57 protein-coding genes and 3 pseudogenes (2 of these 60 running past the window's edge) are annotated in these 55,543 nt (G+C 60.3%); 29 read left to right on the top strand and 31 right to left on the bottom strand.

What is annotated here, in order from left to right; translation table 11 throughout:
• Positions 1-179, top strand: the 3' end of a protein-coding gene (locus tag EV281_RS12620) for a group II truncated hemoglobin (RefSeq protein ID WP_132653445.1). 211 nt of this gene lie to the left of the window's left edge; only the last 179 of its 390 coding nucleotides appear in the window; the start codon falls outside the window, past its left edge; it ends in the stop codon at positions 177-179.
• Positions 180-181: 2 nt separating this feature from the next.
• Complete coding sequence (locus tag EV281_RS12615) at positions 182-553, top strand: DUF423 domain-containing protein (RefSeq protein WP_132653444.1); 372 nt, start codon at positions 182-184, stop codon at positions 551-553.
• Positions 554-558: 5 nt separating this feature from the next.
• Here EV281_RS12615 and EV281_RS12610 read toward each other — a convergent pair whose 3' ends face one another.
• From EV281_RS12610 to EV281_RS12590, 5 genes are all read right to left on the bottom strand, one after another.
• A complete protein-coding gene (locus tag EV281_RS12610) occupies positions 559-873 on the bottom strand; it encodes an antibiotic biosynthesis monooxygenase (protein WP_132653443.1) in 315 nt (104 codons plus the stop codon).
• 10 nt (positions 874-883) lie between these two features.
• Positions 884-1,156, bottom strand: a complete 273-nt coding sequence (locus EV281_RS12605; RefSeq protein ID WP_132653442.1) for a hypothetical protein — start codon at positions 1,154-1,156, stop codon at positions 884-886.
• The gene (locus EV281_RS12600) at positions 1,153-1,560 is read right to left on the bottom strand and encodes a DUF2325 domain-containing protein (RefSeq protein ID WP_132653441.1); all 408 of its coding nucleotides are present in this window, start codon (positions 1,558-1,560) and stop codon (positions 1,153-1,155) included. The genes EV281_RS12605 and EV281_RS12600 overlap by 4 nt, the downstream gene beginning before the upstream one ends.
• A 107-nt stretch (positions 1,561-1,667) precedes the next feature.
• Positions 1,668-3,047, bottom strand: coding sequence for an energy transducer TonB (locus EV281_RS12595; protein WP_132653440.1), 1,380 nt, complete (start codon positions 3,045-3,047; stop codon positions 1,668-1,670).
• 55 nt (positions 3,048-3,102) lie between these two features.
• Positions 3,103-3,528 carry a hypothetical protein gene (locus tag EV281_RS12590; RefSeq protein ID WP_132653439.1) on the bottom strand — a complete coding sequence of 142 codons (426 nt, stop codon included), beginning with the start codon at positions 3,526-3,528 and terminating at the stop codon, positions 3,103-3,105.
• 178 nt (positions 3,529-3,706) lie between these two features.
• Between EV281_RS12590 and hemP the strand changes: the two genes are divergently transcribed.
• From hemP to EV281_RS12555, 7 genes are all read left to right on the top strand, one after another.
• Positions 3,707-3,892, top strand: coding sequence for a hemin uptake protein HemP (gene hemP, locus EV281_RS12585; RefSeq protein WP_132653438.1), 186 nt, complete (start codon positions 3,707-3,709; stop codon positions 3,890-3,892).
• Positions 3,893-3,912: 20 nt separating this feature from the next.
• Positions 3,913-4,962 (top strand): ChuX/HutX family heme-like substrate-binding protein, encoded by a 1,050-nt coding sequence (locus EV281_RS12580; RefSeq protein ID WP_132653437.1) that lies wholly within the window; start codon positions 3,913-3,915, stop codon positions 4,960-4,962.
• Between the two features lie 11 nt (positions 4,963-4,973).
• Positions 4,974-5,903 (top strand): hemin ABC transporter substrate-binding protein, encoded by a 930-nt coding sequence (locus EV281_RS12575; protein ID WP_132653436.1) that lies wholly within the window; start codon positions 4,974-4,976, stop codon positions 5,901-5,903.
• 1 nt (position 5,904) lies between these two features.
• Positions 5,905-7,014, top strand: a complete 1,110-nt coding sequence (locus tag EV281_RS12570) for an iron ABC transporter permease (RefSeq protein WP_132653435.1) — start codon at positions 5,905-5,907, stop codon at positions 7,012-7,014.
• Positions 7,015-7,024: 10 nt separating this feature from the next.
• Positions 7,025-7,819, top strand: a complete 795-nt coding sequence (locus tag EV281_RS12565; protein ID WP_132653434.1) for a heme ABC transporter ATP-binding protein — start codon at positions 7,025-7,027, stop codon at positions 7,817-7,819.
• A gap of 133 nt (positions 7,820-7,952) precedes the next feature.
• Positions 7,953-8,297: a DUF883 family protein gene (locus EV281_RS12560; protein WP_132653433.1), complete on the top strand. Its 345-nt coding sequence runs from the start codon at positions 7,953-7,955 to the stop codon at positions 8,295-8,297.
• An 8-nt stretch (positions 8,298-8,305) separates the two neighbouring features.
• The gene (locus EV281_RS12555; RefSeq protein WP_132653432.1) at positions 8,306-8,707 is read left to right on the top strand and encodes a hypothetical protein; all 402 of its coding nucleotides are present in this window, start codon (positions 8,306-8,308) and stop codon (positions 8,705-8,707) included.
• A gap of 136 nt (positions 8,708-8,843) precedes the next feature.
• Here EV281_RS12555 and EV281_RS12550 read toward each other — a convergent pair whose 3' ends face one another.
• The gene (locus tag EV281_RS12550; RefSeq protein ID WP_132653431.1) at positions 8,844-9,398 is read right to left on the bottom strand and encodes an RNA polymerase sigma factor; all 555 of its coding nucleotides are present in this window, start codon (positions 9,396-9,398) and stop codon (positions 8,844-8,846) included.
• 8 nt (positions 9,399-9,406) lie between these two features.
• Positions 9,407-9,613: a NepR family anti-sigma factor gene (locus EV281_RS12545; RefSeq protein ID WP_132653430.1), complete on the bottom strand. Its 207-nt coding sequence runs from the start codon at positions 9,611-9,613 to the stop codon at positions 9,407-9,409.
• 275 nt (positions 9,614-9,888) lie between these two features.
• Between EV281_RS12545 and EV281_RS12540 the strand changes: the two genes are divergently transcribed.
• From EV281_RS12540 to preA, 4 genes are all read left to right on the top strand, one after another.
• Positions 9,889-10,683: a response regulator gene (locus tag EV281_RS12540; protein WP_132653429.1), complete on the top strand. Its 795-nt coding sequence runs from the start codon at positions 9,889-9,891 to the stop codon at positions 10,681-10,683.
• Positions 10,684-10,874: 191 nt separating this feature from the next.
• Complete coding sequence (locus EV281_RS12535) at positions 10,875-11,870, top strand: HWE histidine kinase domain-containing protein (protein ID WP_207896875.1); 996 nt, start codon at positions 10,875-10,877, stop codon at positions 11,868-11,870.
• 466 nt (positions 11,871-12,336) lie between these two features.
• Positions 12,337-13,698, top strand: a complete 1,362-nt coding sequence (locus EV281_RS12530) for an NAD(P)-dependent oxidoreductase (RefSeq protein WP_132653428.1) — start codon at positions 12,337-12,339, stop codon at positions 13,696-13,698.
• Positions 13,699-13,713: 15 nt separating this feature from the next.
• Positions 13,714-15,027 (top strand): NAD-dependent dihydropyrimidine dehydrogenase subunit PreA, encoded by a 1,314-nt coding sequence (preA, locus tag EV281_RS12525; protein ID WP_132653427.1) that lies wholly within the window; start codon positions 13,714-13,716, stop codon positions 15,025-15,027.
• 65 nt (positions 15,028-15,092) lie between these two features.
• Here the strand turns inward: preA and ftrA are convergent, their stop codons facing one another.
• Complete coding sequence (gene ftrA, locus EV281_RS12520) at positions 15,093-16,073, bottom strand: transcriptional regulator FtrA (RefSeq protein WP_132653426.1); 981 nt, start codon at positions 16,071-16,073, stop codon at positions 15,093-15,095.
• A 92-nt stretch (positions 16,074-16,165) separates the two neighbouring features.
• On the opposite strand from ftrA, the gene EV281_RS12515 reads away from it, so the two are divergent.
• A complete protein-coding gene (locus EV281_RS12515) occupies positions 16,166-16,597 on the top strand; it encodes a rhodanese-like domain-containing protein (protein WP_132653425.1) in 432 nt (143 codons plus the stop codon).
• A gap of 19 nt (positions 16,598-16,616) precedes the next feature.
• Here EV281_RS12515 and EV281_RS12510 read toward each other — a convergent pair whose 3' ends face one another.
• Positions 16,617-17,639, bottom strand: a complete 1,023-nt coding sequence (locus EV281_RS12510) for an NAD(P)-dependent alcohol dehydrogenase (protein WP_132653424.1) — start codon at positions 17,637-17,639, stop codon at positions 16,617-16,619.
• Between the two features lie 102 nt (positions 17,640-17,741).
• Between EV281_RS12510 and EV281_RS12505 the strand changes: the two genes are divergently transcribed.
• Positions 17,742-18,641, top strand: a complete 900-nt coding sequence (locus EV281_RS12505; RefSeq protein WP_132653423.1) for a LysR family transcriptional regulator — start codon at positions 17,742-17,744, stop codon at positions 18,639-18,641.
• Between the two features lie 63 nt (positions 18,642-18,704).
• Here the strand turns inward: EV281_RS12505 and EV281_RS12500 are convergent, their stop codons facing one another.
• A complete protein-coding gene (locus EV281_RS12500) occupies positions 18,705-19,343 on the bottom strand; it encodes a TetR family transcriptional regulator C-terminal domain-containing protein (protein ID WP_132653422.1) in 639 nt (212 codons plus the stop codon).
• 300 nt (positions 19,344-19,643) lie between these two features.
• Here EV281_RS12500 and EV281_RS12495 point away from each other — a divergent pair, with 300 nt between their 5' ends.
• From EV281_RS12495 to EV281_RS12480, 4 genes and pseudogenes are all read left to right on the top strand, one after another.
• A complete protein-coding gene (locus EV281_RS12495; protein ID WP_132654272.1) occupies positions 19,644-20,897 on the top strand; it encodes a Zn-dependent hydrolase in 1,254 nt (417 codons plus the stop codon).
• 40 nt (positions 20,898-20,937) lie between these two features.
• Positions 20,938-21,096 (top strand): annotated as a pseudogene (locus tag EV281_RS31605) (DUF559 domain-containing protein); the annotation flags it as partial.
• Between the two features lie 16 nt (positions 21,097-21,112).
• Positions 21,113-22,567, top strand: coding sequence for a dihydropyrimidinase (gene hydA / locus EV281_RS12485; RefSeq protein WP_132653421.1), 1,455 nt, complete (start codon positions 21,113-21,115; stop codon positions 22,565-22,567).
• Positions 22,568-22,572: 5 nt separating this feature from the next.
• Positions 22,573-22,965 (top strand): hypothetical protein, encoded by a 393-nt coding sequence (locus tag EV281_RS12480; RefSeq protein ID WP_165911883.1) that lies wholly within the window; start codon positions 22,573-22,575, stop codon positions 22,963-22,965.
• A gap of 2 nt (positions 22,966-22,967) precedes the next feature.
• Here EV281_RS12480 and EV281_RS12475 read toward each other — a convergent pair whose 3' ends face one another.
• Positions 22,968-23,381: a cupin domain-containing protein gene (locus tag EV281_RS12475; protein ID WP_132653419.1), complete on the bottom strand. Its 414-nt coding sequence runs from the start codon at positions 23,379-23,381 to the stop codon at positions 22,968-22,970.
• Between the two features lie 94 nt (positions 23,382-23,475).
• Between EV281_RS12475 and EV281_RS12470 the strand changes: the two genes are divergently transcribed.
• The 6 genes from EV281_RS12470 (at position 23,476) to EV281_RS12445 (ending at position 32,484) form a co-directional block, all read left to right on the top strand.
• Positions 23,476-24,261, top strand: a complete 786-nt coding sequence (locus EV281_RS12470) for an ABC transporter ATP-binding protein (RefSeq protein WP_132653418.1) — start codon at positions 23,476-23,478, stop codon at positions 24,259-24,261.
• Between the two features lie 102 nt (positions 24,262-24,363).
• Positions 24,364-25,248, top strand: coding sequence for an ABC transporter permease (locus EV281_RS12465; protein WP_132653417.1), 885 nt, complete (start codon positions 24,364-24,366; stop codon positions 25,246-25,248).
• Positions 25,245-26,378 (top strand): ABC transporter permease, encoded by a 1,134-nt coding sequence (locus EV281_RS12460; protein ID WP_132653416.1) that lies wholly within the window; start codon positions 25,245-25,247, stop codon positions 26,376-26,378. The genes EV281_RS12465 and EV281_RS12460 overlap by 4 nt, the downstream gene beginning before the upstream one ends.
• Before the next feature lie 54 nt (positions 26,379-26,432).
• Positions 26,433-27,404, top strand: coding sequence for an ABC transporter substrate-binding protein (locus tag EV281_RS12455; RefSeq protein ID WP_132653415.1), 972 nt, complete (start codon positions 26,433-26,435; stop codon positions 27,402-27,404).
• A 512-nt stretch (positions 27,405-27,916) separates the two neighbouring features.
• On the top strand, positions 27,917-29,149 hold the full coding sequence (locus tag EV281_RS12450) for an efflux RND transporter periplasmic adaptor subunit (protein ID WP_132653414.1): 1,233 nt from the start codon (positions 27,917-27,919) through the stop codon (positions 29,147-29,149).
• 14 nt (positions 29,150-29,163) lie between these two features.
• Positions 29,164-32,484: an efflux RND transporter permease subunit gene (locus EV281_RS12445; protein ID WP_132653413.1), complete on the top strand. Its 3,321-nt coding sequence runs from the start codon at positions 29,164-29,166 to the stop codon at positions 32,482-32,484.
• A gap of 57 nt (positions 32,485-32,541) precedes the next feature.
• On the opposite strand, the gene EV281_RS12440 is transcribed toward EV281_RS12445, so the two are convergent.
• Positions 32,542-33,603, bottom strand: a complete 1,062-nt coding sequence (locus EV281_RS12440) for a LacI family DNA-binding transcriptional regulator (protein WP_132653412.1) — start codon at positions 33,601-33,603, stop codon at positions 32,542-32,544.
• A 153-nt stretch (positions 33,604-33,756) separates the two neighbouring features.
• Here EV281_RS12440 and EV281_RS12435 point away from each other — a divergent pair, with 153 nt between their 5' ends.
• Both EV281_RS12435 and EV281_RS12430 read left to right on the top strand, forming a co-directional pair.
• Positions 33,757-33,954 (top strand): hypothetical protein, encoded by a 198-nt coding sequence (locus EV281_RS12435; protein WP_132653411.1) that lies wholly within the window; start codon positions 33,757-33,759, stop codon positions 33,952-33,954.
• A gap of 111 nt (positions 33,955-34,065) precedes the next feature.
• Entirely contained in the window at positions 34,066-34,752 is a 687-nt protein-coding gene (locus EV281_RS12430) for a Crp/Fnr family transcriptional regulator (RefSeq protein WP_132653410.1), read from the top strand.
• Between the two features lie 4 nt (positions 34,753-34,756).
• On the opposite strand, the gene ureG is transcribed toward EV281_RS12430, so the two are convergent.
• The 17 genes and pseudogenes from ureG to urtA form a co-directional block, all read right to left on the bottom strand.
• On the bottom strand, positions 34,757-35,368 hold the full coding sequence (ureG, locus tag EV281_RS12425; protein WP_132653409.1) for an urease accessory protein UreG: 612 nt from the start codon (positions 35,366-35,368) through the stop codon (positions 34,757-34,759).
• Positions 35,369-35,455: 87 nt separating this feature from the next.
• Positions 35,456-36,127, bottom strand: a complete 672-nt coding sequence (locus EV281_RS12420) for an urease accessory protein UreF (protein WP_132653408.1) — start codon at positions 36,125-36,127, stop codon at positions 35,456-35,458.
• 6 nt (positions 36,128-36,133) lie between these two features.
• Positions 36,134-36,688 carry an urease accessory protein UreE gene (gene ureE / locus EV281_RS12415; protein WP_132653407.1) on the bottom strand — a complete coding sequence of 185 codons (555 nt, stop codon included), beginning with the start codon at positions 36,686-36,688 and terminating at the stop codon, positions 36,134-36,136.
• Between the two features lie 85 nt (positions 36,689-36,773).
• A complete protein-coding gene (locus EV281_RS12410; RefSeq protein WP_132653406.1) occupies positions 36,774-37,637 on the bottom strand; it encodes a GGDEF domain-containing protein in 864 nt (287 codons plus the stop codon).
• Positions 37,638-38,045: 408 nt separating this feature from the next.
• Positions 38,046-38,709: pseudogene (locus EV281_RS12405) on the bottom strand (TIGR02117 family protein).
• A gap of 24 nt (positions 38,710-38,733) precedes the next feature.
• Positions 38,734-40,446 carry an urease subunit alpha gene (ureC, locus tag EV281_RS12400; RefSeq protein ID WP_132653404.1) on the bottom strand — a complete coding sequence of 571 codons (1,713 nt, stop codon included), beginning with the start codon at positions 40,444-40,446 and terminating at the stop codon, positions 38,734-38,736.
• A gap of 3 nt (positions 40,447-40,449) precedes the next feature.
• The gene (locus tag EV281_RS12395; protein WP_132653403.1) at positions 40,450-41,073 is read right to left on the bottom strand and encodes a Urease operon accessory protein; all 624 of its coding nucleotides are present in this window, start codon (positions 41,071-41,073) and stop codon (positions 40,450-40,452) included.
• A 16-nt stretch (positions 41,074-41,089) separates the two neighbouring features.
• Positions 41,090-41,500 carry a lysozyme inhibitor LprI family protein gene (locus EV281_RS12390; RefSeq protein WP_132653402.1) on the bottom strand — a complete coding sequence of 137 codons (411 nt, stop codon included), beginning with the start codon at positions 41,498-41,500 and terminating at the stop codon, positions 41,090-41,092.
• Between the two features lie 28 nt (positions 41,501-41,528).
• On the bottom strand, positions 41,529-41,834 hold the full coding sequence (locus EV281_RS12385; RefSeq protein ID WP_132653401.1) for an urease subunit beta: 306 nt from the start codon (positions 41,832-41,834) through the stop codon (positions 41,529-41,531).
• Positions 41,835-41,844: 10 nt separating this feature from the next.
• Positions 41,845-42,096 carry a DUF1272 domain-containing protein gene (locus EV281_RS12380; RefSeq protein ID WP_132653400.1) on the bottom strand — a complete coding sequence of 84 codons (252 nt, stop codon included), beginning with the start codon at positions 42,094-42,096 and terminating at the stop codon, positions 41,845-41,847.
• 10 nt (positions 42,097-42,106) lie between these two features.
• Entirely contained in the window at positions 42,107-42,409 is a 303-nt protein-coding gene (locus EV281_RS12375; protein WP_028751899.1) for an urease subunit gamma, read from the bottom strand.
• A gap of 20 nt (positions 42,410-42,429) precedes the next feature.
• The gene (locus EV281_RS12370) at positions 42,430-43,254 is read right to left on the bottom strand and encodes an urease accessory protein UreD (protein WP_132653399.1); all 825 of its coding nucleotides are present in this window, start codon (positions 43,252-43,254) and stop codon (positions 42,430-42,432) included.
• A gap of 175 nt (positions 43,255-43,429) precedes the next feature.
• Complete coding sequence (gene urtE, locus EV281_RS12365) at positions 43,430-44,125, bottom strand: urea ABC transporter ATP-binding subunit UrtE (protein ID WP_132653398.1); 696 nt, start codon at positions 44,123-44,125, stop codon at positions 43,430-43,432.
• Position 44,126: 1 nt separating this feature from the next.
• Entirely contained in the window at positions 44,127-44,882 is a 756-nt protein-coding gene (urtD, locus tag EV281_RS12360; RefSeq protein ID WP_132653397.1) for an urea ABC transporter ATP-binding protein UrtD, read from the bottom strand.
• Positions 44,883-44,984: 102 nt separating this feature from the next.
• Positions 44,985-46,049, bottom strand: a pseudogene (urtC, locus tag EV281_RS12355) (urea ABC transporter permease subunit UrtC); the annotation flags it as partial.
• Complete coding sequence (gene urtB / locus EV281_RS12350) at positions 46,046-47,665, bottom strand: urea ABC transporter permease subunit UrtB (RefSeq protein ID WP_132653395.1); 1,620 nt, start codon at positions 47,663-47,665, stop codon at positions 46,046-46,048. The pseudogene urtC and the gene urtB, both read right to left, overlap by 4 nt.
• Positions 47,666-47,771: 106 nt before the next feature.
• Positions 47,772-49,064 carry an urea ABC transporter substrate-binding protein gene (gene urtA / locus EV281_RS12345; RefSeq protein WP_132653394.1) on the bottom strand — a complete coding sequence of 431 codons (1,293 nt, stop codon included), beginning with the start codon at positions 49,062-49,064 and terminating at the stop codon, positions 47,772-47,774.
• A 219-nt stretch (positions 49,065-49,283) separates the two neighbouring features.
• Here urtA and EV281_RS12340 point away from each other — a divergent pair, with 219 nt between their 5' ends.
• Together EV281_RS12340 and EV281_RS12335 are read left to right on the top strand one after the other, a co-directional pair.
• Positions 49,284-52,667 carry an ATP-binding protein gene (locus EV281_RS12340; protein WP_132653393.1) on the top strand — a complete coding sequence of 1,128 codons (3,384 nt, stop codon included), beginning with the start codon at positions 49,284-49,286 and terminating at the stop codon, positions 52,665-52,667.
• On the top strand, positions 52,660-53,571 hold the full coding sequence (locus tag EV281_RS12335; RefSeq protein ID WP_132653392.1) for a response regulator transcription factor: 912 nt from the start codon (positions 52,660-52,662) through the stop codon (positions 53,569-53,571). The genes EV281_RS12340 and EV281_RS12335 overlap by 8 nt, the downstream gene beginning before the upstream one ends.
• A 15-nt stretch (positions 53,572-53,586) precedes the next feature.
• On the opposite strand, the gene EV281_RS12330 is transcribed toward EV281_RS12335, so the two are convergent.
• Together EV281_RS12330 and EV281_RS12325 are read right to left on the bottom strand one after the other, a co-directional pair.
• Positions 53,587-54,555, bottom strand: coding sequence for a D-glycerate dehydrogenase (locus EV281_RS12330; RefSeq protein ID WP_132653391.1), 969 nt, complete (start codon positions 54,553-54,555; stop codon positions 53,587-53,589).
• A 143-nt stretch (positions 54,556-54,698) separates the two neighbouring features.
• On the bottom strand, positions 54,699-55,543 hold the 3' portion of the coding sequence (locus EV281_RS12325; protein WP_132653390.1) for a branched-chain amino acid ABC transporter substrate-binding protein. Its footprint extends 277 nt past the window's final position; only the last 845 of its 1,122 coding nucleotides appear in the window; the start codon falls outside the window, past its right edge — the gene reads right to left on this strand; its stop codon occupies positions 54,699-54,701.

Below are 55,543 nucleotides of genomic sequence, written 5' to 3'. Positions count from 1 at the left end.
GAGGCCATCCCCGCCTGCGCAGCCGTCATTTCGTTGCCGAGATCGGCCCCGTCGAGCGCGACGAATGGCTGCTCTGCTTCCGCCAGGCAATGGATGAGACCATCGCCAGCCAGGCGCTGCGTAATCTCATCTGGGTGCCGGTGGAACGGCTCGCCCATCACATGCAGAACAAGGAATAGTCATGAGCCTGAACGCGCGTCTCGAGCCCGTGCTCTTCCTTTTTGCCGGTCTTTTCGGTCTTGCGGGCGTTGCCCTCGCCGCGCTTGCCGCCCATGGCGGCGGCGACGCGCATCTCGCCGCCTCGGCATCCGCCATGTGCCTTGCCCACGCCCCTGCCCTTCTGGCATTGGCGTTGAGTTCCGGCAAAATCAAAACCGCCTGGCTGGCCGGTTTGCTGATGATCGTCGGCACTTTGCTCTTTGCGGGCGATCTCGTCACCCTGCGCTTCACCGGCTCCGGCCTCTTCCCGTACGCAGCGCCGACCGGCGGATGGGCGATGATGCTGGGCTGGCTGGTCGTCTCAGCAAGCGCGTTCTGGCGGGCGCGAGCTTAAATCTCTTACATACCGTCCACGACGTTGAAGCCTTCGAAGACCGGCGACCCCTTGTACATCTCCCTGCGCTCCCCCGCATTGCGATGTGCAGCGCGGAAATTCTCCGACTTCGTCCAGTTCAGAAAGTCCTCTTCGCTGGCCCAGAGCGTGTGCGAGGAATAAAGCGTATAGCCTTCCTCCGTATTAGCCTTGCCGCCCAGCAGGCGGAATTCGACGAAGCCCGGAACCTGCGAGAGGCTGGAATCGCGATTGCGCCAGACGGTCTCGAAATCGCCCTCGGCACCGGCGGCAACCTTGAAGCGGTTCATCGCGATATACATAGAAAGTTCCTCACGCCTTTTTCCTGTTCGTCCGTCCCGCATAAAGCGGAAAGTCGACGATATTATTGCCATCGGCAGCATCCTCGCCAATGGGTCTTGCAGCCGCTTCGCCGGGCATGCGCGCCTCCCAGGCTGGAAACAGCACCACATCGGGATAACTGCGCCGACGCGCCGCATTTTGCAGGAAAATTTCGTAAAGCTCCGGTACAAGGCCATCGCCACTGCGAGCGGCAAGCTTGTGCAGGCCGATCATCGTGAATCCATCTAGGCGCCCATCATTCATCGGGAATTGTCTCGTTCGTTCATCGTCTGCAGCGCACGTTCAAGACTGGACTTGCTGCCGTTGCGCAGCGGAATGAAAGCCTTGCCGAACTTCTTGCAGCCGGTCTTCACACGCAGGCAGGCATCGTGGCTGATACAGTCGATGGGGCAGAACACGCAGTCGACGGAGGGAAGCACCGTATCGATGCGGGAGACGGCTTCGCGAAGCCCGCCGTCGTGATGGATGAGTTCGGCGCCGAAGCTGCTGGCGATCTGGCGAAGATGCGCCACCTGGCAATCGCGGCCGCCAACATAGAGGAAACTGCGGCCATCCAGCTTGGAGTGCCCCGATACGGTCTCCTGCGCCCCCTGGTCGGCCTGAACGCGGATCTCCCGGTTCGCCCCCTTCTTCCCCTTGCGAGCCATTTACCACCCGTTCGCTCGTTGATCGTCACACGATTCCTGCGTGTGCGGATGGACCTTATTAAACTTGATTTTTAGAGTAAAGTATAAAGTTGATTGTTTTTATCATATTATTCAATCGTGATTGGCAATGCGGTAAAACTCCTTGCGCCTCCGCCGGGAGTAGGACCAAACGGTGCAGCGCGTCTGATGGCATCGACAGCAAGCTGATCGATTTCGGCAACGCCGGATCCGTTAACGACGCGAACAGAAGTCAGCCCGCCGGCGCCATTCACCGAAAAGGCAACAACAACGGTACCTTCGACACCACGGGGTTTTCTGATCGCGCGGCGGATGCGGCTACGGACCTTCCCGTCGTAGTTGGCGTAAGCTGCGGTGCCGACCCCATTATTGTTGCCGGCAGCTTGTGAATTGCGGTCCGATTGAGCTGAGCGATCACCCTCCGCGACACCCCGTTGGGATTCCTGTTGCCCCTCACCGTTCGCACCCGCGGTCTTCTTCGGCGGAACCTTCTTCTCAACCGGTTTCGGCTTTTCCTGCGTCCTCACCTTTGGCTTTGGCATCCGCGTTACCGCCTTCTGCGGCGGCTCCGGCTCAGGCTGGACTTCGGCCGTTTCGACAGGCTTCATCTCCTGTGGAGTCTCTGCGACCTCTGGCTGAGTCTCAGCAGGCCGCGCCTCGGCCGGCTGGACCGCAGCCGGCTGTACGTCGGTGGGCGGCACTTCGGAAGGCTGCAGCTCCGATATGACCGTATCGACAGGCGCCGTCTGCTCCGGCACGATCATCGACATCGGCTGCACGACGGATTGTTCGGCTGGCACCTCGGAAACCAGAATTTCAGGTTCGACAGCCGCAGAAGTCTCCGGCGAAACGCGTGTTATTTCCGCAGCCGGCGCCCGCTGGACGGGGTCCTGTGTCTCGACGGGCACAGCTTCGGTTGGCTGTACTGTTTCCGGCTGGACTTCCGCCGTCGCCGTTTCCGTCGGCCGGATCGTATCGGGCTCAACGGCCTCTGCTACGATCTCTTCCTGAACGGTCGTTTCCGTTTCGCCGACCGCCGTCTGATCGACATCGGAGTCGCCATACATCACGACATTGACGGCCTGTCCCGCCTCCTTAATCCCCTCCTCGGGCGCCTTCGGGAAAGCGACGATGAGCACAGTCGCCAATGCCGCATGGAAGATCAGCGAGCAAATGCAGATGACCGTCAGCCGGCGCCGCACCGGCGCCTTCTCGCCTTCCTGTTTCTCCGCCGCCGCATCCATCGGTGGCGGAGCGAGAGAAGATGCCGGCGCGGCCTCCGGATGATCAGGGAAGGAAGAGATCTGCGCGAAACGCGCATAATGAATAACCTGCTCGCCGGCTGGCTGCCGCTGCGCATTGCGCAGGTCGGACAGCTCGTGCCCGGGATTGTTGTCGTTCAGGCTATCGTCAGCACCCGCCTCCTCGATGAGCACGTGTCTCGATCTGGACTTCGCTGAAATCGCCATTTTGCGCCTCGGACAGCGTGAAACATGCGTGCCGGGTTTCATCCCGGCCTGGACCTTAGCCTTCGAAGGGAACTGTTGTCTGCGAACGGGTCACCAGACCCTTCATGCATTCACCGGCGGCCGGCCCGTCGCAGACCGGCGTGTCGTTGATCAGAACGCGCGTGACCGTCTCGCACTTGACACCAGGCATATCGAACTGGCGTACCCGCTTCTTGCCCTGCGGCAGATCGCGAAAATCGAGCACGGTGATGCGGTCGACGGCATTATTGTCATTGAAGAAGGCGAGCTCGAAGGAGACCTTGTTGATCGGCGTCGCCAGATTGTTCTCGGCAACAAAGGTCATCATGCAGCCCTTCTGCGAGGGCGCCAGCGCATTGAGCTCGACATCGAGCTTGGCCGCCGCATCCTGCGCATAAGCCTGTGCAACGCCCGGAATCGAAAACAGCACACCAACCGCAAACGCAGCAAACCGACCTGTCATTATCGCCTCTCCAAAAGCTAATCGACCACCGCCAAAGCGGCTTCAAAACAGCGCGGCCAAAAACTTGACTGTTTCTGTCTTCAATTATTGCGTCTTTAAAAAATTATGAGTATCAGAGTCAAGATAATTGTAGGCAGGCCGGGGCTCTTCCCCCGCATCACGGAATAAGCCAACAGAAATGATGGTTGAAAAGCCAGATACCTTTAAGCTCGCAACACTGCGGAACGAACCTGCGGTGGCCGAAATTCGCGTTCTCGAAAGCGGCGATCTTTTTGCCGGCACCAACGAGATCATGATCCGGCACGACGGCGTGATCTACCGCCTGAAGATCACCCGTCAGGGCAAACTCATTCTCAACAAGTAAGCTTCATAGCAGGGTAGAACATGACCGAGCAAACCAGACCGGCACCAGCAGAAATCCGCGCGTTCCGCGCTGAAAACCCGAAGATGCGGGAACGCGACGTTGCCGCGCAGCTGAAGATTTCCGAAGCCGCCCTCGTTGCGGCCGAAGTCGGTATCAGCGCTATCAGGATCGATGCTGGCGCCATCAAGCTTTTGGAGCGTGTGGCGGATCTCGGGGAAGTCATGGCTCTGTCGCGCAATGAAAACGCCGTGCACGAGAAGATCGGCGTTTACGAGAACATCTCGACCGGCATGCACAATGCGATCGTGCTCGGCGAAAACATCGATCTGCGCATCTTTCCGAGCCGCTGGGCGCACGCCTTCGCCGTCACCAAAAAGGACGGCGATACCGAGCGTCTGAGCCTCCAGTATTTCGACAAAACCGGCAGCGCTGTTCACAAGATCCATCTGCGCCCGGCATCCAATGTTGAGGCCTATCACCGCATCGTCGCGGAGCTGAAGCTCGCCGATCAGAGTCAGGAATTCGCTGAAGCCGAAGCCTCCTTCTCCTCCGACGAGGGCGGCAATGTCACGCAGGAAGAACTGCGCGACAACTGGAGCAGGCTCACCGACACGCATGAATTCTTCGGCATGCTGAAGCGCCTGAAGATCGGCCGTCAGGCCGCCGTGCGCTCCGTTGGCGACGACTATGCCTGGAAGCTCGACAATACCGCGACGGCCGAGATGATGCAGGCTTCCGTCAAATCAGGCCTGCCGATCATGTGCTTCGTTGCCAATAGCGGCATCGTGCAGATCCATTCCGGCCCGATCTTCAACATCCAGCCGATCGGTCCGTGGCTCAATATCCTCGACGAGACTTTCCATCTGCATCTGCGGAGAGACCGCGTTGCCGAGACCTGGGCCGTACGCAAGCCGACCAAAGATGGCCATGTCACCTCGCTCGAAGCCTATGATGCTGATGGCAACATGATCATCCAGTTTTTTGGTAAGCGGAAGGAAGGCTCCGACGAGCGGGCTGAATGGCGCGGCATCATGGAAAGCCTGCCGCGGGCAGCAAGTGTGGCCGCATAAGGATCAGAGCGATGAAGATGCTTCAACACCTGCGCCGGATCCACCTCTGGGAACTTGTCTTGACGGCAGCTGTGATGGCGCTGCCGCTGATCCCGACAACACCGGCGGGCGAAACCTATGCTTTCGTCCGTGCCGCCCATGCTGAGGAAATAAAGCTCGACACATCGCGTCTGGTTTCGGTCGGCGGCGACGTCACCGAGATCATCTATGCACTCGGCGAGGAAAACAGGCTGATCGCCCGCGATACGACGAGCATGTATCCGGAGGCGGCATTGAAGCTGCCTGACGTCGGCTATATGCGCGCCCTTTCGCCAGAAGGCATCCTTGCCATGAACCCGACGGCAATCATCGCTGTCGAGGGCTCCGGCCCGCAGGAGGCGCTGAACGTTTTGAAGAATGCCAGCGTGCCCTTCGAGACCGTTCCGAATGCCTATACGCGCGACGGTATCATCGCGAAGATCGATCGCGTCGGCACGCTGCTGAATGTGCCGGAGAAGGCGAAGGCACTTGAGGAAAAGGTCGGCGCCGATCTCGATGCCGCCGTTACCGACGCCGCGAAACGCTCGGAGTCCGAGCGTAAGCGCGTCCTCTTCATCCTCAGCGCCCAGAACGGCCGCATCATGGCTTCGGGCACCGGCACCGCTGCCGACGGCGTCATCAAGCTCGCAGGCGCCATCAATGCGATTGGCGAATTTCCGGGCTACAAGCCGCTGACCGACGAGGCGATCATCAACGCCAAACCTGACGTGATCCTGATGATGGACCGCGGCGATGGCGCAGGCACGAAGAACGAGGATCTGCTTGCTCAGCCCTCGATCGCGCTTACCCCGGCCGGCGAGAAGAAGGCGATCATCCGCATGGATGGGTTGCACCTCCTCGGCTTCGGCCCGCGCACGGCAAGTGCTGTCCGCGAACTCAACGCGGCAATCTACGGGGGCTGATATGGCCGTTCCGGAAGCCATGATGGAAAACAGACGATTCCTTTCGGCGGTCTTCCACCGAAGCCGGCAACCGGGCGACAGAACCGAACTCGCCCTGCTGGCAATTGCCTTGCTCATCGTGGCTTCCGTCTTCGCCCTGCTCTTCTCCATCACCACAGGCGCATCGGACGCTTCCATTCTCGACGTGGTGAGAAACATGGCGGGCAACGAAACGGCGCTCAGCGCCCGTGACCGGATCATCATCTTCGACATCCGCCTGCCGCGCGCCATCCTCGGCTTTCTGATCGGCGGATCGCTTGCCGTCTCCGGCGCCGTCATGCAGGGCCTGTTCCGCAATCCGCTGGCCGACCCCGGCCTCGTCGGCGTCTCCTCCGGCGCCGGCCTCGGCGCTGTCGTGATGATCGTACTCGGGAGCACCGTCGCCGCGCCTCTTTACCTGGCGCTCGGCATCTATGCCCTGCCGCTTGCAGCCTTCGGCGGCGGCCTTGCCACGACATTGCTGCTCTACCGGGTCGCCACCAGGAACGGCCAGACCTCGGTCGCCACGATGCTGCTTGCCGGCATTGCGCTCGGCGCTCTTGCCGGCGCGCTGACCGGCGTGCTGATCTATATGGCGAACGACCAGCAGCTGCGCGATCTCACCTTCTGGGGCATGGGCTCGCTTGCCGGCGCTACCTGGATCAAGATATCAGCAGCCGGTCCCATCATCCTCCTATCCTTCATCGCCCTGCCCTTCATGGCGCGCGGCCTGAACGCCATCACACTTGGCGAAGCGGCCGCCTTCCACATGGGTGTGCCCGTCCAGCGGCTGAAGAATATCGCCATCGTCACGGTCGCAGCCGCAACCGGAGCCTCGGTTGCAGTCAGCGGGGGCATCGGTTTTGTCGGCATCGTCGTGCCGCACATCCTGCGCATGGTGATCGGCCCCGACCATCGCTTCCTGCTGCCGGCCTCGGCCCTGCTCGGTGGCTCATTGCTGATCTTTGGCGATGTGCTCGCCCGCACCATCGTCGCGCCGGCCGAACTGCCGATCGGCATCATCACCGCGGCCGTTGGCGGCCCCTTCTTCCTCTGGATCCTGGTGCGGCAGCGCTCGCGCCTTGCCCTTTGAGTTTCTATCAATGATCGAACTTTCCGGCGTCAGCGTGCGCCTTTCCGGCAAGACCATCGTCCAGGATGTCGCCTTCACCGCAAGGGCGGGCCAACTGACCGCCGTCGCCGGTCCCAATGGCTCCGGCAAGACGACGACGATGAAAGCCGTTTCCGGCGAGCTTGCCTATGACGGTTCGGTGCGGCTGAACGGCGAAGAGGTGCGCAGGCTGAAACCATGGCAGCTTGCCTCCGTCCGTGGCGTCCTGCCCCAGTCAAGCGCCATCTCCTTCCCCTTCACGGTGCGCGAGATCGTTCGCATGGGCCTGACCTTCGGCCTCCACCTGCATCCGGATCAGGCGGACGAGATCGCTGCAAGGGCGCTTGCATCAGTCGATCTCGGCGGCTTCGAGGCGCGCTTCTATCAGGAACTGTCCGGCGGCGAGCAGCAGCGCGTGCAGCTGGCTCGCGTCCTCTGCCAGATCGCCGAACCGGTCGTGGACGGCAAGCCCTGCTGGCTGCTGCTGGACGAGCCGGTTTCCAGCCTCGATATCAGCCATCAGCTGACGATCATGAGGCTCGCCCGCGGTTTCTGCGAGCGCGGTGGCGGGGTGATCGCCGTCATGCACGACCTCAACCTGACAGCCTATTTTGCCGACAGGATCGTGCTGATGAAATCGGGCCGGTTGGCTGCTTCCGGCAATATCCGCGAAGTGCTGACAGACGAGATCATACAGTCCGTTTTCGCCTGTCCGTTGCGCGTTAACAAGGTGCCACCAGACGGCACGCCCTTCGTGCTCGCCCAAAGCGCGCTTGCCGCCGACTGAGGAACCTTTCCGGCGCAAATGCGTTGTGGGCAATGATTTGGGTCAAAGCCGGGCGCTCTCGTTCATGCCATTGACGGTGCTGACCCGGATAAAACCGGGCGGCGCCTATCCGCGCCAAGCTATGGAGACAATCATGGCCTACTCCTTCTTCCAGTCCAGCCGCAGCCGCCGCAACGGCGCTCTCCAAAATCTCGAAGCCAGTATTGAAGACCAGATCGAAACCCTGCGCGAAGAGATCGCCGAACTGACCCATGCTCTCGGCAAGACCTCGCGCCGACAGGGCGAGAAACTGCGTTCGCAGGCATCCGCAAGCTATGAGGACTTCCTTGGCCGGAGCGAAGATCTGTTGAACGAGTTGCAGCAGCGTTACCTGCGCAGCGCCGGCGAAATGCGCAAGACGGTCCGCCGTCATCCGCTGGCAACGATCGGCGCCGCTGCTGCCTTCGGCGTGCTCGTCGCCATGCTCGCCCGCCGCTAGGAGGCTCGATGCTCTTCCAGATCCTGAGCCTGCTCGTAGGCACGAGCGTCCACCGCACGGTAGAACGCACCAAGCGCAATGGCATCTTCATCGCCGTTGCGTTGCTTTTTCTGCTGACTGCCTATGCGCTTGCCGTCACCGCCGGGGCCATCTGGCTCGCCGGCATCTATGGGCCGATCGGTGCTTCGGTTTTCCTGGCAGCGTGTGCGCTGCTGATCGCGATCATCGTCTTCGTTGTCATGGCGATCATCAATGCCCGAGAGGCCCGCCGCGCCCGCGAACGCCGGGCGACACTTGAATCTCTGGCAACCATCGGCGTCGGCCTTGTCCGCGCCCAGCCGCTATTGACCGCAGGCATCGTGGCCGCGCTCGTTGCTGCCAATCTGGTCGGTTCGAAGCGGGAGGACTGACCACCCAAGCGAATGATCGCACTGATGCGGTGACAAGGCTTTCGGAAAGCGATGCCGGAAAACAGCTCCTCGGCACAAAACAGAAAGCCGGCGCCCGTAGGCAGCCGGCTATGTTTCAACTCAAGAAACGAGCTGGTCAGAAGGCAAAGGCCTTCGAGGTCAAGGGCGCCGACGTCGCATCCGGGCCGAAATCCGCCTCGCCGGAAATCTGCAGGAGTTCCTGCAGACGCTGTCGCGCACGGTTCACGCGGCTCTTGATGGTACCGACGGCGCAACCGCAGATTTCCGCCGCTTCCTCGTAAGAGAAGCCCGAAGCGCCGACGAGAATGATCGCTTCGCGTTGATCCGGCGGCAGCTGGTTCAGCGCCTTCTTGAAGTCCTGCAAATCAAGCGCGCCGTATTGGGATGGGTGCGTTGCCATCGATTCGGTAAACAAACCATCGCTGTCCTGCACTTCGCGGCCGCTCTTGCGCATCTGGCTGTAAAGCTCGTTGCGCAGGATCGTGAAGAGCCAGGCCTTCATGTTGGTGCCCATCTCGAAATGGTCCTGCTTGGCCCAGGCCTTCATGATCGTATCCTGAACCAGGTCGTCGGCACGGTCATGCCGGCCGATCAGCGATATGGCAAAAGCACGAAGGCTCGGCAGGGCCGCCAGGAGTTCGCGCTTGAAGCTCGGTTGCGCTTTTTCCATGCGGATTCCTATTCGGCCATTTTTGCGGAGGCCATCATTTCGGCCTGGTCGAGCTTCTCGAGCAGGTCGAGGAAGCGATCGGGAATAGCTTCCTCCTGCGCGGCAGCATAGAGCGACCGCAACCTGACACCGATTTGATTGTTCGGATCCAGTATGTCGCTCGCCCGCACTTCCAGCTGGCGTTCGTCTGCTGCCTCTGTCTTTTGTGTCGTCATTAATTGATCACTTCTTGCCTGTTGTCTTGGGATGAAAGGCAAAGTCTGCTGTGAAAGCCAAATGGAATGGATATTCGATCGATCAAGCCAGTTCTTCCGAACCGTTGATGCCGTAGATTCAATCCGCTCACATAAGTCAAAACGTGACGCCCTTCTTTGTCGGCTAGAATAATGCAACGCGGCAAAAATAGTTCCTCACCTCAGGAACTTTTTTATGAAGATCGCGTTGTCAGGTCATTGTAGCAATTTTATCTGCCTGCATACGGGAGTTTTTAATGACCCTTTCCACTCGAATTGCGCCGCACCTTCCTTATCTGCGTCGTTATTCTCGCGCTCTCACCGGCACTCAGACCTCGGGCGATGCCTACGTCGCCGCCGTCCTGGAAGCGATCATCGCCGATCTCACCATTTTCCCGGATACCGCGAACGACCGCGTTGCACTCTACAAACTCTTCACGCAATTGTTTGGTTCCACTGCGGTCGAGATTCCGGAGCCCTCCTCTCCCTATGCGTGGGAACAGCGCGCCACGCTGAACCTTTCGAAGGTCTCGCCGCTCGCCCGGCAGGCGTTCCTGCTTGCTTCGGTCGAGAATTTCCGCATCTCGGAAATCGCCGACATTCTCGAAACAAGCGAGGAAGAAACCGTGCAGCTCCTCGACAAGGCTTCGCACGAGATCTCGCGTCAGGTGGCGACCGATATCATGATCATCGAGGACGAGCCGCTGATCGCCATGGATATCGAGCAGATGGTCGAAAGCCTCGGCCATCGCGTCACCGGCATCGCCCGCACCCACAGCGAAGCGGTCGCGCTCTACAACAAGACGAAACCGAGCATGGTACTGGCCGATATCCAGCTTGCCGACGGCAGCTCAGGCATCGATGCCGTCAACGATATTCTGAAGACCTCGAGTGTTCCGGTGATCTTCATCACCGCTTTTCCGGAGAGATTGCTGACTGGAGAGCGTCCGGAGCCCACCTTCCTCGTGACCAAGCCCTTCAATCCCGACATGGTCAAGGCCCTGATCAGTCAGGCGCTTTTCTTCAATGAAACGACCCGTGTGGCGGCCTGAAGCGTGAATTTTGACCGCTCCGGAACCATTCCGGCAACGATGCGTTCCGGCTCTGCCGGAGCGCATTGGAGGCTTTAACGGTTTTTTGCGGCGCTTGCTTTTAGAATGACCGGCAGTTTTGTCGGGAGGGACAATCCCTCCATATGTCTAAGGGACTGAGGAAAGGCGGCCGAGTGAATACGACTGGACCATTGTCCGGAACGCCTTTCACCACCGAAGGCAAGGCGGTCATTATGGAGCGCGCGCTCGCCAGTGCCGCTATCTCGATCCTGTATCAGGACGCGAGCCTTGCCATAATCTATGCCGAAAACCTCCCTCCCCATTTTGAGAAACGATTTGTCGCCGGTGGCGATGACGGCTCGCTGTTTGGCGAAACACACGGCAAGTCCCTTGTCGCGATGAAACAGAGAGTGCTTGAGACCGGCGCTTCCAGCAATGCCGAAGTCGATGTTACAATCGATGGCGAAGTCAGGACGTTCGAACTGAAAGTTCAACGCACCGGCGATCGCAGCAATTACGGCCTGCTCTCCGTTATCTCGGAAGTCACCGAAAGCCGGCACCGCGAAAAGGTGCTGAAATCGCTGCTGCGCGAGCTTTCCCACCGCTCCAAGAATCTGCTTGCCATCATCCAGGGCATCGCCACGCAGACCGCTCGCAATACCATTTCTCTCGATGCTTTCCTGGTGAAATTCCGCGGGCGCCTTCAGTCACTCTCCAACTCTCAGGATCTGGTCACCGATTCCAGCTGGCGCGGCGCCTTCCTGTTCGAGCTCGCCGAAAAACAGTTCGCGCCCTATTGGCCGGAAACATCGGGCTCCATGCCGATTTTTGGCATCAATGCCCATCTGACACCGAACGCCGCCGTGCATCTTGGTCTGGCTCTGCATGAACTGATCGTCAATTCTGCCTCTTATGGCGCAATTGCCAGCGGGGCGACGTCGGTCACCCTGAACTGCCGGGAGGCAAAGATCACCGGCCGCCGGGCAATCGAGCTCGCCTGGGTGGAAATCCTTCCAAACAGGGACGATGTGCATGAGTTCAGCGAAAACAGTTTCGGCCGCACAGTGCTGGAGCGTGTGGTACCCTCCTCCGTCAATGGCAAGGCCGAACTGACACTCGCACCCGGCCGCATTGAATATCACCTGACGGTCCCGGAAACGGAATTCGAAATCCTCAAACGCTCCTGAGATGTTTGCTTTTCACGCAATTGCGGACGCAAAACCACTGCACAACTTCGCTGGAATTGCTCCGGCCCAAACGAAAAACAGCCGGTGCGAGGGCGGCGCACCAGCTGTCTTCACTCACCGGGAGGGGACCGTGAGTACGTCCGAATGATGGGTTGGGGGCGCGCATGTTGGGTCGATGCGGTCATCATTCGGATACCGCATTAACTACGGGCGTTAACTTTGGTTCCGCCTGTTCGGAAAAAAAATTGGACTTTCGTCAATTTTTTTCGTGACCGGAAATCCCGGTTGCTGCGCCGGTCCGCCCAACAGCAGGGCAAGGATTGCTCGAAGAATCATCTTACAAAATAAAATCAATAAGTTAAACGGCAGGAACGAAAGGAAATTGCCGAAATTTTACCGTTTGATAAATTTTTGAACCTGAGTTACGATTCCCTCACTAGTCGTTACCAATAAAGAGGGAACTTCAATGGAACGCCTGGAAACTGGGATTCGTGCCGGCCGGCTTTCGTCCGCCGAGTACGAGGCTAATTTTTCCGATCTTCATCCGCGCCTCGACAATCACGAAGCGCTGGTCGCAGCTGACCGCTGCTATTTCTGTTATGACGCGCCGTGCATGACGGCCTGTCCCACCTCGATCGACATTCCGCTCTTCATCCGCCAGATATCGACCGGCAATCCCCTGGGTTCGGCGAAGACCATTTTCGACCAGAACATCCTTGGCGGCATGTGCGCCCGCGTCTGTCCCACCGAAGAGCTCTGCGAGCAGGCCTGCGTGCGCAACACGGCCGAGGAACGGCCGGTGGAGATCGGTCGCTTGCAGCGCTACGCGACCGATGCGGCCATGGCTGCTGGCAAGCAGTTCTATCGGCGCGCGGAACCGACCGGCAAGAAGATCGCCGTCGTCGGCGCCGGCCCCGCCGGCCTCGCTGCAGCCCACCGCCTCGCCGTAAAAGGCAATGAGGTCGTCATCTATGATGCCAGGCCGAAATCCGGCGGCCTCAACGAATATGGTATCGCCACCTACAAAACGGTCGATGACTTCGCCCAGAAAGAGGTCGATTACGTCCTTTCCATCGGCGGCATCGAAGTGAAGCACGGTGAGCAGCTCGGCCGCGATTTCTCCCTCGCCGATCTCCAGAGCCGGTATGACGCCGTCTTCCTCGGCCTCGGCCTTGCCGGCGTCAACGCGCTGCGCGTCGACAACGAAAATCTGTCCGGTGTCGTTGATGCCGTCGATTTCATCGCCGCCCTCCGCCAGGCCGGCAACAAGGGCGACATCGCCATCGGCCGCCGCGTCGTCGTCTTGGGTGGCGGCATGACGGCAATCGATGCCGCCGTGCAGGCAAAGCTGCTCGGCGCCGAGGAAGTGACGATCTGCTACCGCCGCGGCAAGGAACATATGAACGCTTCGGAATTCGAGCAGGATCTCGCAACGTCAAAGGGCGTCATCATCCGCCATTGGCTGGCCCCGAAATCGATCATCTCGCAGGATGGTAAGGTGGCCGCGATCGAGGTGGAATATACGGCTCTCGTTGATGGCCGCCTCACTAGCACCGGCGAGACCGGCGTGATTGCCGCCGACCAGATATTCAAGGCGATCGGCCAGACCTTTGAGGCTTCCGGCCTAGGCGCGCTGCGCATGGAATCCGGCCGTATCGCCGTGGATGCCGAAGGCCGCACATCGATCGAAGGTGTGTGGGCCGGCGGCGACTGCGTCTTCGGCGGTGAGGATCTCACCGTATCTGCCGTCGCGCATGGCCGCGATGCGGCCGAATCCATTCACCGCGCCCTCACTGCCGCAGCCGCTCCGGCTGTCGCGGTCGCCTGAAGGGGAGAATGACCAATGGCTGATCTCCGCAATAATTTCGTCAGCATCAAGTCTCCGAACCCCTTCTGGCTCGCCTCCGCACCGCCGACCGACAAGGCTTATAATGTCGAGCGCGCCTTCAAGGCGGGCTGGGGCGGCGTCGTCTGGAAGACGCTGGGCGAAGAAGGTCCGCCGGTCGTCAACGTCAACGGTCCGCGCTACGGGGCGATCTGGGGCGCCGATCGCCGTCTGCTCGGACTGAACAATATCGAGCTCATCACCGACCGCGACCTGCAGACCAACCTGCGGGAAATGAAGCAGGTCAAGATGAACTGGCCGGACCGGGCGCTTGTCGCCTCGATCATGGTTCCCTGCGAGGAACAGGCCTGGAAGGCGATTCTGCCGCTGGTGGAAGAGACCGGCGCCGACGGGATCGAACTGAACTTCGGCTGTCCGCACGGCATGTCCGAGCGCGGCATGGGCTCGGCCGTCGGCCAGGTGCCGGAATATATCGAAATGGTCGTGCGCTGGTGCAAGCAGTACACGCGCATGCCTGTCATCACCAAACTGACTCCCAATATCACCGATATCCGCCGGCCGGCGCGGGCCGCCAAGGCCGGCGGCACGGATGCCGTCTCGCTCATCAATACGATCAATTCGATCGTCTCGGTCGATCTTGACAATTTTGCCCCGAACCCGACCGTCGGCGGCAAGGGCAGCCACGGCGGTTATTGCGGTCCGGCCGTCAAGCCGATCGCGCTGAACATGGTCGCCGAGATTGCCCGCGATCCGGAAACCTACGGCCTGCCGATCTCCGGCATCGGTGGCATCACCACCTGGCGCGATGCGGCCGAATTCCTGGTGCTCGGCGCCGGCAACGTGCAGGTCTGCACCGCCGCCATGACCTATGGCTTCAAGATCGTACAGGAGATGATCACGGGCCTCTCGGACTGGATGGACGAAAAGGGCCACAGGACCCTCGACGACATCACCGGCCGCGCCGTGCAAAACGTCACCGACTGGCAATATCTCAACCTCAACTACATCGCCAAGGCGAAGATCGATCAGGACGCCTGCATCAAATGCGGCCGCTGCTACATTGCCTGCGAGGACACCTCGCACCAGGCGATCACCAATTTCGTCGATGGCGCCCGCCATTTCGAGGTGATGGAAGAGGAATGCGTCGGCTGCAATCTCTGCGTCAGCGTCTGCCCTGTCGAAAACTGCATCACCATGGAGCAGCTTCCCGCTGGCACCCTTGACAAGCGCACCGGCAAGGTCGTCGACCCGAACTACGCCAACTGGACGACGCACCCGAACAATCCGATGGCGCGCCAGGCCGCGGAGTAAGTCCTCCGAAAAGCCTGATGAAAAAGCCACCCATCTACGGCGGCTTTTTCTTTATCCGTCGGCCCTCAAAGCCCGAACGACTTCCTGTAAGCGCTCGGGCTCGTGCCGAGCCGCCGGCGGAAATGGTGGCGCATGGTCGCGAGCGTGCCGAAGCCACTGGCGGCGGCAATATCGTCGAGCGATACGGCAAGCTCCTTCTCCAGAAGGTCGCGCGCATGCCGCAGCCGCTCCTTCAGCAGCCATTCGCCGACACTGTCGCCCGTCGCCGCCTCGAAGCGGCGCTGGAAGGTGCGCATGCTCATCCCGGCCTTGCCGGCGAGCAGGTTGATCGGCTGCTCCTCCGATAGCCGCTCGCGCATCCATTCGATCAGCGGTCCAAGACGAATGCCTTCTCTTTCCTCCGGCACGGGAGCCGCGATGAATTGCGCCTGCCCGCCTTCGCGATGCGGCGGAACGACGAGTCGGCGCGCCACGCTGTTGGCGGCATCGGGGCCGAAATCCCCGCGTACCACATGCAGGCAGAGGTCGATACCGGCGGCACTACCCGCTGCCGTCAGAATGCTGCCCTCATCCATGTAGAGCACATCGGCATCGAGCGCGATGTCTGGGTACCGCGCAGCAATCGAAGCGACATAGCGCCAGTGGGTCGTCGCCCGCCGCCCGGCGAGCAGGCCGGCAGCCGCAAGCACGGCGACACCCGAACAGAGCGACATCACCCGCGCTCCCCGTTCATGCGCAACCCGCAAGGCAGCGATCAAAGGCTTCGGCACCGGTGCATCGATTGCCCGCCAGCCCGGCGCGATAATGAGGTCCGCCTCGCCAAGCAGTTCCAGTCCCTTATCGACGGCAACGGTCAGGCCGCCTGCCGCGCGCAATGGACCGGGTTCGATGCCGGCCACAGAGAAGCGATACCAGTTCGCCCCCATCTCCGGCCGCGACAGGCCGAAGACCTCATAGGCAATGCCGAATTCGAAGGTGCAGAGCCCGTCATAGGCAAGCGCCACCACATGCGGTCCGTGGGTCGGGTCAACATCCGATTTTGGCATGATCTTTACGCTATCCGTCGTGATGGCCAATTTCGTCCATCACTAGCATCGGCAATAATCGGCGGCAACCAAAGGCAAGAAAGGACAAGATCATGCCGAGCCCCGTTTCCGACATCCCCGCAGCAGCCCCTGAAGCCGCCGCCGAACATTTTTCCCGCAAGCTCGCCTTCGAGACGGATTGCTCGGATGTGAACGCCGCCCTTACTTCGGGCAAGGTCGATTTCGTATTGCTCGACGTCCGCTCGCCGGCGCTCTTCGCCCTTTCGCATATCCCCGGCGCCCTCAACCTGCCGCACGGCAAGATGACCGCGCATCGCATGTCGGAATGGCCTTCGGACACGCTGTTTGTTGTCTATTGCGCCGGGCCGCACTGCAACGGCGCGGATAAGGCGGCACTGCGCCTCTCCCGCCTCGGCCTGTCCGTCAAACTGATGATCGGCGGTTTGACCGGCTGGGCGGATGAGGGTCTTGCTTTCGAAGGCGAAGCAAGCGCTGCCGCCTCATCCAGGCTCCCTTCTCATTGAGGGGAAGGGAAACCGCCGCTTAGAACTCAATCACGACCTTCCCGAAGGGGCCGCGATAGAGATGCTCGAGCGCTGCGGGGAATTCCTCGAAAGCACAACGCTTGTCGATGACGGGCTTCAGTCCAGTCTGGTCAACCGCCCGGACGAGACCCTCCAACGCCCGACGATGACCGACGGAAATACCCTGCACCACGGGCGCCTTGAGCAAGAGCTGGGCAGCCGGACCGGACACTTCGAAACCTTCGAGAACGCCGATGACCGAGATGCGGCCATTGACCGCCACGGCTTTCAACGCCTGACCGAGATGCGCACCGCCGACAATCTCCAGGACATGGTCGGCGCCGTAGCCGTCGGTCAGCGAATAGAGCCGCTCCACCCAGTCACCGTCGTTGCGACTGAGCGCATGATCGGCGCCAAGGGCAACGGCGCGTTCCAGTTTTTCCGCGCTGCCTGATGTGATGAAGACCTCCGCCCCATGCGCCTTGGCGATCTGCAGTCCGAAGAGCGCAACGCCGCCCGTGCCCTGTATCAGTACCTTGTCGCCGGCCTTCAAGCCGCCGCGCTCGATCAGCGCGAACCACGCCGTCAGTCCAGCACAGGGCAAAGTACTCGCCTCAGCCGCATCCACCGTGGCAGGTGCGTGCGAATACCATTCCTCGGAGAGCACCGTGTATTGCGAAAGAACGCCGGGATAGAAGCCACCGCGCGTTTTGTAAGGCGGCGTGCGGGCATCGCCCAAGCCGCGTCCGTCGATCCAGTCGGGCGAGAAAGTCGAGATCACGCGATCTCCCGGCTTGAAACGGGTAACATCGGGACCGACGGCTTCCACGACTCCGGCCATGTCGGAAGCCGGCACGAAGGGAAATTGCAGCGGCAATCCCATGCCGGTTTCCATCACCAGCCTGTCGCGAAAATTCAGCGAAACCGCCTCCGTCCGCACGAGAATCCTATTGCTCGAAACCGGCTCCAGTCTCCGCTCGCCGATCGCAAGTTTTCGCTCCGGTCCAACCATGTCGATCTGCCATTGCCGTGTCGTCTGCATTGTCTCGCTCCTTGTCCGATTGCAGGAAGCGAAACATATCGTTGAAGTTTTCTCTCCAGTTGCGATATTAATTCGCCAGACTGGTTCCCATGAGGAAACAATATGGAGCATCTGAAAGGCATTTCGATTTTCGTCGAAGCCGTCGAGGCTGGCGGTTTTTCGGCAGCGGCGGAGCGGCTTCATCTCACGCGCTCAGCCGTCGGCAAGACCATTGCACGCCTGGAGCAACGGCTCGGCGTGCGCCTCTTCAATCGCACGACACGCATGCAAAGCCTGACGGAGGAAGGCCGCTTTTTCTATGAGCGCTGCCTGCGCGCGGTCGAGGAAATCCGCCTTGGCGAGGCAATGCTGGAATCAGGCCGCCGCAGCGTGCGCGGCCGGTTGCGCATCTCGATGCCGGTGCTCTTCGGTCGCCTCTGTATCGCACCTGTTCTGGAGGATCTGCTCGATGAACATCCCGAGCTCGAACTCGACCTTTCCTTCAACGACCGCATCGTCGATCTCATGGAGGATGGATTCGATCTTGTCATCCGCAACGGCCCGCTGAAAGACCATCCCGATCTGATGGCCCGCGCCGTCGCTCGCCAGCGAATGACCGTCTGCGCATCGCCTGCCTATCTGGAAAGACATGGCATACCGCAAACGATTGCCGATATTCCCCGCCATCAAGGCATCGTCTACAGACGTGGCGACTATGAAAGGACCTGGATTTTCCCGACGCCCGATGATCGGTGGCGGGAGGTCCAGCCGAAGACACGGCTGCGGCTCGACGATCTCGCAGCCATCTCGGATGCGGCGGTCGCAGGACGCGGCCTTGCCTGGCTGCCTTGTTGGCTGGTACGCGAAAGCGTGGCCTCCGGTCATCTCGTCCAGGTGCTGAAACACGAAGAGCCTAATATCTTCGATGCACATGCCCTTTGGCTGCGCTCGCCGATTATGCTGCCGAAGGTAAGACTGGCGATCGACACGCTGGCGGCCCGGCTTCCGGCAATGATGGGCTGAGCAGAAACGCTGTAATTGAAAGGATCACGGAGATTCTTCTCCGCGTGCGCTCCGGACAGCCTTTCAATCAGGCCGCAAGCCACCGATGAAAAGTTGCTCCAGAAAACGCGCCGCGTCCTCGAAGCGCCCGTCGCCGGAATGCTCTTCGCCGAGCACGGCGCGAACCTGTACATCGAAATCGGCATAGTGCTGCGTTGTCGACCAGATCGAAAAAATGAGGTGGTAGGGATCGCAGCGGACGATCTTGCCACTTTTGATCCAGGTGCGGATGACGGCCGCCTTTTCATCGACCAGCTCTTTCAGCGGTCCTTTCAGCATATCGAGAACATGCGGCGCGCCCTGCAGCATCTCGTTGGCAAAGAGCCGGCTCTCGCGAGGGAAATCGCGCGCCATCTCGAGCTTGCGCCTGATATAGCTGCGAATCTCCGATTCCGGATTGCCTTCCGCATCGAAAGCCCTCAACGGCTCCAGCCAGTTGAAGAGTACCCGGTCGATCAGCGCCCGGTGCATGGCCTCCTTTGTGCGGAAATAATAAAGCAGGTTCGGCTTCGACATGCCCGCCACCTCGGCGATCTGGTCAATGGTCGAGCCGCGAAAGCCACTGACCGAAAACACGTCCAGCGCCGCTTCCAGGATCTGCTCTTCCTTCTCTTCCTGGATTCGCGTTCGCCGAAGTGTCTTCGCCGCTCTCGGTATGGCCATTCGCTCTTTTCCCCTTGAAATTCAACTCCTTCGCTCAAGATTGGAAGAGCAGCCTCTCCTGCCGCTTTAATAGGCAATTGCCCGCATTTTTGTCTGTATTTTTCGTGATTTTCGTCTTGAGCGCAGCGATGGAAGTTGTAATGTTTACCAATCGGTCAAATTATCTGCCAGATAAAAAACAAAGGCAACTGGCGATTTTCCGACGCTGACAGAACAACAAGCCAGCAGCGGAACTTGACCACGGGAACAGGCAGGCAGGCACATTGCATGACTGCCGCAAAACAGGTGAGGACTTTCAGTATGGTGGCAGCGCCAGGCGAAAACATGCGTGTCAACGGAGACCGTCTCTGGGACAGTCTCATGGACATGGCGAAGATCGGCCCGGGAATTGCCGGCGGCAACAACCGCCAGACGCTGACGGATGCGGACGCTGAAGGCCGCAGCCTTTTCAAGACATGGTGCGAAGAGGCCGGCATGACTCTCGGCGTCGACAAGATGGGCACGATGTTTGCAACGCGTCCCGGTACCGATCCCGATGCCCTTCCCGTCTATGTCGGCTCGCATCTCGACACCCAGCCAACCGGCGGCAAGTATGATGGTGTGCTCGGCGTGCTCGGCGCCCTCGAAGTCGTCAGGACGATGAATGACCTCGGCATCAGGACGAAGCATCCCATCGTCGTCACCAACTGGACCAATGAGGAAGGCGCACGCTTTGCCCCAGCCATGCTGGCATCAGGGGTCTTTGCGGGCGCGCACAGCCTGGACTTCGCCTATAACCGTAGAGATCCTGATGGCAATCTCTTCGGCGACGAGCTGAAGCGCATCGGCTGGGTCGGCGACGAAGAGGTCGGCGCGCGCAAGATGCACGCCTATTTCGAATATCACATCGAGCAGGGGCCGATTCTCGAAGCCGAGAACAAGCAGATCGGCGTCGTCACCCACTGTCAGGGTCTGTGGTGGCTGGAGTTCACGCTGACCGGCAAGGAGGCCCACACGGGCTCGACGCCGATGAACATGCGCGTCAATGCCGGCCTTGCCATGTCGCGTATCCTGGAAATGGTCCAGGGCGTCGCCATGGGCGAACAGCCGGGCGCCGTCGGCGGTGTCGGTCAAGTCTTCTTCTCGCCGAACTCCCGCAACGTGCTGCCGGGCAAGGTCGTCTTCACCGTCGATATCCGCTCGCCCGACAAGGCCAAGCTCGACCGCATGCGGGCAAAGATTGAGGCCGAAGCGCCAAAGATCTGCGATGCATTGGGTGTCGGCTGTTCCATCGAGGCGATCGGCCATTTCGAGCCTGTCACCTTTGACGAAAAGCTCGTCACCTCCGTCCGCTCCGCCGCCGAACGCCTTGGCTACAGCCACATGAACATCATCTCCGGCGCCGGCCACGACGCCTGCTGGGCCGCCAAGGTCGCGCCCGCGACGATGGTGATGTGCCCATGTGTGGGTGGGCTCAGCCACAACGAGGCGGAAGAGATTTCCAAAGAATGGGCGACGGCGGGCGCCGATGTGCTGTTCCATGCGGTGGTCGAGACGGCGGAGATTGTAGTGTGATGTCTACTATCGCGCCCGGAGCCCCCTCATCCGACCCTTTTGGCTCAACGCCAATGGCTATTCCGTCCTACGCTTCTAGAATCAGGAAATCTTGCGCGAACCACGCTCGGTCCTCGAAACAATCCTGGCTGCAATAGAGGGCCGCCTCGAGTTCAGCGCCAAACTGCCGGATTTTTATTCGCCTGCCAAACAACGATAAAGAATAGGGAACGATCATGACCACAGTCATCAAGAACGGCACCATCGTCACGGCCGACCTCACCTATAAGGCGGATGTGAAGATCGACGGCGGCAAGATCGTCGAGATTGGGCCGAACCTCTCCGGCAACGAGGAGCTGGATGCCACAGGCTGTTACATCATCCCAGGCGGCATCGATCCGCATACCCATCTCGAAATGCCCTTCATGGGCACCTATTCCTCCGACGATTTCGAAAGCGGCACACGGGCGGCGCTTGCCGGCGGTACGACCATGGTCGTCGATTTCGCTCTACCCTCTCCGGGCCAGTCGCTGCTCGAAGCGCTGACCATGTGGGACAACAAGTCCACGCGGGCCAATTGTGACTATTCCTTCCACATGGCGATTACCTGGTGGGGCGAACAGGTCTTCAACGAGATGAAGACGATTGTCCAGGATAAGGGCATCAACACCTTCAAGCACTTCATGGCCTACAAGGGCGCGCTGATGGTGAACGATGACGAGATGTTCGCCTCCTTCCAGCGCTGCGCCGAGCTCGGCGCCCTGCCGCTCGTCCATGCGGAAAACGGCGATGTCGTCGCCTCGCTGTCCGCCAAGCTGCTCTCGGAAGGCAATAATGGTCCCGAAGCGCATGCCTATTCGCGCCCGGCCGAAGTCGAGGGCGAGGCGACCAACCGCGCCATCATGATCGCTGACATGGCCGGCTGCCCTGTCTACATTGTCCACACCTCCTGCGAACAGGCCCATGAAGCGATCCGTCGGGCGCGCAGCAAGGGCATCCGCGCCTATGGCGAGCCGCTGATCCAGCACCTGACGCTCGATGAGACCGAATATTTCAACAAGGACTGGGATCACGCCGCCCGCCGTGTCATGTCCCCTCCCTTCCGCAACAAGCAGCATCAGGACAGCCTTTGGGCCGGCCTCGCCTCCGGCTCACTGCAGGTGGTGGCGACCGATCACTGCGCCTTCACGACGGCGCAGAAGCGCTTCGGCGTCGGCGACTTCACCAAGATCCCGAATGGCACCGGCGGTCTGGAAGACCGCATGCCGATGCTCTGGACCTATGGCGTCAATACCGGCCGCCTGACGATGAACGAATTTGTCGCCGTCACCTCCACCAACATCGCCAAGATCCTCAACATCTACCCCAGGAAGGGCGCGATCCTCGTCGGCGCCGATGCCGATATCGTTGTTTGGGATCCGAAGCGCTCCAAGACCATTTCGTCGAAGAGCCAGCAGTCGGCGATCGACTACAACGTCTTCGAAGGCAAGGAAGTCACCGGCCTGCCGCGCTACACGCTGACGCGCGGCGTCGTGGCGATCGAGGAGGACACGGTCAAGACCCGCTCAGGCCATGGCGAATTCGTCAGGCGCGAGCCGGTCACCGCCGTCAGCAAGGCGCTTTCGACCTGGAAGGAGATCACCGCCCCCCGGAAGGTTGAACGTACGGGCATCCCGGCAAGCGGGGTGTGATACAAATGCGCGGCCATCTGCTTCCGATCATCGTCTCCCTGGCCGCGCTCTCCAGTGCGGCCCTCTTTAATATGGCTCAGGCCGACACGCTGCCGATCAAAGGCAGCTACGGTAACAAGGATGGCTGCGCCTACGCCAAGAGCGGCGAAAGCACGGGCTCGGACAATTTCTTTCTGCTGACATCAGAGGGCATCACGACCGCCGTCTCCTATTGCGAAATCAAGAAGGTTCTGAAGACCGAGGGCAAGAACTTCACTGCAACGGTCTCCTGCCACGCAGAAGGCGAAGAGAACAGCGCCGACGATACCGCTCGGATCACCTCAGGACCGAAGGGCTATACGATCGGCCTCACCTCGGATGCTGCAATCAAGTGGGGGCCGCTGCCGCTATGCCGATAGCTTCACGCAGGCACCAGCGCATCCAACTCGGGCAACAGGATGACGCTCTCCTGCTCGTTCGGGTCGGTGCGCGCAATGATCGCCGTGCAGGGTGTGCTGCTGAGGTTCGCCGGAAGGTGCGGCACCCCAGCCGGAATGTAAAAGAGCTCACCCGCTCTCACGATCACGTGGTTTTCCAGCTCGTCGCCATACCAGGTGTGCGCCTCGCCGGAGAGCATGTAGATCGCCGTCTCATGCGCCTCATGCAGATGCGCCTTGGCCCGCACACCAGGCGGAATGGTGAGAAGATGCATGCAGATGCCCTTCGCACCGACAGTCTCGGCGGCAATACCCTGGAAATAGCTAAGCCCCTGCTTGCCGTCATAGGTGTGGTCGGGGCGAACAATATGGCAGGTGGGCTTTGATTTTATGTCCATCCTCATCCTCCAAGGACTATGCTGCCGGAAAGGCCGGCGGCAATAATATCATGGAAAACTGCGCCCGCGCGGCGAAAACAAGACTGGTTGATTAATGCAAGCACCCTCCGTCGTATCCGCCAAGGATCTCTGTCTCACCTACCAGACGAATGACGGGCCAGTGCATGCGCTGAGCGATGTTACTCTCGATATCTGCAAGGGCGAATTCGTCTCCTTCATTGGCCCATCCGGCTGCGGAAAGACGACTTTCCTGCGCGTGATTGCCGATCTCGAGCGTACGACGTCGGGCGATATCGCCATCAATGGCATGTCGCCGGAAGAGGCACGCAAGGCACGCGCCTTTGGCTATGTCTTCCAGGCGCCGGCGCTCTATCCCTGGCGCACGATCGAGAAGAACATCGCCCTGCCGCTGGAGATCATGGGCTATTCGAGACCTGATCAGAAAAAGCGTATCGCCGATGCGCTCGATCTCGTCGAACTTTCAGGCTTCAACAAGAAATTCCCCTGGCAGCTCTCCGGCGGCATGCAGCAGCGCGCCTCGATCGCCCGCGCCCTAGCCTTTGATGCCGACCTGCTCTTAATGGACGAACCTTTCGGCGCGCTCGACGAAATCGTCCGCGATCACCTCAATGCCGCGCTCCTGAAACTTTGGGCGCGCACCAATAAGACGATCTGCTTCGTCACCCATTCCATTCCCGAAGCCGTCTACCTCTCCACCAAGATCGTCGTCATGTCGCCTCGCCCCGGTCGCGTGACAGACGTGATCGACTCGACGCTGCCAAACGAGCGCCCGCTCGATATTCGCGAGACTCCGGAGTTCCTGGAAATCGCCCATCGCGTCCGCGAAGGGCTGAGGGCGGGGCATAGCTATGAGCAGTAAGGCTTGGCGTTCAGGTGTTACCCCCTTCTGTCCTGCCGGATATCTCCCCCACGAGGGCGGAGAGGGGGGTAACCTCATCCTCCACACAGGGAGGGAGGCGGCATGAAACCCGACAGCCTCAAAGACAAGATCGTTCCCGTCCTCACCATACTGCTGGTGCTGGTTGCGATATGGTACGTCGCCGCCGTCTTCATGAACGCGCCCTTCCAGCGCGATATGGATACGCGCAACAACGTCACCTCGACGCCTATGGAATTCATCGGCAAGACGCTGTCCCAGCCGAAGCCCTTGCTACCGGCGCCGCATCAGGTGGCGCAGAACGTGTTCGAAAATACCTTTCTGAGAAAGTTCTCGAGCAACCGCAGCCTCGTCTATCACGCCGGCGTCACCCTCTCCTCGACCGTGCTCGGCTTTGCGCTCGGTACGCTGCTCGGCATCATCATTGCCGTCGGCATCGTCCATATCAAGGCGCTCGACCGCAGCCTGATGCCCTGGATCATCGCCTCGCAGACGGTGCCGATCCTGGCAATCGCACCGATGGTCATCGTCGTTCTCGGCTCGATCAACATCACAGGTCTGATCCCGAAGGCGCTGATATCGACCTATCTCTCCTTCTTCCCGGTCGCCGTCGGCATGGTGAAGGGGCTGCGATCGCCGGAGGTCATGCATCTCGACTTGATGCGCACCTATAATGCCACGGCCGCCCAAACCTTCTGGAAACTGCGCGTACCCGCCTCCATTCCCTTCCTTTTCACCTCGATGAAGGTGGCGATCGCCGCAAGCCTTGTCGGCGCAATCGTCGGCGAACTGCCGACCGGTGCTGTCGCCGGTATTGGCTCGAAGCTGCTTGCCGGCTCCTATTACAGCCAGACAATCGATATCTGGGCGGCCCTAGTGGCGGGCTCGGTGCTTGCGGCGATCCTTGTCGCCATCGTCGGCCTTGCCGCCAGGATCGTCGACCGCGCCATGGGCAGGAGGCCGGCATGAAACAGAAACCGGTCGTCATGTCTTGGCAGGGTCTGGTCGCCCTCCTCTTCGTCGCCGGGGCCATGATCATGCTGCCGCTCTTTGCAGCGGGCGGCACCCAGCCTCCATCCTCGGGCACGGTCGCTGTGATCGCTCTTCTAGCCGGCGCCGCAGCACTGATCTCCTTCGCGCCTCTGTCGACAATATCAGTCGCAGCCGCCCTCTTCATCGGCGCCCACGGCTCCACCTGGCTGCTGCTCGGCACGCTCGCGGGCAATGAAGGTTTCGCTGGAACTTCCTTCTTCCTGCTGCTCGCCGCCTGCTGGCTGCTCGCTTGGCGCTGCGTGACAGAGCTTTCGGACCTGAAGCCTCAGACACCATCGGGCCAATGGCTGCTGCGCCTCTTGATCCCAGCAATCTTCGGTGCTTGGATCCTCGTCATCTGGGAAGCGATCACCCGTGGTGCCGGCATTCCCTTCGTGCTGCTGCCGCCACCGAGCGCGATCTGGGCCCGTATCGCAGGTTCGCTGCCGATCCTCGGCGAAGATGTCAGGCAGACAATCTTCAAGGCGGTGCTGATCGGCTATGCGGTCGGCTGCATCAGCGGCTTCATCTTTGCCATCCTCGCGGACCGCTTCGACTTCCTGCGTCGTGGCCTGCTGCCGATCGGCAATCTGGTTTCGGCCTTGCCGATGATCGGCGTTGCTCCGATCATGGTCATGTGGTTCGGCTTCGACTGGCAGTCGAAAGCTGCCGTCGTCATCATCATGACCTTCTTCCCGATGCTGGTGAACACGGTCGCCGGACTTGCCGCCTCTGGCAACATGGAGCGTGACCTGATGCGCACCTATGCATCGAATTACTGGCAGACGCTCCTAAAGCTTCGGCTTCCGGCCGCAATGCCCTTCATTTTCAACGCACTGAAGATCAACTCGACGCTGGCGCTGATTGGTGCCATCGTTGCGGAATTCTTCGGAACGCCGATCGTCGGCATGGGCTTCCGGATCTCCACCGAGATCGGCCGCATGAATGTCGACATGGTCTGGGCCGAGATCGCCGTCGCGGCGCTCGCAGGCTCGATCTTCTATGGTGTCGTCGCCCTTGCCGAAAGGGCGGTGACTTTCTGGCATCCGTCTATCCGTGGTGGTTAGGCGCGCCTTGGCCACGCAAGTGGCCTGGGCATAACTTCAGAGGGAAAAAAGAAAATGAAAAAGTTGATGGTTGCAATGATGGCGAGCGCTATGTCGCTTGCTGCGGCGCACGCGATGGCCGCCGACAAAGTCACGCTGCAGCTGAAATGGGTCACCCAGTCTCAGTTCGCCGGCTATTATGTCGCCAAGGACAAGGGCTATTACGAAGAGGAAGGCCTTGACGTCGATATCAAGCCGGGCGGCCCTGACATCGCTCCCGAGCAGGTGATTGCCGGCGGCGGCGCCGATGTGATCGTCGACTGGATGGGCGGCGCGCTGGTTGCCCGCGAAAAGGGCGTTCCGCTCGTCAACATCGCCCAGCCCTTCCAGAAGTCCGGCATGGAAATGATCTGCCGCAAGGACGGTCCGGTTAAGACCGAAGCCGACTTCAAGGGTCACACGCTCGGCGTCTGGTTCTTCGGCAATGAATATCCCTTCTTCGCCTGGATGAACAAGCTCGGCCTCAAGACCGATGGCGGCGCTAACGGCGTCACCGTGCTGAAGCAGAGCTTTGACGTACAGCCGCTCCTGCAGAAGCAGGCCGACTGCATTTCGGTCATGACCTATAACGAATACTGGCAAGCGATCGATGCAGGCTTCAAGCCGGAAGACCTCACTGTCTTCAACTATACCGCTATGGGCAACGACCTCCTGGAGGATGGCCTCTATGCGATGGAAGACAAGCTGAAGGATCCGGCTTTCAAGGAGAAAATGGTCAAGTTCGTCCGCGCTTCCATGAAGGGCTGGAAATACGCCGTGGAGAATCCGGACGATGCGGCTGAAATCGTTGTCGATGCCGGGGGCCAGGACGAAAACCACCAGAAGCGCATGATGGGCGAGGTTGCCAAGCTGATTGGCGACGGCACCGGCAAGCTCGACACAACGCTCTACGATCGCACGGCAAAGGCCCTGCTCGACCAGAAGATCATCAACAAGGAGCCGTCGGGCGCCTGGACTCACGACATCACCGACGCTGCCGCAAAGTAAGAGCGTCTCGATACTGAAATACAACGCGCGGGGGAGATTTTCCCGCGCGTTGTTATTTTTTTGCACCCAATGAAAAAAACTCCTTGCAACTGTCGCATTTGTCAGGCGTCAAACGTCTATAGAATGTCGCGCAAAACCGGACACCGATATTGCGATAACGACATGCGTAAAACAGAAACTTGAAGCGTGAGAACGGATACGAATGACCGTGACACGCTTTAAGATGTTCAGGCCGATCAATCTTCGTCATGTTCACATAACCCTGAGGTGATTGATGAGCCCCGCAATGGTAATTAATAGTGTCTCACGGGGAATTATTTTCTGCCGGGCTTGCATGTGGAGCAAATCGATACCACGTACTAGCCGAATTTGCTGGATAGGGACGATGAGTTCCGGCAAACGGGATGCGGGTAAATACCTCTGAGATTTGGAAGACGGCATTCGCCCGACCGCGAACCTGTTTGAGGACGCGTGAGTCCGGCCGATCCCGTCAAGAGATTGGACCACGACGCATGGCACTCAAGCCGCACGCATCACTACGCGCCTCCACTTTTCTTGTCGCCGCTTTTGCGGCCTCGACCTTTCTTGCAGCTGCTTTTGCAGTCCCGGCTGCATTCGCACAGGAACCCAAAGCCTCCCAGCCGCAGGCCCAGGCCCCGCAGAACCTTCCGGCGATCGTCGTCACCAAAGCGACCGAGCGCCCGCTGGTCGATCGGGTGATCGGCACCGGAACGGTCCGGCCGATCGAGGAGGTCTATATCCAGCCTCAGGTCGATGGCCTCTCCATCCGCGCGCTGAACGTCGATGTCGGCGATGAAGTTGCTGCCGACAGCACGCTTGCAACCCTGAATGACGATGCCCTGGTGCTGCAGAAGAGCCAGATGATGGCAACCAAGGCTAAGGGTGAAGCGACCCTTGCCCAGCTCCGCGCCCAACTCGTCGAAGCGCAGGCCAATGCCGAGCAGGCACGCCAGCAGCAGGCCCGCGCCCAGGAAATGGGCAAGAAGGGTACCGTCTCCACCGCAACGGTCGAACAGGCCGATGCCGCAGCCACGGCTGCCAATGCCCGCGTCAACTCCGCCGAACAGGCAATCCAGGTTGCCGAGGCCGATCTCAAGGTGGTCGACAGCCAGATCGCCGATGCCGATCTGAAGCTTGCCCGCACGGATGTGAAGACACCCGTTGCCGGTGTGGTTTCCGCCAAGAATGCCAAGATCGGCGCGATCGCTGCTGGGAACGGCGATCCCTTGTTCACCGTCATCAAGGACGGCGCGATCGAACTCGTCGCCGACCTCTCCGAAACCGACATCCAGAAGATCAAGGTCGGCCAGAAGGCGATCGTCACCGTCGCCGGCGGCAACACCAAGATCGAAGGCAAGGTTCGGCTCGTCGCCCCGATCGTCGATCAGACCACGCGCCTCGGCGCGGTTCACATTGCCATCGACGATGATAGTGGCGCCCGGGCCGGCATGTATGGCAGCGCCGAGATTATCATTGCTGAAACCAATGCCCTCGCCCTGCCGCTTTCTGCCGTTAATACCAGCCGCAATGGCTCCTTCACCCGCAAGGTAGAGAATAACGTGGTCAAGCAGGTGGATATCGGAACCGGCATCCAGGATAGCGGCTTTGTGGAGATCACCAGCGGCCTGAAGGACGGTGATGTGGTCGTAGCCAAGGCCGGCGCCTTCGTGCGTGACGGTGACAAGATCGCTCCGGTGGCGGAAGAATCCGCTGCGTCGAACTGACTGAGGTTAGCTCCATGAACTTCTCCGCCTGGTCGATCCGCAATCCGATTGCGCCGCTGCTCGGCTTCGCGTTGCTGCTCTTTGTCGGCATCCAAGCCTTTTACGCACTGCCGATCACCCGTTTCCCGAACATCGACGTTCCCGTCGTCTCCATCACAGTGACACAGAGCGGCGCCTCGCCCTCCGAGCTCGAAATGCAGGTGACGAAGGAAGTCGAAGATGCCGTTGCCTCGATCAGCGGCATCGATGAAATTCAATCGACCGTGACCGACGGCCAATCGCAGACCGTCGTCGTCTTCCGCATCGAGAAGCCGACGGCCGAAGCCGTGCAGGACACCAAAGACGCGATCGACAAGATCCGCTCCGACCTGCCGGCTGGCATCGAAGAGCCGATCGTTTCGAAGGTCGATGTCGAGGGCCAGGCGATTCAGACCTTTGCCGTCTCCTCCCCGAACATGACGCTCGAAGAACTCTCCTGGTTCGTGGATGACACGGTCAAGCGCGCCCTGCAGGGCCAGCCCGGCATCGGCCGTATCGACCGTTACGGCGGCTCGGACCGCGAAATCCGCGTCTCGCTCAATCAGGACAAGCTGAACGCCTACGGCATCAATGCCGCCGACGTGAACCAGCAGCTGCGCGGTACCAACGTTGACCTTGGTTCCGGCCGTGGCCAGGTGGCGGGCAATGAGCAAACCATCCGCACGCTCGGCGACGCCCGCAGCGTCGCGCAGCTGACCGAGACTTCGATCACGCTCCCGAACGGTCGTTTCGTGAAGCTCTCCGAACTTGGCACCATCACCGACACCTATGAAGAACCGAAGTCCTTCTCGCGCTTCAACGGCACGCCGTCGGTCACCTTCGCTGTCTTCCGCGCCAAGGGCGCCAGCGAGGTCTCGGTGGCCGAAACCGTGGCGTCGAGCCTCGACGAGGTGCGCAAAGCAAACCCCAATGTCGCCATCCAGATGGTCGACGATTCCGTCTACTTCACCTACGGCAACTATGAGGCAGCCCTCCACACGCTGATGGAAGGCTCGATCCTCGCCGTTATCGTGGTGTTCCTCTTCCTGCGCAACTGGCGAGCGACGCTGATTGCTGCCGTCGCTTTACCGCTGTCTGCGATCCCGACCTTCTGGATCATGGATCTCATGGGCTTCTCGCTGAACCTCGTGAGCTTCCTGGCGCTGACGCTGGCGACCGGTATTCTGGTCGACGACGCAATCGTCGAGATCGAGAACATCGCCCGTCATATCAAGATGGGCAAAACGCCCTATCGAGCGGCGCTCGAAGCTGCTGACGAAATCGGCCTTGCCGTTATCGCCACCAGCTTCACCATCATCGCCGTCTTTGTGCCGGTTTCCTTCATGCCGGGCATTGCCGGCCAGTATTTCATCCAGTTCGGCCTAACCGTCGCCTTCTCCGTCTTCTTCTCGCTGATGGTAGCGCGTCTCGTCACGCCTTTGATGGCCGCCTATCTGATGCGCGCCGAAGACGGGATGGAAGACCATCAGGATAATGACGGCCTGCTGATGAAGGGCTATACCCGCCTCGTCACCGGTACGACCCGCAAATGGTACTGGCGTTACACGACGCTGCTTGCCGCCATCGGCTTCCTGATCGGCTCGATGATGCTTCTGAGCCAGGTGCCGGGCAGTTTCATGCCGCCGGACGACTCTTCGCGCGTCGTCCTGTCAGTCGAACTGCCGCCGAACGCGACACTCGATGAAACAGCGGCAACGACCGACAAGATCTATGATGCGGTCCGCGGCATCGATGGCGTCGAGAGCGTCTTCGTCCTTGGCGGCGCATCGCCGAAGGGCGATCTCGAGTTGCGTCGCGCCACCATACGCGTCATCCTTGGCAATATCGACCATTCGCTGGTCAAGACCCTCGTGAACAAGGGCCTCGGTTCATTGCCCTTCGTTGGTCAGTACGTCCCGAAGATGGAAGAGCACGGCCGCACGCGTCCGCAGTGGGATGTGGAGAAGGATATCTTCGCCGCGGTGCGTTCCATCCCGGATGCGCGCATCTCCAAGGTCAACGACCGCGCAGAACGGGATCTTACCTTCAATTTCCTTTCGTCCAACGAACAGGATCTGAACGATGCGGTGAGCCTGCTTGAATCCAAGCTGCGCGCTTCGCCGATCCTCGCCAACGTCTCTTCGGAAGGCGCCCTGCCACGACCGGAACTGCAGATCCGTCCGCGCATGGCCGAGGCATCGCGGCTCGGCATCACGCCGCAGCAGATTTCGGAGACGGTTCGTGTTGCCACGATCGGCGATATCGACGCAAACCTTGCCAAGATCTCGCTCGATGACCGGCGGATTCCGATCCGCGTCCAGACCTCGCTCGATGTCCGCCGCGATCTGGCCTCCATTCGGGCGCTGAAGATCAAGACCTCAAGCGGCGCCTCCGTGCCGCTCTACAGCGTCGCCGACATCGATTATTCGGAAGGCCCCAGCTCGATCAAGCGCAACAACCGCAACCGCGTCGTCGCCATCGGCTCCGACGTGCCCTTCGGCACGGCGCTCGATACAGCGTCGGGCGAGTTCAAACGCATTGTCTCGGAGACGAACCTGCCGAAAACGGTGCATCTGGCCGAAAGCGGTGACGCCAAGGTGCAGGCCGAATTGGTCGGCAATTTCGGCAACGCCATGCTGATGGGCCTGCTGCTGGTTCTCGTCGTGCTGATCCTGCTCTTCAAGGACGTGATCCAACCCTTCACCATCCTGTTCTCGCTACCGCTTGCCATCGGCGGCGTGGCCGCGGCGCTGATCGTCACTCAGAACGCACTGTCGATGCCGGTTCTGATCGGTATCCTGATGCTGATGGGCATCGTGACGAAGAACGCCATCCTGCTGGTGGATTTCGCCATCGAAATGAAGCGGCACGGCCTAGAACGCGTTCATGCCATGGTGGAAGCCGGCCGCAAGCGCGCCCGCCCGATCATCATGACCTCGATCGCCATGTCGGCGGGCATGCTGCCGTCTGCGCTCGGCGTCGGCGAAGGCGGCTCCTTCCGCGCGCCGATGGCGATTGCCGTGATCGGCGGCATCATCGTCTCGACGGTGCTCTCGCTCGTTGTCGTCCCCTCCTTCTTCCTGATCATGGACGACCTGTCCCGACTGCTTGGCTGGCTGTTCGGCCGCCTCGTTGGTAAAAAGGAAGAGGAAGAACTGGCCATGTCGCGCGAGGAACTGACACGCGAACTCAAGACCAGCCGGAATACGATCGAAACCCTCGAAGAACGCCTGGACGCCATCGAGAAGCCGGAAAGCAAGCGCAAGACTGCCAACGAAACTAACGTGCTGCGCCTGCCGCCTTTCGCGGCCGAGTAAACCGAATACCACGAGAGAAAAGGCCGGGCATCGACCCGGCCTTTTTGTTTTCCATGTCTAGCGCGAGCGTGGCGGCGCCGTACTGTCCCTTACGACAAGTTCGAGATCGAGCGCCTCATGGTCTTTGGGCAGCGCATTTTCGAGGATTGCCGTTACCGAACGTCGTGCAATCTCGGCAAAGGGCTGCGCGACCGTGGTCAGCCGCGGCAAGGAGGTCGCAGCTTCCGGCACGCCATCGAAGCCGACGATTGAAACGTCCTCGGGTACTTTGAGCCCGCGTTCGGCCAGCCACTGTATGGCATAGAGTGCAACCTTGTCCGACATCGCCAGAATAGCCGTCGGCGGAGTGTCGGACGAGAACAGCGCCGCCATTGCCGTCAGCGTGCTCGGTCTGTCATGCAACGTCCCCTGTATCGGAACCGCCTCGCGGGAGATGCCGTATTCCGCCAACGCCTGCCAGTAGCCATGCATGCGGTCGCGCGGCGTCGCTTCCATTTCAGGGTCCACCCGCTCCGGCGCAATCGGGCCAACGAGGCCATCCACATCGCCGATTGATAGGATCGCAATGTTCCGGTGCCCGAGCTCCAGCAGATGCCGCGCGGCCGCGGCGGCTCCGGAGACATTGTCGATGCCGATTGCCGGGATGGTCGCATCCTCTATGCCGAGCGCGAGCGCGATGAACGGCAGTTGCCGCTGACGGGTGAGCTCGACCAGCCTCTCTCCCCCTTCCACACAGAGCAGGATGAAGCCATCGACGAGCGCGCTGTTGATGTTCCAGGCAAGCCGCTCCTCGTTCATCGCCGATACGACGGCAATGCCGGTGCCGCTGGCATCGCAAACCTCGCCGATCGCCGTCATTAACGACCGCGCCCAGGGATCGTCGAAGAAATAGGTGAGCGGTTCGACAGCCGCGACGCCGATCGCGTTCACCCGCCCTGCCCTCAGCAACCTGCCCTTGATATCAGGACCGCGGTAACCGAGTTCGCGAGCGACATTGAGCACCCGCTCCCGCACTTCTTCCCGGACCACGTCTGGACGGCTGAAAACATTCGACGCCGTGCCCTGCGATACACCCGCCGCCCTGGCGACGTCAGCCAACCTTACATGCCCTTTAGCCAAGACAGCTCCTTGCAGGTATCTATTCCGCACTCTAGCAAACGATTGTATCGATTCAAAAGAAACTTGACATTTCTCAGCGACAGGAGAAAAATTGAATCGGTTCAATAACTCTATTCACATGTTGAATCGATTCAATAAACGGAGAATGAAACAATGATCCCGATCAGTTCGCTATTCAAGGATCTCTATGAGGACCGCTGGGGGAACCCGAGTTACGTCAGGCCCGTTGTGGAGACCGAGCGTGGCAAGCGCCTCTTTGTCTTCCTGCCTTTCGCGCCCCGATTCATTGGCGGCCGCAAACGCCCGGATGCCTGGTCGTTCACCATTCCGACCGACCAGACCCCTCGATAAAGTGCGCACAACTGCAGCGTTTGATCAAAATCAATTCCCCCGCGCTTCGCTTCCCCTATTCTGGCATCAAGAGGGATATCTGCGGCTTTGACCGCCGCCTGAGGCCGGAACATGAACAGGATGCTGATGCCGAGCAACCGCGAGCGCGCGCTGCTTTCCAGAGCCGGAATATTCGCCGAGTTGGATAGCGAGGAAACGGAGGCGCTGCGCGCCTGTTCCACGGTGGTGACGTCTGCTTCCCACGACATTCTCTTCCAGGAAGGCGAACCTGGCATCTATTTCTATAGCGTGCTGGAGGGGTACGTCCGACTCTTTCGTCTGAACGGAGAGGGTCGCGAGGCGGATATGCGTATCTGCGAGCCTGGCGACACTTTCGCAGAATGTCTTATCCAGGCCGGTGGCACCTATCGTTATGGAGCCCAGTCGATGGACAACACGATGCTTGCCCGCTTCCACATCGGCAAGGTACGCGCGCTCCTGGCGGAACACCCCCGGATTGGGACCGCAATCATGCGCAGCCTGTCGCTGCACCTGCTGTCGACGATGGAATGCCTCGCCAACGACCGCATGCAGACGGCGCCGCAGCGCGTGGCGCACTACCTTCTCTCCCATTGCGTAGAGGAAGGACCGGCAACGGCCTCGCTGCGGCTGCCCTTCCCGAAGAACCTGCTAGCCCGCAAACTCGGGCTAGCGCCGGAGGCGCTCTCACGTGCATTCTCGACGCTGAAATCGACTGGCGTGACGGTACGCGGTCGCTTCATCGCCATCAACGATGTCAACGCGTTGAGAAAGATTTGAGCCTTTAGAGCCCGCCCTGCACCCTTAGGAAATCGACGATCGAATTGATCCCGTCGCCACGCTTCATATCGGAGAAGACGAAGGGGCGGGTCGCCCGCATGCGCGTCGCGTCCCGCTCCATGACTTCAAGGTCAGCACCAACATAGGGCGCCAGATCCTTCTTGTTGATGACGAGAAGGTCGGATCGGGTAATCCCCGGCCCGCCCTTGCGCGGAATCTCCTCACCCTGGCAGACGGAGATCACGTAGATGGTGATATCGGCCAGATCCGGCGAGAAGGTCGCGGCCAGATTGTCGCCACCCGATTCGATGAAGACCACATCGAGATCCGGAATACGCTCGTTGAGGTTGGCAATGGCCTGCAGGTTGATCGTCGCATCCTCACGGATCGCCGTATGTGGGCAACCACCAGTCTCGACGCCGACAATGCGCTCGGACGGCAGCGCCTGCATGCGCACCAGCGCCTCTGCATCCTCGGTCGTGTAGATATCATTGGTCACGACCGCGACGGAATAATCGTCGCGCATCGCCTTGCAGAGCTTTTCGGTGAGCGCCGTCTTGCCCGAGCCTACTGGCCCGCCGATGCCAACACGCAAGGGTCCGTTTCTTGATTTCATATGTCTCACTCCAATCGAAGTCAGATGATAACGAAGCGTCAGTTTCGCGCCACCGTCAAATGACGCAGGTGCGCGGATAAGCGTTGCTTACGAACGGAATAGTCTCGTCTGTTGCGTCTCGTGGCGAAGCCCGGCGATATCCGCCTGAACACTCGCCGAACCAAGGTCGTCAAGGCTGGAGCGGGCTGCACGCGCGGCTATATCGATCACATGCTCTTCCAGTCGGGAGAGAATGGCGAGGCCGTCCTTCTGCCCTGCGACTCCGAGTCGGATGCCGGCAGAGACGGACTGGGAGAGATAGGCATGCAGAAACCCGGCGAGAGCCTTCTCCAGCGCTATGCCATGCGCCCCTGTTACCACACCGACAGCAATCGGATAGGCGGCCTTCTTCGGCAGCCGCTCGAACACATCGTCCGGCCAGGCTTGCGCAGCTGTGAGAAAGGCCTCGCCAAGCAGCATCGTTTCTTGATGTCGCTCTCGCGAACCGGCCAGCGCCGCCGCAAGGTCGGCGAGTTCCGCAAGGCGGGTTGCGTCACCATGGCTCCGATGGCTCTCGGCAAAGAGCACTGCATCGTTCCAAACGGAGCCATTACCAATCATCGTCTGCAGCCAGCGCCGCAACATGTCCGCATCCCCGACAAGCCCATCCGCCACCGCCCGCTCCAGGCCGCCGGAATAGGCGAAGGAACCGACAGGAAAAGCCGGCGATAGCCACGCCGTCAGGCGCAGCAGAGCCTGCAGCTCGCCACCCCGATCCATCGGGCGTCAATCGTGCTTGTGGTGATGATGGCCGTGATCATGATGATCGTGCCCATGTTCATGATCACGCCCGTGATCATGGTGATCGTGGTCGTGATCATGATGGTCATGCCCGTGCGAATGCCCGCCATGGGAATGATAGGCGCCGCGGGCCGGCTGGAAGGGCTCGTTGATATCGAGCACCATCGCACCCAGTCCCTGCAGCATGGTGCGGATGACATGATCGCGCAGGATGAGAATGCGATCCTCTTCGATCTGCGCAGCGAGATGGCGGTTGCCGAGATGCCAGGCGAGTTCGATCAGATGCGCGCGGTCGCGGCCGCGAATTTCGAACAGCTTCTCGTCGGCGGCAAGAATCTCGATCAGCTCGCCGTCATCGCGCACCAGCATATCGCCATTGGCAAAAAGCACCGGCTCTTTGAGATCGAGCATGACCATCTCGCCGTTCTCCAGATGCAGGAGCTTGCGACGCAGGTGCCGCAGATCGTGCGGCAGCTTGACCTGTGCAGTCGGATGGGAGGAAGGGGTACCGGCGGGAAGATAAGATGTGACGCGCTGCATGACATATCCGTTAAACTGGGACCTAGACCATGCAAAATAGCCCTTCGCGATGCAAGCACCAATGCACGTTTCGTAAACGGCTGGCCTAGATTCCGGATGCCTGCAACAAGCTCACCTCGTCAGGCCCGACACCCTGTACGCCGAGACCATTTTCGACGAGCCCATGCCAGGCATGGTTCAGCCCTTCCCGCTCATGAACGACACGATTACGGCCGAGCGCCTTGGCGAGATAGAGCGCCTTGTCGGCAGAGGCATAGACCGCCTCCTTGTCGCGTCCCTCATGAAGATCGGCAATACCACCTGAGATCGTGATGGTGACATCATGCCCATCCGCCGGGATCGGTCGCGCGGCAATCTGTGCCCGCACGCCTTCGAGGCGTGCCACACGCTCTTCTGGCGTCCCGCCTTGAACGACGACGCCGAATTCCTCACCGCCGAGCCGCGCGACAACCGACGTGCCGTCAAAGGCTGCGGAAAGCATGGCCGAGACGGCAGTAATGACAGCGTCCCCGCAGCCGTGGCCGAAGCGGTCATTGATCGTCTTGAAACGATCGACGTCGAAAATGGCGAGACAAGCGTCCCCTTCCACCTTATCCAAAGCGTCAGTGAAAGCGCGCCGGTTCAACAGTCCGGACAGTGTATCGGTACGGCTGAGCTTTTCGAACTCGGCACGCGAAATGGTCAGGTCATGGATGGCGAAGCCTGCGACGAGCGACAACACGCCCGACACCATTCCGCCGATAAGCCAGGAGAGGACGATGGCAAAGATCATGGCATGGCCGAGGGTGGTCGGCAGCAATCCCATGAAGTTGAGCGGAGGCAGTATAACCAGGATGATAAAGCCGGACATAATGACCGCCAGAAAACTCATCTTCAGCGCAAAAGCATAAACGGTTCTGCGATGTTCGAAACTACCAAGTTCAGCCTGAAGCGATATCCAGTTTTCCATGAGAATCGACCTTCCTGCCCAGCGTTTCCTGGGCATTGATAGGGTCGCAATTGCTGCGGGGTTCTTAATCCAATCGCTAAAATTCGAGTGATTCCAGGGGATTCGGGCAATCTGTTTTTTCTAGCAGGAGGTGCAGCTTTTCGAGACAGGAATTACCATAATGAGAAACAGAACTAAGCAATTGATTTTAAAACGACTTCATAGAGCGTGTTCAAGGCCTGTTTCAGAATGGTCTATGGCCGAAAAATCATAGTCCATTTTCTGATTTATACAACCCAATGGAGTGCAATGCTCGGATTTCACTTTAAGGACCGCGACGGGGAGCGGCGTTTCAAAAAGACAAGGGTCAAAACGGAAAATAACGCAGCAGTCTCAGCGGCGCCAAATTTACAGGACTACTATTATACTTCAGTTATAAAGCCGAAGCGAAAGTATCAGCGTCTGCGGCAGAGGATTCCAGGAACCTGTCCGTAAGCCGCCTGTCCGCAATGCAGATGCGGTCCACGTGTTGCAGCCAAACAGCGCATTGAAATATCCCTTCGCCTCGAAAAATCTGTCGTAGTCTCCGTATCCCCGGTCCCCGATCGGCAGCACCGTCCCGTTCTCCCGGATGAAACTATCGTCGACGAATCCGAGCAACTGCTCGAACCGCTCACCATCGACAATGAGAACAGTCACCGCGGGGTGGGTTTCGGAGATGTCGCCGGCAACATCGACATGCATCACCGACCGGTCGATCGTCAGAGCGCGAAACACCGGCATTGGCTTCAGATCAGCCCAGGTCGGTGTCTCCAAATAAAAGGACCGGCCGCCCCATCCGAAGATCAGCCAATGCGCGGCTGGATCACTCACCGGAATACCGGCATCTTCCAGGAACGCAAACGACATCCGAAGCCGGTCATCGAGCGGGATCGCAATATCCGTGTGGATCGGCCCTGAAAGCATCAGAATACGTTGCGAGGGCGTCAAACCGGAAGAGGCTTCGGCCGCGACGAACAGCGGCCTCCGAATGAACGTGCCGCCGGCCAAGCAGTGCGAGTGCCCGTATCAGCCACCGCACCGCCAGCTTCATACCGTCCATAGACGAAACGGCCTCTCAGAACAGGAAATAACGCTGCGCCATTGGCAGCACCGTTGCCGGTTCGCAGGTTAACAACTCGCCATTTGCCCGCACTTCATAAGTTTCGGGATCGACCTCGATTTCGGGCGTCAGATCATTGTGAACCATCGATGCCTTGGAGATGCCGCCACGCGTGTTCTTGACAGCAACAAGATCCTTGGCGACGCCGAGGCGCCCCTTGATGCCGGCATCGAGCGAGGCCTGCGAAACGAACGTGACCGAAGAATTCGTTAGGCTCTTGCCGAAGGAGGCAAACATCGGCCGATAATGCACCGGCTGCGGTGTGGGGATCGAGGCATTCGGATCACCCATCGGTGCAGCGGCGATCGAGCCGCCGAGCAGGACCATATCCGGCTTCACGCCGAAAAAGGCCGGGTTCCAGAGGACGAGGTCGGCGCGCTTGCCGACTTCGATGGAGCCGATCTCATGCGACAGGCCGTGCGCGATCGCCGGATTGATCGTGTATTTGGCGACGTAACGGCGAACGCGAAAATTGTCGTTGTCGCCCTTTTCCTCTTTCAGACGACCACGCTGGCGTTTCATCTTGTCGGCCGTCTGCCAGGTGCGGATCAGCACTTCGCCGACACGGCCCATAGCCTGGCTATCCGACGAGATAATCGAGAAAGCGCCGATATCGTGCAGGATGTCTTCGGCTGCGATCGTCTCCTTGCGGATACGGCTCTCGGCGAAGGCGATATCCTCGGGGATCGACGGCGACAGGTGATGGCAGACCATCAGCATGTCCAGATGCTCGGCGATCGTGTTGACTGTATAGGGCCGCGTCGGATTGGTGGACGAGGGAATGACGTTCGGCTGGCCGCAGATCTTGATGATGTCAGGCGCGTGGCCGCCGCCGGCGCCTTCGGTATGGAACGCATGGATGGTACGGCCTTTGATCGCGCCGATCGTGTCTTCCACGAAACCGCTCTCGTTCAGCGTATCCGTATGGATCATCACCTGCACATCATATTCGTCGGCAACCGACAGGCAGCAGTCGATGGCGCCTGGTGTCGTGCCCCAGTCCTCGTGCAGCTTCAGCGAAGTGGCGCCGGCAAGCACCATTTCCTGCAGCGCGCCTGGCAGCGAGGCATTGCCCTTGCCGGCAAAGGCAAGATTCATCGAGAAGGCATCGGCAGCCTCGATCATGCGCGCTATATGCCAGGGGCCGGGCGTGCAGGTGGTCGCAAGCGTGCCATGCGCCGGCCCGGTGCCGCCGCCGAGCATGCAGGTCAGGCCGCTCATCAGCGCTTCCTCGATTTGCTGCGGCGCGATGAAATGGATGTGGCTGTCCATGCCGCCGGCGGTCAGGATCTTGCCCTCGCCGGCAATAGCCTCGGTGCCCGGACCGACGATAATGTTGACTCCTGGCTGCATGTCCGGATTGCCGGCCTTGCCGATCGCCGCAATACGCCCGTCCTTCAGGCCGATATCGGCCTTGTAGATACCCGTATGGTCGATGATGACGGCATTGGTGATGACGGTATCGACCGCCCCGCCAGCCCGCGTCATCTGGCTCTGGCCCATACCGTCGCGAATGACCTTCCCGCCGCCGAACTTCACCTCTTCGCCATAGGTGGTGAAGTCTTTTTCGATCTCGATGATAAGCTCCGTATCGGCAAGGCGGACCTTGTCGCCGGTGGTCGGACCGAACATGCCGGCGTAAGCCGCGCGCGAGATCTTGTAGGGCATCTATCAGGCTCCTTGGGAGGAAGAGACGAGCGGTTTTCCGGCAAGCCGCCTCAGACGGCCGGCTGCAATATAGGAGTCGACGAGCTGCTTCTCGGCGGCGAAGGGATGCCATTCCCAGCCCACATGGCCGAAGCCTGCAAGCGTCACCTCGTCATCGGGAAATCTGTCGAGCACCTCGCCGATCACGATCATACCGCTGCTCGGCACGACGTAGGGCGCTGGTGAGAACGCAGAAAGCGCCCTGTCGACGCCTTCATGAATCTGTTTGTCAACGACCCGATGTAACTTGCCAGTTTGCATGCAGAAGTCGTTGAATTGACTCGTATAGTCATCGCAGAAGTCATCGAGCTCCGGATGCGAGACGGCAAGCGGAGCACGCATAGCCGCGAATTTCTCGGGGTCCCGCACGCTCCAGACTTCCGATGCGTCGACAGTACCTGGATGGGTGCGCCAGCTCTCGGAGCCGATCATCGCTCTGCCCGGCCGGCCGGTATTGCACACGGCGACCACATCGGTACGCGTGCCACCGGCGCCATAGGAGCGGCATTCGTTGAAGCGGATGACGAAGTCGGCAGCATTGATGGTCTCTGCCCCTCCCTCTCCCACTTCGCCGTTGCCAACAATCATGATTGTCCTGCCCACCTTACTGGCCCATCCCGTCCGCGAGTTCCTTGAGCTCCTTGGTCCTGAGGTCGGTCAGGTCAGCAAGGCAGCCTGCAACCAGCATCGGCTCCATCGTGCCGCCACGGGCCTGGAAACCATAATTTTCACATTGGGCGTCGCGATAGGTAATCCAGGCGCGCTGTGCCTTGAGGAGCGCCTGTTCGGCACCCTTCATGTCACCGTCGAGATCCTTGTCGATCGCTACCATAGCGGTGCGCGTAAGCTTGTATTGGGCATTAAGCCCCTTGTCGGCCTTGTCATAACGCGCCTGTGCGCAACTGGTCATGTCTGCCTGCGTCTGCGCATTCTCGCAGTCCGCGTCTTCGGCATGAGCAGCGCTGGCGGCAAGCAGCATCATGGCTGCACCGATGAGTCCCGTCTTCAAGGGCATGTATTTCCTCCGTCATTTTTTCTTGTGTTTAGAGCCGGCCCATGACGAGCTGACGGAAGCCGTAGACCTCGCGTTTGCCGGAGAGCGGTATCAGCGTCACTGACCGGGTCTGGCCGGGCTCGAAGCGCACGGCCGTACCGGCGGGAATATCGAGCCGCATGCCGCGCGCCTTGTCGCGATCGAAGGACAGGCCGGCATTGGTCTCGGCAAAATGATAATGGCTGCCGACCTGCACCGGACGGTCACCCGTATTGGACACCTCGATCGTCAGGGTCGGCGCACCGGCGTTGAGCTCGATCTCGCCATCAGCGGCAATGATTTCGCCAGGGATCATCTATCTCTCCTTAAGCCACCTTGGGCGCGCAGCCCTCGGCCTTCAGAACACGCTTCGTGGAAGCCGGATATTTTTCCAGCTTCGACGCAGGCCGGATCGGCCGCGCCGCAAAATTGCCGCCGCAATTCGGGCACTCCCCCTTGAGCACATCGGCGACACAATCGGCACAGAAGGTGCATTCGAAGGTGCAGATCATCGCCTCCGCGCTGTCAGGCGGCAGGTCCTTGTCGCAGCATTCGCAATTGGGTCGAAGGTCCAGCATGTTGCGCTCCTCAGCGAATCGGTTCGTGCACGGTCACAAGCTTCGTGCCGTCAGGGAATGTCGCCTCGACCTGCACGTCATGGATCATCTCGGCAATGCCTTCCATCACCTGATCCCGGCTGATGACATGGGCACCGGCCTCCATCAGTTCTGCGACCGGGCGGCCGTCACGGGCGCCTTCGACGACGAAATCGGTGATGAGGGCGATCGCTTCCGGATGGTTCAGCTTGACGCCGCGCTCCAGCCGCCGCCGCGCCACCATGGCCGCCATGGAAATCAACAGCTTGTCTTTTTCTCTCGGAGTGAGGTTCATCGTCTACCCGCTTATTGAACTCATAGATTCCAGACTTTCGGCACAGGCGCTCCGTTGCGCAAGGCGGAAATGATCGGGATCAGGATTTTTCTCAGCGCAAAACCATCGGGCGCGGCAAGACGCACGATGAGCTTGTCATTCCAGGCGCTTGCTCCGCCCATATGTCCGTCCATCAGCGGCCGCACCCTGGCGAGATAGGCTTCCGACATCGCCCCCGCATAAAGCACCGTCGCAAAGGCCACCTGCCCGCCAAGCACAGCCTGCTCTGCCGCAAGCAGCGCCACTGCATCGGAAAGGCGCAGTTCCTCGGCATGAACAAGTTGGCCCGAGCGGCGAATGCGCCAGCGATCGCGAAACAGGCCCGTCTCCATCGTCTCGCCCATGGCGGTGCGGCCGAGCAGGATGGCTTCGACCGCGAGGAACTCCGCGCTGTCGTCGAGATCGACATCCAGACGACGAAACAGCGAAGCGCGATCGAAAAGAATGGTCTCCTGCGGCAGCCAGTCGACGCGAGCACCCGGCCCGACCTCGATCTGCGTCGTCACCTCGGCCGTACCGGCCGATGCCTTGTAGATCTTCTCGCAGGCCTGCGTCGTCACATTGATGCGCGTACCCGCTCCAGCCGATATGCTCCAGTTCATCCTGTCACCGCCGGTCAGCCCGCCGGCCGTATTGATGATGACAGCCTCCATCGAGGCATCGAACGTATCCGGCAGGCGGATCTTTGCCGCACCTTCCTGATAAAGCTCCTGAATCCGCGTACGCCCGCCCTGCACCTTGGCAGCAAGATGCCCTCGTCCTTCCGCTCTCTGCGGTCTCGTGATGCCCGCCGCCGCGCCTGTCATGCCACCCCCGTGCAGATGCCATCCTGTCTGGCGTCTCGCGTTGAATGTGTCTGTTGACCGCAACAAAGCAAGTCCCGTGCCGCTTTCCGAAAGTCCATGCCCCACGGGCTGTAGGATGGCGCGGAAGCACATCTGCCACAAAATGCGGCATCTGCCGGCGCGTTGGTCAGAAAGATCATACGGTTAGATGGCGGCGCGCTTCCGGCGTGTCCAGCGTCTCGGCACGACCTTCGTGAACGATCTCGCCGCGATCCATGATGTAGACATAGTCGGCAAGCTCGCGGCAGAAATCGAGATACTGTTCGACCAGCAGGATTGCCATTCCGGTGGAATCGCGCAGGTAACGGATCGCTCGGCCGATATCCTTGATGATAGAAGGCTGGATACCCTCGGTCGGCTCGTCGAGCACAAGGATTTTCGGTCGCGTGACCATCGCCCGGCCAATCGCCAGCTGCTGCTGCTGTCCGCCCGAAAGATCGCCGCCGCGACGCGACAACATCGACTTCAGTACCGGGAAAAGACTGAAGATATCATCCGGGATGTTGCGGTCGCGGCGGCCAAGCGGAGCAAAGCCAGTTTCGAGGTTTTCTTTGACGGTCAGCAGCGGAAAGATTTCACGCCCCTGCGGCACATAGCCGATACCCTGCTTGGCGCGGGCAAAAGGCGGCAAGCCATTGAGCTTCGCATCGTTGAAGGTGATGGTTCCCGCCGATATCGGATGCTGGCCGGTGACTGCGCGCAACAGTGAACTCTTGCCCACACCGTTGCGCCCAAGCACACAGGTGATCTTTCCCATCTCAGCCTTGATCGAGATGCCCCGCAGCGCCTGGGCAGCACCATAGTGAAGATTTGCGTTTTCGACTGTCAGCATCTCAGCGTCCCAGATAGTTCTCGATTACCTTCGGATCGTTACTGACGAAATCAATGGATCCTTCGGCCAGCACTGAACCTTCGGCAAGACAGGTAACCTTCACACCGAGATCGCGAATGAAGCCCATGTCGTGCTCAACGACGACGACAGACCGCGTTTTGGCGATGTCCTTGAGCAGGATCGCCGTTTCCGCCGTCTCGGCATCGGTCATGCCGGCCACCGGTTCGTCGACGAGCAAGAGCTTCGGCTCCTGCGCCAGAAGCATGCCGATCTCCAGCCACTGCTTCTGGCCATGCGACAGATTGGCCGCGAGCTCATCGCGGCGATGCGTCAGCCGCACCGTCTCCAGGATTTCCTCGATACGGTCCTTGTCCTCTCCTGAGAGACGATAGAACAGGGTCGAAAACACCGTGCGCCGACGGTTGAGCGCCAGTTCCAGATTGTCCCAGACCGTATGGCCTTCGAAGACCGTCGGCTTCTGAAACTTCCGGCCGATGCCAAGCTGGGCAATATCGGCCTCGTCCTTCTTGGTGAGATCGATATTGCCGTTGAAGAAGACCTCGCCCTCATCCGGACGGGTCTTGCCGGTGATGATATCCATCATCGTCGTCTTGCCGGCACCGTTTGGTCCGATAATCGCCCGGAGTTCGCCGGGTTCGATGACGATGGAGAGCGAGTTCAGCGCCTTGAACCCGTCGAAGGAGACCGAGACACCGCTGAGATAGAGCACGCTGTTGGGTTTGACGTCGGGGATCATGGTCTACTCCGCAGCCTGGATTTTTGCTTCGACACCCTCTTCGGCGGCGACAGGCGTCACACCGTTTACGACCGGCTTCCGCTTGCCAAGATACCGGGCGATCGTGCCGACGATGCCTTTCGGCAGGAACAGCGTGACGAGCACGAAGAGGCCGCCAAGCGCAAACAGCCAGTAATCGGGGAAGAGGCCGGTGAAGATCGTCTTGCCGCCATTGACGAGGATGGCGCCGATGATCGGCCCGATCAGCGTCGCGCGCCCCCCGACGGCCGTCCAGATGACAACTTCGATGGAGTTGGCTGGTGCGAATTCGCCGGGATTGATGATGCCGACCTGCGGCACGTAGAGTGCGCCTGCAATGCCTGCCATCATCGCCGAGACGACAAAGGTGAAGAGCTTGAAATGCTCGACCCGGTAGCCGAGGAAGCGCGTGCGACTTTCCGCGTCACGCACACCGACCAGCACCTTGCCGAATTTCGAGCGCACGATCGCCGAGGCGATCATCAGCGACAATGCCAGGAGGAGCGCGGTTGCCGCAAAGAGCGTCGCACGCGTGCCATCGGCCTGCACGCTGAAGCCGAGGATATCCTTGAAGTCCGTCATGCCGTTATTGCCGCCGAAACCCATGTCGTTGCGGAAGAAGGCGAGCAGCAGCGCATAGGTCATGGCCTGCGTGATGATCGAGAGGTACACGCCGTTGACGCGAGAGCGGAAGGCGAACCAGCCGAAGACGAAGGCGAGCAGACCGGGCACGACGAGCACCATCAGCGCTGCAAACCAGAACTGGTCGAAGCCGTACCAGAACCATGGCAACTCCTTCCAGTTCAGGAAGACCATGAAGTCGGGCAGGATGGGATCTCCATAGACGCCGCGAGAACCGATCTGACGCATCAGATACATGCCCATCGCATAACCGCCGAGCGCGAAGAAGGCGCCGTGACCGAGCGAGAGAATGCCGCAGAAGCCCCAGACGAGATCAAGCGCCAGCGCCAGCAGCGCATAGGTCAGATACTTGCCGAACAGTGCCATGATATAGGTCGGCACATGCAATGGATTGTCCGCCGACGTCGCCAGATTGAGCACCGGCACCAGAACCGCGACGACCAGCAGGATAGCGATGGCAATGGAGATTCGGCGATCGAGAGACCGGAGAAGGAAGGCCGTAATCATGCTTCCACCGCCCTTCCTTTGAGTGCGAAGAGCCCGCGCGGACGCTTCTGGATGAAGAGAATGATCAGGACGAGCACCAGGATCTTGCCAAGCACGGCGCCGGCGAAGGGCTCGAGGAACTTGTTGACGACACCGAGCGACAGCGCGCCGACCAGAGTGCCCCAGAGATTGCCGACGCCGCCGAAGACGACGACCATGAAACTGTCGATGATGTAGCTCTGACCGAGGTTCGGCGAGACGTTGTCGATCTGCGAGAGCGCCACACCCGCCATGCCGGCAATGCCGGATCCGAGCGCGAAGGTGAAGGCGTCGACCCAGCCGGTGCGGATACCCATGGACGATGCCATGCGTCGGTTCTGCGTGACGGCGCGCATCTGCAGGCCAAAGGCAGAGCGCTTCAGCAGCATCAGCAGCGCCACGAACACCGCCATCGAAAAGACGATGATCCACAAGCGGTTCCAGGTGATCGACAGACCACCGAAATCGAAAGCGCCCGACATCCAGCTTGGATTGCGAACCTCACGGTTAGTGGGGCCGAAGACCGTGCGCACAGCTTGCTGCAGGATCAGCGACACGCCCCAGGTGGCCAGCAGCGTTTCCAACGGCCGGCCGTAGAGATAGCGTATGACGGTTCGTTCGATGATGAGACCGACGAAGCCCGTGAAGATGAAAGCGGCCGGCACCGAGAAGGCCAGCGAGTAATCCGCCATGCCGGGGAAGGCCGAGGCGATGTATTCCTGCACGACATAGGTCGTGTAAGCGCCGATCATCACCATTTCGCCATGTGCCATGTTGATGACGCCCATGACGCCGAATGTGATGGCGAGGCCGATGGCGGCAAGCAGCAGCACCGAGCCGAGTGAGAAGCCGTACCAGACGTTCTGGACGATGTTCCAGAGGGCCAGGCTGCGGTTGATGGTGGAAATATGCGCCTGGATGGCAGGCTTGAGATCGTCAGGCGCGGTTGCCAGCGCCGTGGTCAGAATGGTCAGCGCATCGCGGCCGCCGCGGGCAGCTACCGTATCGATCGCCTGCCGCTTTTTATCGGCGCTCACATTGCTCTTTAGCACCATCACCGCGCGAGCAGTCTCCATCGTGCTCTTGATCTCGGCGTCCTTCTCATCCGCCAAAGCCGAGGTGAGCAGATCGAGGTTGGCAGGATCGGCATCCTTCAAAAGCCCCTGGGCTGCCGCAAGACGGGCGCCGCGATCAGGGCTCAGAAGCGTCATCTGGCTCATCATCGTCCCGATGAGCGTACGCACTGAATTATTGATCTTCACCTTCGACATCGTATCCGGATCGATGTCGGCAACGGCTTCACCGGTCAGCGGATCGGAATAGGTCGGCTCGTCGTCCGTGCCACCCTGCACAAGGACAGGGCCGCCCTCGTCGGCGTTGACGTAGAGAAGGCCGTCGCTCAGTTGCTGCAATATCTGGCTGACATGCGCATCCTTGGAAGCGACAAGTGCCTTGATGGCCGCTTCACGCTCCGGAAAACCGCCGACGCCGAGCGCATCGACAAGAGCGTGAACGTCGTCCTGAGCCTTTAGGGCAGTCGTCAGCCCCATGAATGCTAGGCAGATGGTCAAAAGAAAGATCTTGATGGCGCGATACATCGGCTTTCCCGCCTAAATTGTCGTAGCAGCAACCGCTGGGGACGAAGCTTCCGTCCGGATCTGAAACCCGGACGGAAGTCTTGTGGCTCATGCCGGACGGGCTAACTCAGGAACCCTTGCCGCCGCATTTGCCGGTGGCAACGTTGAAGTTGCCGCAGTTCATCGGCTTGCGCCAATCGGAAATCAGGTCCTTGGAGTCCGGCAGGAAGTCGGACCATTCGTCGCCGACAACCTCGGGGGTCTGCTGGACGATTTCGAACTGGCCGTTGGCCTGGATTTCACCGATCAGCACCGGCTTGGTGATGTGGTGGTTCGGCATGACAGTTGCGGTACCGCCGGAGAGGTTCGGGACGGAGACGCCAATAATGTGGTCGAGAACCGCGTCGGTATCGGTGGTACCGGCGGCCTGGACGGCCTTAACCCAGGCGTTGAAGCCGATATAGGCGGCTTCCATCGGGTCGTTGGTCACGCGCTTGTCGTTCTTGGTGAAGGCGTGCCATTCCTTGATGAACTTCTTGTTGATCGGCGTATCGACCGATTCGAAGTAGTTCCAGGCTGCCAGGTGGCCGACGAGCGGCTTGGTGTCGAGACCGGCAAGCTCTTCTTCGCCGACCGAGAAGGCGACAACAGGAATATCGGTTGCCTTGACGCCCTGGTTGCCGAGTTCCTTGTAGAAAGGAACGTTGGCATCACCGTTGATGGTGGAGACGACAGCGGTCTTCTTGCCGGCCGAACCGAATTCCTTGATCTTGGAAACTTCCGTCTGCCAGTCGGAGAAGCCGAACGGCGTGTAGTTGATCAGGATGTCTTCCTTCGGAATACCCTTGGATTCGAGATAGGCTTCCAAGATCTTGTTGGTCGTGCGCGGATAGACGTAGTCGGTGCCTTCGAGCACGAAGCGCTTCACGCCTTCGGTGTTCATCAGGTAGTCGACGGCCGGGATCGCCTGCTGATTCGGAGCAGCACCCGTGTAGAAGATGTTGCGCGAGGATTCCTCACCCTCATACTGGACCGGGTAGAAGAGCAGCGAGTTCAGCTCTTCGAATACAGGCAGGACGGACTTGCGCGAAGAGGAGGTCCAGCAACCGAAGACGGCCGCAACCTTGTCCTTCTCGATCAGCTCACGCGCCTTTTCGGCAAAGAGCGGCCAGTCGGACGCCGGGTCGACGACGACGGCTTCAAGCTTCTTGCCGAGAAGGCCACCCTTCTTGTTCTGCTCGTCGATGAGCATCAGCATGGCGTCTTTCAGCGTCGTTTCGGAAATCGCCATCGTGCCGGAAAGCGAGTGCAAAACGCCGACTTTGATCGTGTCGTCGGCAGCAACCGCGCCGTGTAAGGCGGCCGATGCGGCCATGACCGCGCCGAGCGTCGCGCCCGTAAGTGTGGATCTGAGATTCATCTGGTTGAACTCCCCTCTTCTTGTTCCGCAACAGGCCGGAAACGGTGATTAACTGTTGCTTAAAGAACTATCGGGTGCTGCATCGCAAAACCGTATACGTCGATTGACGTAGCCGACGGGGCTAAATGTGCAGGTTTGCGCAGCACCGCACTCTTAAGCCCCGGGATGATCCGTGTTACGAAAGCGTCATGAGGGGAACAAAAGGCCTGAAGGAACCGTATGGCAGCGCGCCAACGCATCATTCCAGTGCGACGCGAATATAATCGCTGGGTCGCCAACCAGACGCTGGAAGACTACGCACTGCGTTTCACCGCCAAGAGCGCCCGACGCTTCTCCTCCCAGCGGATCTCGCAGACCGCGATCGGCGCCATCTCCTTTCTGGCGTTGGAGGCGATCGGCGGCGCGATCACATTGTCCTACGGCACGACCAATGCCTTTTTCGCCATCGTCGTCGCCTCCATCGCCATGCTGGCGATTGGTCTGCCGATCAGCCGCTATGCCATCCGTCACGGCGTCGATATCGACCTTCTGACGCGCGGCGCGAGCTTCGGTTATATCGGCTCGACCATCACCTCGCTGATCTATGCGAGCTTCACCTTCATGCTGTTCGCAATCGAGGCCTCGATCATGTCGGGCGCGCTGGAGCTGACGCTCGGCATACCCTTGTGGATCGGCTACATCATCAGTGCCGTCATGGTGATCCCGCTCGTCACCCATGGCGTGCGGTTGATCAGCAAGTTCCAGCTGATGACCCAGCCTTTCTGGATCGTCCTCAACATTCTGCCCTTCATCTTTATCGCGCTGATGGACTGGCAGCAATTCGATGTCTGGCGCGCCTTTGCCGGCATACGCCATGCCTCCGGCCCGCCCGGCACAGTCGCCGATTTCAGCCTCGTGGAATTCGGCGCGGCCTCGGCCGTCATTCTGGCGCTGATGTCGCAGATCGGCGAACAGGCGGACTTCCTGCGCTTCCTGCCGCCTGATCCACAGCGCAAGTGGCGTCACCGCCTTGCCGTCTTCCTCGCCGGCCCCGGCTGGGTCGTCATCGGCGCGCCGAAGCTGCTCGCCGGTTCCTTCCTCGTGGTGCTGACCTTCACCTCGGGCGTGCCTGTCGACCGCGCCGCCGACCCAGCGCAGATGTATCTGACCGCCTTCGGCTACATGATTCCCTGGCACAATGCCGCCCTGCTGCTGATGGCCGCCTTCGTGGTGGTCTCGCAGTTGAAGATCAACGTCATGAATGCCTATGCCGGGTCGCTTGCCTGGTCGAACTTCTTCTCTCGCCTGACCCACAGCCATCCCGGCCGCGTCATCTGGCTTGTCTTCAACGTGGCGATCGCGCTGCTCCTGATGGAGCTCGGCATCTACCGGCTGCTCGAGGAAACGCTCGGCATCTTCTCGATCATCGCCATGGCGTGGCTCTGCACCATCTCGGCCGACCTCTTCATCAACAAGCCGCTCGGCCTAGCTCCTCCCGGCATAGAATTCAAACGCGCCCATCTTTACGATATCAATCCGGTCGGCCTCGGCGCCATGACACTGTCGGCCGGCATTGCGTTGATCGCCCATTTCGGCATCTTCGGCTCGCTCGCCGCCTCACTTGCCCCCTACATCACGCTGGTGATTGCACTGATCGCCTCGCCCGCCATCGCCTTGATAACGAAGGGTAAGTTCTATCTCGCCCGCAAGCCGCGCCATGCCTGGAAGAACCTGACCACCATCACCTGCTCCGTCTGCGAACATCCATTCGAGCCCGAAGACATGGCCTGGTGCCCTGCCTATGCCGCACCGATCTGCTCGCTCTGCTGCTCTCTCGACAGCCGCTGCCACGACATGTGCAAGCCGAATGCCCGCTTCAATGCGCAGGTCGGCGCTGTCGCCAAGACTCTGTTGCCGGAAACTATCGTCCAGAAGCTGACCACCCGCCTCGGCCGTTACGGCATCGCTGTGGCGCTGGCATTGACGGCCGTCGGTGCAATCCTTGCCATGATCGCCCATCAGGTCGGCTCGGCCTCGCCGGAGACGGCCGAAGTCGTCAATCGCACCATCCTGATCGTCTTCTTCGTCTTCTCGGTCATCGCCGGCATTGCCTGCTGGTTTTATGTGCTCGCCCATGACAGCCGTGTCGTCGCCGAGGAGGAATCTTCCCGCCAGAACACGCTGCTCCTCAAGGAAATCGCAGCCCACAAGAAGACCGACGCCGCCCTGCAGACCGCCAAGGAAACCGCCGAAGCCGCCAACCGCGCCAAGAGCCGTTATGTCGTCGGACTGAGCCACGAATTGCGCACGCCTCTCAATGCCGTTCTCGGCTATGCGCAGATCCTTGAGCGCGACGAGACGATCCCCCCGCCGCGTCAGTCCTCCATCAAGGTCATTCGCCGCAGCGCCGAACATCTCTCCGGCCTGATCGACGGCCTGCTCGATATCTCGAAGATCGAAGCCGGCCGCCTGCAGGTCTATTCGAACGAAATCAATATTCAGGATTTCCTCGACCAGATCGTCGATATGTTCCGTCCGCAGGCGCAGGCAAAGGGCCTGTCCTTCATCCACGAACGTTCTCAGGCTCTGCCGCAATTTGTGCGTACCGACGAGAAGCGACTGAGACAAATCCTCGTCAATCTGCTTTCCAATGCGATCAAGTTTACCGACGAAGGCAGCGTCACCTTCGATGTCGGCTACCGCAGCCAGGTTGCAACCTTCACCGTCTCCGACACGGGACGCGGCATTGCGGAGAAAGATCTGACGCGCATCTACGAACCCTTCCAGCGCGGTGAAGCCGAAACCGTGCGGCCGATGCCCGGCCTCGGCCTCGGTCTCACCATCACCCGGCTGCTCACCAACACGCTCGGCGGCGAAATCTCCGTCGCAAGCGAAAAAGACAGGGGGTCAACCTTCCGCATCCGGCTCATGCTGTCGGCGGTGCTTCGCCCTGCAGCTCCGCCGCAGGAGAAAAAGATCATCAGCTATGACGGCCCGCGCCGGACCATTGTCGTCGTTGATGACAATGAGGACCATCGCGAGATGATGCGCGAGATATTAGCGCCTCTCGATTTCATCGTGCTGACAGCAGCAAGCGGACCTGACTGCCTGACGCTGATCGAAGGCATCGAGCCGGATCTCTTCCTCGTCGATATCTCCATGCCCGGCATGAATGGCTGGCAGCTGGTCTCCCGGCTGCGCGAGGCGGGATGCACAGCGCCAATCGTGATGCTGTCAGCCAATATCGGCGACGCCGCCGCCCACAGCGACAGCGACGACAGCCACAACGACGCTATCGGCAAGCCTGTCGATATCAGGCAGCTGCGCGACAAGCTCGCGCTGCAACTTGGATTGAAATGGCTCTATGCCGACGACCAGATCCCGGCGCCGGCAACCGCAGCCATGCCGCTTACAGGCCCCGGAACCGCGCATGTGCAGGAGCTGCTGCGCCTCGGAGAGATCGGCTACATCAGGGGCATAGAAGCCAAACTCGCCGACCTTGCCAAAGTGGAGGCAAATCAGCCATTCACCGAGGAACTCCGATCCTATGTCGCCGCCTTCAATCTCGCCGGCTTCATGGATTTCCTGCACAAATTCGAAGAAAAAGGTGAAACCGTTGGCTGAGCTCCCCCGCGACATCGTTCTCCTGGTCGACGATTCGCCCGAGGCGCTCGGCTTCCTGACAGATGCGCTGGAACAATCCGGCTTTTCCGTGCTGATCGCCACATCGGGCTCGGCCGCGCTCAATATCGTAGAGCGCATCACGCCCGATCTCATCCTGCTCGATGCCGTCATGCCGTCGATGGACGGTTTCGAAACCTGCCGCAGACTGAAGGCCAATGCGGCCGTCGCGCAAGTGCCCGTCATCTTCATGACCGGGCTCACCGAAACCGAACATGTTGTCCACGCGCTGGAATCCGGCGGTGTCGACTATCTGTCGAAGCCGATCAACATCGACGAGTTGCGCGCCCGCATCCGCGTTCACCTGCGCAATGCCCGCTCGGCGCAGAGCGCACGCGTGGCGCTCGATGCCGCCGGCCGGCATCTGCTGGCGGTCAAGGGTAATGGCGCGATCCATTGGTCCACACCGCAGGCAACCCGCCTCGTCAATGCCGCCATGGGCAGCGACGACGGCATGGACGTCATTTCCCGCACGATCGGCAACTGGATGACGGAGCGCGCCGCTGCCGCCCGCGATGCCCTGATTTCGATCGCTCATGCCGGCCAGGCAGCCCTGCAGCTAGCCTTCCTCGGCGCCATTGGCCCGGACGAATATCTATTCCGCCTGACCGCCGCCAACCAGCGCAGCGACGACGAAGTGCTGCGCCAGCATTTCGCGTTGACGCAACGCGAATCCGAGGTGCTGATGTGGATCGCCAAGGGCAAGGCCAACCGCGATATCGGTGAAATTCTCGGCCTTTCCGCTCGCACGGTGAACAAGCACCTGGAGCAGATCTACGTGAAGCTTGGCGTGGAAAACAGGGCATCCGCCGCCGTGAAGGCGGCGCATGTACTACACGAGATGTGACGATAGCGAGCGGCCTTAAACGACTCTGTCCGGAACGTCCCGCCCCTCGAAAAACGCCGTCAGATTGTCCACGACCTTCATTCCCATCGCCGTGCGCGTCTCCTCGGTGGCACTGCCGAGATGCGGCAACAAAATGACATTCTCCATCCGGCGCAACGCTTCGGGCACATGCGGCTCTGCCTCATAGACATCGAGCCCTGCGCCACGGATGGTGCCGTTCGCGAGCGCCGCAATCAGCGCCGCCTCATCGACCACGTCGCCACGCGCCGTATTGATGAGGAAGGCGCCTGACTTCATCGCTGCAAACCGCGCCGCGTTCATCAAGTGCCGATTCTCTGCCCCGCCAGGGCAATGCAGGGAGACGAAATCGGAAGTCTCAAGCACGTCCTCCACCGAAGCAAGCTGACGCGCGCCATAGCGTGCGGATTCCGCCGGATCGACCTGTGAGCGATTGTAGAACACGACATCCATGCCGAAGCCGAAATGGCAGCGTTGCGCAAAAGCCTTGCCGATCCGCCCGAAACCGATGATGCCGACGGTCTTGCCGGTAACCTTCGTGCCGATCATATGAGTCGGGCACCAGCCCTTCCATTCTCCCGCCCGCAGCTGCCGCTCACCCTCCCCACCACGACGCGCAACTGACAGCAGGAGCAACATGGCAATATCGGCGGTGCAATCGGTGAGCACACCCGGCGTATTCGTGACCGTGATGCCTTTCGCTTTGGCGGTCGCGATATCGATATGATTGAAGCCGACCCCGAAATTGCCGAGGATTTTCGTGCGGACATCACCCGCAAAGACCGCAGCCGGCAGCTTGTCGGAAACCGTCGGCAGAACCGCATCGTATTCCGCCAGCGCCTGGCGCAGTTCGTTTTCACCGAGGGGGATATCATCCTTGCTGAGCGTCGCCTCGAAGCGCTCGGTGAGCACAGCTTCGACGGCGGCGGGCCAACGCCGGGTGACGAGAATGCGGGGTCTTGGCATGAATCTGGTTCCTCCGTCCTTTGCCTCTGCTTAGGACATACGAGCCGGGAATGGAATGATCTTTGAATGCCACAAGCGCGAAACGAAAGAAGCCCGGTCGATGACCGGGCTTCCATAAAAGGCATATCTGCCAGAGGCCGAAATTAATCGGCCTTCGGGAAGTAGCTGTACTTGCCGTCTTCGCCCTTCTTCCATTCGTACATGACGTAGCCCGGAAGCTTCGGGTCGCCCTTTTCGTCGAAGGAAATGTTGCCGAGAACGGTCGGGAACGGACCCTTTTCCTTCATCGCAGCGGCGACGGCTTCAGCGTCCGTGGAACCGGCAGCCTTGGCAGCAGCAGCGATTGTCTGCAGAGCAGCGTAGGAATAGAGCGTGTAAGCTTCCGGATTGAAGCCGGCAGCCTTGAACTTCGCGACGAGGTCCTTGTTGGCCGGGTTCAGCGTCGGATCCGGGCCGAAGGTGTTCAGCGTGCCGGCGACGGCGTCACCCGCGATGGAAGCGAGTTCGTTCGAGACGATACCGTCACCCGAAACGAGCGCTGCCTTCAGGCCCTGGTCGGCCGACTGACGGATGATGAGACCGGCTTCGGTGTGCAGGCCACCCCAATAGATGATCGAAACGCCGGCTTCCTTCATCTTTGCGATGAGAGCCGAGAAGTCCTTGTCGCCGACGTTGACGCCTTCGTACATGACTTCGGTGACGCCAGCGGCATTCAGAGCCTTCTTGGTTTCGTCAGCGAGGCCCTGGCCATAGGGGGTCTTGTCGTGAATGACGGCGATCTTGGCGTCCTTGAAGTGATCGGCCAGATATTTGCCGGCGATCGCACCCTGCTGGTCGTCACGGCCGCAAGTGCGGAAGGTGTTCCACAGCCCACGCTCAGTGAAAACCGGGTTCGTAGCAGCCGGGGTGATCTCGAGAATGCCGTTCTCGGCGTAAACTTCGGAAGCCGGGATCGAAACGCCCGAGTTGAAGTGGCCGATAACGAACT

Source organism: Rhizobium sp. BK418 (assembly GCF_004341105.1).
Lineage (GTDB): Bacteria > Pseudomonadota > Alphaproteobacteria > Rhizobiales > Rhizobiaceae > Rhizobium.
This window is presented reverse-complemented; position numbering and strand designations above follow the sequence as displayed.

Excerpts from the sequence above, each read along its gene's own strand:
- EV281_RS12615 (WP_132653444.1), top strand. The coding sequence starts at position 182 with ATGAGCCTGAACGCGCGTCTCGAGCCCGTGCTCTTCCTTTTTGCCGGT.
- EV281_RS12610 (WP_132653443.1), bottom strand. The coding sequence starts at position 873 with ATGTATATCGCGATGAACCGCTTCAAGGTTGCCGCCGGTGCCGAGGGC.
- EV281_RS12605 (WP_132653442.1), bottom strand. The coding sequence starts at position 1,156 with ATGAATGATGGGCGCCTAGATGGATTCACGATGATCGGCCTGCACAAG.
- EV281_RS12600 (WP_132653441.1), bottom strand. The coding sequence starts at position 1,560 with ATGGCTCGCAAGGGGAAGAAGGGGGCGAACCGGGAGATCCGCGTTCAG.
- EV281_RS12595 (WP_132653440.1), bottom strand. The coding sequence starts at position 3,047 with ATGGCGATTTCAGCGAAGTCCAGATCGAGACACGTGCTCATCGAGGAG.
- EV281_RS12590 (WP_132653439.1), bottom strand. The coding sequence starts at position 3,528 with ATGACAGGTCGGTTTGCTGCGTTTGCGGTTGGTGTGCTGTTTTCGATT.
- hemP (WP_132653438.1), top strand. The coding sequence starts at position 3,707 with ATGATGGTTGAAAAGCCAGATACCTTTAAGCTCGCAACACTGCGGAAC.
- EV281_RS12580 (WP_132653437.1), top strand. The coding sequence starts at position 3,913 with ATGACCGAGCAAACCAGACCGGCACCAGCAGAAATCCGCGCGTTCCGC.
- EV281_RS12575 (WP_132653436.1), top strand. The coding sequence starts at position 4,974 with ATGAAGATGCTTCAACACCTGCGCCGGATCCACCTCTGGGAACTTGTC.
- EV281_RS12570 (WP_132653435.1), top strand. The coding sequence starts at position 5,905 with ATGGCCGTTCCGGAAGCCATGATGGAAAACAGACGATTCCTTTCGGCG.
- EV281_RS12565 (WP_132653434.1), top strand. The coding sequence starts at position 7,025 with ATGATCGAACTTTCCGGCGTCAGCGTGCGCCTTTCCGGCAAGACCATC.
- EV281_RS12560 (WP_132653433.1), top strand. The coding sequence starts at position 7,953 with ATGGCCTACTCCTTCTTCCAGTCCAGCCGCAGCCGCCGCAACGGCGCT.
- EV281_RS12555 (WP_132653432.1), top strand. The coding sequence starts at position 8,306 with ATGCTCTTCCAGATCCTGAGCCTGCTCGTAGGCACGAGCGTCCACCGC.
- EV281_RS12550 (WP_132653431.1), bottom strand. The coding sequence starts at position 9,398 with ATGGAAAAAGCGCAACCGAGCTTCAAGCGCGAACTCCTGGCGGCCCTG.
- EV281_RS12545 (WP_132653430.1), bottom strand. The coding sequence starts at position 9,613 with ATGACGACACAAAAGACAGAGGCAGCAGACGAACGCCAGCTGGAAGTG.
- EV281_RS12540 (WP_132653429.1), top strand. The coding sequence starts at position 9,889 with ATGACCCTTTCCACTCGAATTGCGCCGCACCTTCCTTATCTGCGTCGT.
- EV281_RS12530 (WP_132653428.1), top strand. The coding sequence starts at position 12,337 with ATGGAACGCCTGGAAACTGGGATTCGTGCCGGCCGGCTTTCGTCCGCC.
- preA (WP_132653427.1), top strand. The coding sequence starts at position 13,714 with ATGGCTGATCTCCGCAATAATTTCGTCAGCATCAAGTCTCCGAACCCC.
- ftrA (WP_132653426.1), bottom strand. The coding sequence starts at position 16,073 with ATGCCAAAATCGGATGTTGACCCGACCCACGGACCGCATGTGGTGGCG.
- EV281_RS12515 (WP_132653425.1), top strand. The coding sequence starts at position 16,166 with ATGCCGAGCCCCGTTTCCGACATCCCCGCAGCAGCCCCTGAAGCCGCC.
- EV281_RS12510 (WP_132653424.1), bottom strand. The coding sequence starts at position 17,639 with ATGCAGACGACACGGCAATGGCAGATCGACATGGTTGGACCGGAGCGA.
- EV281_RS12505 (WP_132653423.1), top strand. The coding sequence starts at position 17,742 with ATGGAGCATCTGAAAGGCATTTCGATTTTCGTCGAAGCCGTCGAGGCT.
- EV281_RS12500 (WP_132653422.1), bottom strand. The coding sequence starts at position 19,343 with ATGGCCATACCGAGAGCGGCGAAGACACTTCGGCGAACGCGAATCCAG.
- EV281_RS12495 (WP_132654272.1), top strand. The coding sequence starts at position 19,644 with ATGGTGGCAGCGCCAGGCGAAAACATGCGTGTCAACGGAGACCGTCTC.
- hydA (WP_132653421.1), top strand. The coding sequence starts at position 21,113 with ATGACCACAGTCATCAAGAACGGCACCATCGTCACGGCCGACCTCACC.
- EV281_RS12480 (WP_165911883.1), top strand. The coding sequence starts at position 22,573 with ATGCGCGGCCATCTGCTTCCGATCATCGTCTCCCTGGCCGCGCTCTCC.
- EV281_RS12475 (WP_132653419.1), bottom strand. The coding sequence starts at position 23,381 with ATGGACATAAAATCAAAGCCCACCTGCCATATTGTTCGCCCCGACCAC.
- EV281_RS12470 (WP_132653418.1), top strand. The coding sequence starts at position 23,476 with ATGCAAGCACCCTCCGTCGTATCCGCCAAGGATCTCTGTCTCACCTAC.
- EV281_RS12465 (WP_132653417.1), top strand. The coding sequence starts at position 24,364 with ATGAAACCCGACAGCCTCAAAGACAAGATCGTTCCCGTCCTCACCATA.
- EV281_RS12460 (WP_132653416.1), top strand. The coding sequence starts at position 25,245 with ATGAAACAGAAACCGGTCGTCATGTCTTGGCAGGGTCTGGTCGCCCTC.
- EV281_RS12455 (WP_132653415.1), top strand. The coding sequence starts at position 26,433 with ATGAAAAAGTTGATGGTTGCAATGATGGCGAGCGCTATGTCGCTTGCT.
- EV281_RS12450 (WP_132653414.1), top strand. The coding sequence starts at position 27,917 with ATGGCACTCAAGCCGCACGCATCACTACGCGCCTCCACTTTTCTTGTC.
- EV281_RS12445 (WP_132653413.1), top strand. The coding sequence starts at position 29,164 with ATGAACTTCTCCGCCTGGTCGATCCGCAATCCGATTGCGCCGCTGCTC.
- EV281_RS12435 (WP_132653411.1), top strand. The coding sequence starts at position 33,757 with ATGATCCCGATCAGTTCGCTATTCAAGGATCTCTATGAGGACCGCTGG.
- EV281_RS12430 (WP_132653410.1), top strand. The coding sequence starts at position 34,066 with ATGAACAGGATGCTGATGCCGAGCAACCGCGAGCGCGCGCTGCTTTCC.
- ureG (WP_132653409.1), bottom strand. The coding sequence starts at position 35,368 with ATGAAATCAAGAAACGGACCCTTGCGTGTTGGCATCGGCGGGCCAGTA.
- EV281_RS12420 (WP_132653408.1), bottom strand. The coding sequence starts at position 36,127 with ATGGATCGGGGTGGCGAGCTGCAGGCTCTGCTGCGCCTGACGGCGTGG.
- ureE (WP_132653407.1), bottom strand. The coding sequence starts at position 36,688 with ATGCAGCGCGTCACATCTTATCTTCCCGCCGGTACCCCTTCCTCCCAT.
- EV281_RS12410 (WP_132653406.1), bottom strand. The coding sequence starts at position 37,637 with ATGGAAAACTGGATATCGCTTCAGGCTGAACTTGGTAGTTTCGAACAT.
- ureC (WP_132653404.1), bottom strand. The coding sequence starts at position 40,446 with ATGCCCTACAAGATCTCGCGCGCGGCTTACGCCGGCATGTTCGGTCCG.
- EV281_RS12395 (WP_132653403.1), bottom strand. The coding sequence starts at position 41,073 with ATGATTGTTGGCAACGGCGAAGTGGGAGAGGGAGGGGCAGAGACCATC.
- EV281_RS12390 (WP_132653402.1), bottom strand. The coding sequence starts at position 41,500 with ATGCCCTTGAAGACGGGACTCATCGGTGCAGCCATGATGCTGCTTGCC.
- EV281_RS12385 (WP_132653401.1), bottom strand. The coding sequence starts at position 41,834 with ATGATCCCTGGCGAAATCATTGCCGCTGATGGCGAGATCGAGCTCAAC.
- EV281_RS12380 (WP_132653400.1), bottom strand. The coding sequence starts at position 42,096 with ATGCTGGACCTTCGACCCAATTGCGAATGCTGCGACAAGGACCTGCCG.
- EV281_RS12375 (WP_028751899.1), bottom strand. The coding sequence starts at position 42,409 with ATGAACCTCACTCCGAGAGAAAAAGACAAGCTGTTGATTTCCATGGCG.
- EV281_RS12370 (WP_132653399.1), bottom strand. The coding sequence starts at position 43,254 with ATGACAGGCGCGGCGGCGGGCATCACGAGACCGCAGAGAGCGGAAGGA.
- urtE (WP_132653398.1), bottom strand. The coding sequence starts at position 44,125 with ATGCTGACAGTCGAAAACGCAAATCTTCACTATGGTGCTGCCCAGGCG.
- urtD (WP_132653397.1), bottom strand. The coding sequence starts at position 44,882 with ATGATCCCCGACGTCAAACCCAACAGCGTGCTCTATCTCAGCGGTGTC.
- urtB (WP_132653395.1), bottom strand. The coding sequence starts at position 47,665 with ATGTATCGCGCCATCAAGATCTTTCTTTTGACCATCTGCCTAGCATTC.
- urtA (WP_132653394.1), bottom strand. The coding sequence starts at position 49,064 with ATGAATCTCAGATCCACACTTACGGGCGCGACGCTCGGCGCGGTCATG.
- EV281_RS12340 (WP_132653393.1), top strand. The coding sequence starts at position 49,284 with ATGGCAGCGCGCCAACGCATCATTCCAGTGCGACGCGAATATAATCGC.
- EV281_RS12330 (WP_132653391.1), bottom strand. The coding sequence starts at position 54,555 with ATGCCAAGACCCCGCATTCTCGTCACCCGGCGTTGGCCCGCCGCCGTC.